Origin of the sequence: Streptomyces sp. NPDC093225 (assembly GCF_044753805.1) — a bacterium.
In the GTDB taxonomy this organism is placed as follows: domain Bacteria; phylum Actinomycetota; class Actinomycetes; order Streptomycetales; family Streptomycetaceae; genus Streptomyces.
Window position 1 is genome coordinate 1 of sequence record NZ_JBIVNX010000011.1, and the last position, 57,671, is coordinate 57,671.

51 protein-coding genes and 1 pseudogene (1 of these 52 running past the window's edge) are annotated in these 57,671 nt (G+C 68.1%); 32 read left to right on the top strand and 20 right to left on the bottom strand.

Translation table 11 applies throughout. The features are described 5' to 3' along the window. Positions 1-813: 813 nt before the first annotated feature. Genes ACIQCH_RS12580 through ACIQCH_RS12590 form a run of 3 tightly spaced genes read right to left on the bottom strand, consistent with a single transcriptional unit; the run spans position 814 to position 2,885 of the window. Complete coding sequence (locus ACIQCH_RS12580) at positions 814-1,899, bottom strand: helix-turn-helix domain-containing protein (protein ID WP_402580645.1); 1,086 nt, start codon at positions 1,897-1,899, stop codon at positions 814-816. 27 nt (positions 1,900-1,926) lie between these two features. Further along, positions 1,927-2,619, bottom strand: a complete 693-nt coding sequence (locus ACIQCH_RS12585) for a hypothetical protein (RefSeq protein ID WP_402580646.1) — start codon at positions 2,617-2,619, stop codon at positions 1,927-1,929. Further along, positions 2,565-2,885 (bottom strand): hypothetical protein, encoded by a 321-nt coding sequence (locus tag ACIQCH_RS12590; RefSeq protein ID WP_402580647.1) that lies wholly within the window; start codon positions 2,883-2,885, stop codon positions 2,565-2,567. The genes ACIQCH_RS12585 and ACIQCH_RS12590 overlap by 55 nt, the downstream gene beginning before the upstream one ends. A 332-nt stretch (positions 2,886-3,217) precedes the next feature. Between ACIQCH_RS12590 and ACIQCH_RS12595 the strand changes: the two genes are divergently transcribed. The 6 genes from ACIQCH_RS12595 to ACIQCH_RS12620 all read left to right on the top strand — a co-directional run bounded on the left by ACIQCH_RS12595 (position 3,218) and on the right by ACIQCH_RS12620 (position 7,300). Then, the gene (locus ACIQCH_RS12595) at positions 3,218-3,373 is read left to right on the top strand and encodes a hypothetical protein (protein ID WP_402580648.1); all 156 of its coding nucleotides are present in this window, start codon (positions 3,218-3,220) and stop codon (positions 3,371-3,373) included. 170 nt (positions 3,374-3,543) lie between these two features. After that, the gene (locus ACIQCH_RS12600; protein ID WP_402580649.1) at positions 3,544-4,254 is read left to right on the top strand and encodes an HNH endonuclease family protein; all 711 of its coding nucleotides are present in this window, start codon (positions 3,544-3,546) and stop codon (positions 4,252-4,254) included. A gap of 223 nt (positions 4,255-4,477) precedes the next feature. After that, positions 4,478-5,035, top strand: coding sequence for a hypothetical protein (locus ACIQCH_RS12605; RefSeq protein ID WP_402580650.1), 558 nt, complete (start codon positions 4,478-4,480; stop codon positions 5,033-5,035). Then, positions 5,026-5,286: a hypothetical protein gene (locus tag ACIQCH_RS12610; protein WP_402580651.1), complete on the top strand. Its 261-nt coding sequence runs from the start codon at positions 5,026-5,028 to the stop codon at positions 5,284-5,286. The genes ACIQCH_RS12605 and ACIQCH_RS12610 overlap by 10 nt, the downstream gene beginning before the upstream one ends. A gap of 7 nt (positions 5,287-5,293) precedes the next feature. Then, positions 5,294-6,064 (top strand): transposase, encoded by a 771-nt coding sequence (locus tag ACIQCH_RS12615; protein WP_402580652.1) that lies wholly within the window; start codon positions 5,294-5,296, stop codon positions 6,062-6,064. A gap of 240 nt (positions 6,065-6,304) precedes the next feature. Next, the gene (locus ACIQCH_RS12620; protein ID WP_402580653.1) at positions 6,305-7,300 is read left to right on the top strand and encodes an abortive infection family protein; all 996 of its coding nucleotides are present in this window, start codon (positions 6,305-6,307) and stop codon (positions 7,298-7,300) included. Positions 7,301-7,377: 77 nt separating this feature from the next. Here the strand turns inward: ACIQCH_RS12620 and ACIQCH_RS12625 are convergent, their stop codons facing one another. Then, a complete protein-coding gene (locus ACIQCH_RS12625) occupies positions 7,378-8,493 on the bottom strand; it encodes a hypothetical protein (protein WP_402580654.1) in 1,116 nt (371 codons plus the stop codon). Between the two features lie 185 nt (positions 8,494-8,678). On the opposite strand from ACIQCH_RS12625, the gene ACIQCH_RS12630 reads away from it, so the two are divergent. Continuing rightward, positions 8,679-9,020 carry a hypothetical protein gene (locus ACIQCH_RS12630; RefSeq protein ID WP_402580655.1) on the top strand — a complete coding sequence of 114 codons (342 nt, stop codon included), beginning with the start codon at positions 8,679-8,681 and terminating at the stop codon, positions 9,018-9,020. Between the two features lie 43 nt (positions 9,021-9,063). Here the strand turns inward: ACIQCH_RS12630 and ACIQCH_RS12635 are convergent, their stop codons facing one another. From ACIQCH_RS12635 to ACIQCH_RS12645, 3 genes are read right to left on the bottom strand one after another with little or no spacing between them, the layout of a single operon-like run. Further along, the gene (locus ACIQCH_RS12635; protein WP_402580656.1) at positions 9,064-11,142 is read right to left on the bottom strand and encodes a hypothetical protein; all 2,079 of its coding nucleotides are present in this window, start codon (positions 11,140-11,142) and stop codon (positions 9,064-9,066) included. Positions 11,143-11,178: 36 nt separating this feature from the next. Beyond that, a complete protein-coding gene (locus tag ACIQCH_RS12640) occupies positions 11,179-13,161 on the bottom strand; it encodes a hypothetical protein (RefSeq protein ID WP_402580657.1) in 1,983 nt (660 codons plus the stop codon). Beyond that, positions 13,158-13,862, bottom strand: a complete 705-nt coding sequence (locus tag ACIQCH_RS12645) for a hypothetical protein (RefSeq protein WP_402580658.1) — start codon at positions 13,860-13,862, stop codon at positions 13,158-13,160. The genes ACIQCH_RS12640 and ACIQCH_RS12645 overlap by 4 nt, the downstream gene beginning before the upstream one ends. 323 nt (positions 13,863-14,185) lie before the next feature. Here ACIQCH_RS12645 and ACIQCH_RS12650 point away from each other — a divergent pair, with 323 nt between their 5' ends. After that, positions 14,186-15,112, top strand: coding sequence for a hypothetical protein (locus tag ACIQCH_RS12650; protein WP_402580659.1), 927 nt, complete (start codon positions 14,186-14,188; stop codon positions 15,110-15,112). A 364-nt stretch (positions 15,113-15,476) separates the two neighbouring features. Here the strand turns inward: ACIQCH_RS12650 and ACIQCH_RS12655 are convergent, their stop codons facing one another. Beyond that, positions 15,477-15,674, bottom strand: a complete 198-nt coding sequence (locus ACIQCH_RS12655) for a hypothetical protein (protein WP_402580660.1) — start codon at positions 15,672-15,674, stop codon at positions 15,477-15,479. Positions 15,675-15,796: 122 nt separating this feature from the next. Here ACIQCH_RS12655 and ACIQCH_RS12660 point away from each other — a divergent pair, with 122 nt between their 5' ends. Further along, on the top strand, positions 15,797-18,406 hold the full coding sequence (locus ACIQCH_RS12660) for a tetratricopeptide repeat protein (protein WP_402580661.1): 2,610 nt from the start codon (positions 15,797-15,799) through the stop codon (positions 18,404-18,406). Between the two features lie 81 nt (positions 18,407-18,487). Here the strand turns inward: ACIQCH_RS12660 and ACIQCH_RS12665 are convergent, their stop codons facing one another. Continuing rightward, entirely contained in the window at positions 18,488-19,084 is a 597-nt protein-coding gene (locus ACIQCH_RS12665) for a hypothetical protein (RefSeq protein ID WP_402580662.1), read from the bottom strand. A 273-nt stretch (positions 19,085-19,357) separates the two neighbouring features. On the opposite strand from ACIQCH_RS12665, the gene ACIQCH_RS12670 reads away from it, so the two are divergent. Continuing rightward, on the top strand, positions 19,358-19,903 hold the full coding sequence (locus tag ACIQCH_RS12670; RefSeq protein ID WP_402580663.1) for a hypothetical protein: 546 nt from the start codon (positions 19,358-19,360) through the stop codon (positions 19,901-19,903). A gap of 58 nt (positions 19,904-19,961) precedes the next feature. Here the strand turns inward: ACIQCH_RS12670 and ACIQCH_RS12675 are convergent, their stop codons facing one another. Further along, positions 19,962-20,381, bottom strand: coding sequence for a hypothetical protein (locus ACIQCH_RS12675; protein ID WP_402580664.1), 420 nt, complete (start codon positions 20,379-20,381; stop codon positions 19,962-19,964). 213 nt (positions 20,382-20,594) lie between these two features. On the opposite strand from ACIQCH_RS12675, the gene ACIQCH_RS12680 reads away from it, so the two are divergent. The 15 genes from ACIQCH_RS12680 to ACIQCH_RS12750 all read left to right on the top strand — a co-directional run bounded on the left by ACIQCH_RS12680 (position 20,595) and on the right by ACIQCH_RS12750 (position 35,893). Continuing rightward, a complete protein-coding gene (locus tag ACIQCH_RS12680; RefSeq protein WP_402580665.1) occupies positions 20,595-21,209 on the top strand; it encodes a hypothetical protein in 615 nt (204 codons plus the stop codon). Between the two features lie 89 nt (positions 21,210-21,298). Beyond that, positions 21,299-22,084 carry a hypothetical protein gene (locus ACIQCH_RS12685; protein ID WP_402580666.1) on the top strand — a complete coding sequence of 262 codons (786 nt, stop codon included), beginning with the start codon at positions 21,299-21,301 and terminating at the stop codon, positions 22,082-22,084. Positions 22,085-22,189: 105 nt separating this feature from the next. After that, positions 22,190-23,461: a hypothetical protein gene (locus ACIQCH_RS12690; protein ID WP_402580667.1), complete on the top strand. Its 1,272-nt coding sequence runs from the start codon at positions 22,190-22,192 to the stop codon at positions 23,459-23,461. A gap of 1,033 nt (positions 23,462-24,494) precedes the next feature. After that, on the top strand, positions 24,495-24,983 hold the full coding sequence (locus ACIQCH_RS12695; protein WP_402580668.1) for a hypothetical protein: 489 nt from the start codon (positions 24,495-24,497) through the stop codon (positions 24,981-24,983). A 205-nt stretch (positions 24,984-25,188) separates the two neighbouring features. After that, entirely contained in the window at positions 25,189-25,728 is a 540-nt protein-coding gene (locus tag ACIQCH_RS12700; RefSeq protein WP_402580669.1) for a winged helix-turn-helix domain-containing protein, read from the top strand. Continuing rightward, on the top strand, positions 25,725-26,273 hold the full coding sequence (locus ACIQCH_RS12705; RefSeq protein WP_402580823.1) for a transposase: 549 nt from the start codon (positions 25,725-25,727) through the stop codon (positions 26,271-26,273). Before ACIQCH_RS12700 ends, ACIQCH_RS12705 begins: the two co-directional genes overlap by 4 nt. A 296-nt stretch (positions 26,274-26,569) precedes the next feature. Then, positions 26,570-27,547, top strand: a complete 978-nt coding sequence (locus ACIQCH_RS12710) for a PQQ-binding-like beta-propeller repeat protein (RefSeq protein WP_402580670.1) — start codon at positions 26,570-26,572, stop codon at positions 27,545-27,547. A 254-nt stretch (positions 27,548-27,801) separates the two neighbouring features. Next, positions 27,802-29,043 carry a helix-turn-helix domain-containing protein gene (locus ACIQCH_RS12715; protein ID WP_402580671.1) on the top strand — a complete coding sequence of 414 codons (1,242 nt, stop codon included), beginning with the start codon at positions 27,802-27,804 and terminating at the stop codon, positions 29,041-29,043. 79 nt (positions 29,044-29,122) lie between these two features. Then, positions 29,123-29,752 carry a hypothetical protein gene (locus ACIQCH_RS12720; RefSeq protein ID WP_402580672.1) on the top strand — a complete coding sequence of 210 codons (630 nt, stop codon included), beginning with the start codon at positions 29,123-29,125 and terminating at the stop codon, positions 29,750-29,752. Positions 29,753-30,362: 610 nt separating this feature from the next. After that, entirely contained in the window at positions 30,363-31,610 is a 1,248-nt protein-coding gene (locus ACIQCH_RS12725; protein ID WP_402580673.1) for a TfuA-like protein, read from the top strand. Positions 31,611-31,614: 4 nt separating this feature from the next. Further along, on the top strand, positions 31,615-32,742 hold the full coding sequence (locus ACIQCH_RS12730) for a YcaO-like family protein (RefSeq protein WP_402580824.1): 1,128 nt from the start codon (positions 31,615-31,617) through the stop codon (positions 32,740-32,742). Next, positions 32,739-33,611 carry a class I SAM-dependent methyltransferase gene (locus tag ACIQCH_RS12735; RefSeq protein WP_402580674.1) on the top strand — a complete coding sequence of 291 codons (873 nt, stop codon included), beginning with the start codon at positions 32,739-32,741 and terminating at the stop codon, positions 33,609-33,611. The genes ACIQCH_RS12730 and ACIQCH_RS12735 overlap by 4 nt, the downstream gene beginning before the upstream one ends. Continuing rightward, a complete protein-coding gene (locus ACIQCH_RS12740) occupies positions 33,608-34,621 on the top strand; it encodes an NAD(P)H-dependent glycerol-3-phosphate dehydrogenase (RefSeq protein ID WP_402580675.1) in 1,014 nt (337 codons plus the stop codon). The genes ACIQCH_RS12735 and ACIQCH_RS12740 overlap by 4 nt, the downstream gene beginning before the upstream one ends. Positions 34,622-34,695: 74 nt before the next feature. Further along, entirely contained in the window at positions 34,696-35,052 is a 357-nt protein-coding gene (locus tag ACIQCH_RS12745) for a hypothetical protein (protein WP_402580676.1), read from the top strand. Further along, entirely contained in the window at positions 35,039-35,893 is an 855-nt protein-coding gene (locus ACIQCH_RS12750) for a hypothetical protein (RefSeq protein ID WP_402580677.1), read from the top strand. Before ACIQCH_RS12745 ends, ACIQCH_RS12750 begins: the two co-directional genes overlap by 14 nt. Before the next feature lie 231 nt (positions 35,894-36,124). Here ACIQCH_RS12750 and ACIQCH_RS12755 read toward each other — a convergent pair whose 3' ends face one another. Next, a complete protein-coding gene (locus tag ACIQCH_RS12755) occupies positions 36,125-36,349 on the bottom strand; it encodes a hypothetical protein (protein ID WP_402580678.1) in 225 nt (74 codons plus the stop codon). Between the two features lie 1,070 nt (positions 36,350-37,419). Here ACIQCH_RS12755 and ACIQCH_RS12760 point away from each other — a divergent pair. Both ACIQCH_RS12760 and ACIQCH_RS12765 read left to right on the top strand, forming a co-directional pair. Beyond that, positions 37,420-37,722 (top strand): hypothetical protein, encoded by a 303-nt coding sequence (locus ACIQCH_RS12760; RefSeq protein WP_402580679.1) that lies wholly within the window; start codon positions 37,420-37,422, stop codon positions 37,720-37,722. Between the two features lie 279 nt (positions 37,723-38,001). Further along, positions 38,002-38,217, top strand: coding sequence for a DUF6207 family protein (locus ACIQCH_RS12765; RefSeq protein ID WP_402580680.1), 216 nt, complete (start codon positions 38,002-38,004; stop codon positions 38,215-38,217). 864 nt (positions 38,218-39,081) lie between these two features. Here ACIQCH_RS12765 and ACIQCH_RS12770 read toward each other — a convergent pair. The 4 genes from ACIQCH_RS12770 to ACIQCH_RS12785 form a co-directional block, all read right to left on the bottom strand. Continuing rightward, positions 39,082-39,354, bottom strand: coding sequence for a hypothetical protein (locus ACIQCH_RS12770; protein WP_402580681.1), 273 nt, complete (start codon positions 39,352-39,354; stop codon positions 39,082-39,084). 180 nt (positions 39,355-39,534) lie between these two features. Continuing rightward, on the bottom strand, positions 39,535-39,825 hold the full coding sequence (locus tag ACIQCH_RS12775) for a hypothetical protein (protein ID WP_402580682.1): 291 nt from the start codon (positions 39,823-39,825) through the stop codon (positions 39,535-39,537). 1,395 nt (positions 39,826-41,220) lie between these two features. Then, complete coding sequence (locus ACIQCH_RS12780; RefSeq protein ID WP_402580683.1) at positions 41,221-42,756, bottom strand: SAV_2336 N-terminal domain-related protein; 1,536 nt, start codon at positions 42,754-42,756, stop codon at positions 41,221-41,223. Continuing rightward, the gene (locus tag ACIQCH_RS12785) at positions 42,639-44,156 is read right to left on the bottom strand and encodes a hypothetical protein (protein WP_402580684.1); all 1,518 of its coding nucleotides are present in this window, start codon (positions 44,154-44,156) and stop codon (positions 42,639-42,641) included. Before ACIQCH_RS12785 ends, ACIQCH_RS12780 begins: the two co-directional genes overlap by 118 nt. A gap of 235 nt (positions 44,157-44,391) precedes the next feature. Between ACIQCH_RS12785 and ACIQCH_RS12790 the strand changes: the two genes are divergently transcribed. Next, positions 44,392-44,760: a hypothetical protein gene (locus ACIQCH_RS12790; RefSeq protein WP_402580685.1), complete on the top strand. Its 369-nt coding sequence runs from the start codon at positions 44,392-44,394 to the stop codon at positions 44,758-44,760. Between the two features lie 13 nt (positions 44,761-44,773). Here the strand turns inward: ACIQCH_RS12790 and ACIQCH_RS12795 are convergent, their stop codons facing one another. The 4 genes and pseudogenes from ACIQCH_RS12795 to ACIQCH_RS12810 all read right to left on the bottom strand — a co-directional run. Then, positions 44,774-49,810, bottom strand: a complete 5,037-nt coding sequence (locus ACIQCH_RS12795) for a hypothetical protein (RefSeq protein WP_402580686.1) — start codon at positions 49,808-49,810, stop codon at positions 44,774-44,776. 624 nt (positions 49,811-50,434) lie between these two features. Beyond that, positions 50,435-50,833, bottom strand: coding sequence for a hypothetical protein (locus tag ACIQCH_RS12800; protein ID WP_402580687.1), 399 nt, complete (start codon positions 50,831-50,833; stop codon positions 50,435-50,437). A 12-nt stretch (positions 50,834-50,845) separates the two neighbouring features. Beyond that, the gene (locus tag ACIQCH_RS12805) at positions 50,846-51,439 is read right to left on the bottom strand and encodes a replication/maintenance protein RepL (protein ID WP_402580688.1); all 594 of its coding nucleotides are present in this window, start codon (positions 51,437-51,439) and stop codon (positions 50,846-50,848) included. Positions 51,440-51,582: 143 nt separating this feature from the next. Then, positions 51,583-51,887 (bottom strand): annotated as a pseudogene (locus ACIQCH_RS12810) (fumarate reductase/succinate dehydrogenase flavoprotein subunit); the annotation flags it as partial. Between the two features lie 972 nt (positions 51,888-52,859). Here ACIQCH_RS12810 and ACIQCH_RS12815 point away from each other — a divergent pair. The 4 genes from ACIQCH_RS12815 to ACIQCH_RS12830 all read left to right on the top strand — a co-directional run bounded on the left by ACIQCH_RS12815 (position 52,860) and on the right by ACIQCH_RS12830 (position 57,391). Next, positions 52,860-54,014, top strand: a complete 1,155-nt coding sequence (locus ACIQCH_RS12815; protein WP_402580689.1) for a ParA family protein — start codon at positions 52,860-52,862, stop codon at positions 54,012-54,014. After that, positions 54,011-55,075, top strand: coding sequence for a ParB/RepB/Spo0J family partition protein (locus ACIQCH_RS12820; RefSeq protein WP_402580690.1), 1,065 nt, complete (start codon positions 54,011-54,013; stop codon positions 55,073-55,075). Before ACIQCH_RS12815 ends, ACIQCH_RS12820 begins: the two co-directional genes overlap by 4 nt. A gap of 151 nt (positions 55,076-55,226) precedes the next feature. Further along, a complete protein-coding gene (locus ACIQCH_RS12825) occupies positions 55,227-56,834 on the top strand; it encodes a DUF2637 domain-containing protein (RefSeq protein ID WP_402580691.1) in 1,608 nt (535 codons plus the stop codon). Positions 56,835-57,121: 287 nt separating this feature from the next. Further along, positions 57,122-57,391 (top strand): hypothetical protein, encoded by a 270-nt coding sequence (locus ACIQCH_RS12830; protein ID WP_402580692.1) that lies wholly within the window; start codon positions 57,122-57,124, stop codon positions 57,389-57,391. A 145-nt stretch (positions 57,392-57,536) separates the two neighbouring features. Here ACIQCH_RS12830 and ACIQCH_RS12835 read toward each other — a convergent pair whose 3' ends face one another. Beyond that, positions 57,537-57,671, bottom strand: partial view of a cadmium resistance transporter gene (locus ACIQCH_RS12835; RefSeq protein ID WP_402580693.1) — the end only. It continues 471 nt past the right edge of the window; the window shows 135 of its 606 coding nt (coding positions 472-606); the start codon falls outside the window, past its right edge; the stop codon is at positions 57,537-57,539.

The window sequence follows — 57,671 nt, forward strand, 5'->3', positions numbered from 1 at the left end:
CAGCCCTCAAACCCGTCCTGACCAGGGACAACCCCACCCCCGACCACTGACATCACAACGCCGAACCGCCACTGACAAACAAACACAGATCATCAGACCCCGTTTCACGGGGTCCGGGCCTCCGGCCCGTTGGGCGAGTCCGCTCCGCTCCCTCACCCGAGTCCTTCCGGCTCCGCCTCCAGGACCAGCCCGCTACGCGGGCCGCCAGCAGCAGAACAAAGGGCCCGGGCCGGAGCCTGACCTGCAGGAGGCACAGCCCTGACCAGCACAAATAATCAAGCGTGATACCGATCGCCACCAAAACGACCAGGCAAAACGTCAAAAACGCCAGCACAAAATCGGCAACCCCTGTCAGTGAAAAACAGCCCTCAAACCCGCCCTGACCAGGGAACCCCACCCCGGACCACCACTGCCAAACAAGCACAGATCATCAGCTGGGGAGAGACGACCGGCCGCTGCGCGGCCGATGACGGAGCGTAGGCCTCGCGCGTTGCGCGAGGCGAGGCCGGCGCCCGCTTCGCGGGCTTGTCTTCTGGGTCTTCCGCTGCGCTCCAGACCCCAGGAGTTGAGCCGCTTCGCTCCTCAATTCAGGCCGTTTCACGGCCTGTTGGGCCGGTCCGCTTCGCTCCCCGACCCCGCGGCCCGCTTCGCGGGCGGCCAGCTGCAGGGAGGGGCGGCTGAGGGGCGGAGGTGACCCGCCCCGCTGTATCAACTCCGGATGCGCTGTGTTGAATCACGAGAAAACCACTGCCCCCAACCCCAACCCGACGAACAGTCAGATAGTGTCCGTCGCGAGGATTCGGGGGATTCGAGCTACTTAACGAGTTGCAGCGCCGGACGCACAGGAGCGGTTCTGTGCTCGCCTCCATTGAATCCGATTGGAGTGAGTCCGAATACGAATTCATTGAGTTCGTCGGGGTGGATGTTCATTGCTCTCGCCACATCGAAGTGGCTCATGTGTGCCGCTCGAAGTGCTTCGAATACCTTGGTGAGAATCTGACTGCTTTCTCTGGCAAGGTTGGAGCCGGGTTCTCCCCTGCGGTATCCCATCTGCGAAAGCTGCTTGGCAGTCTGGTGGTATTTCCACTCGGAGAGCTGGCCTAGGGTGCGCAGCCTGTAGGCGAGGGCCATGGCGGACACGCCCCATCGGCGCTTTGCGCTTAGGATCCGCTCCAAGCTGGGCTGGTCGAGCTGCTGGGCGAGGATCCCGGCCTTTGGCATGAGGAAGGCGGAGGCGAAGGCATCGGCCGCGGCTTCTGCGGTCGGCCCTGAGGGGCTGTGGGGGCCGCTGTGCAGGACGAGGTGGCCCAGTTCGTGCGCGACGTCGAACCGGCCGCGTTCGCTGCTCTTGCGCGTGTTCAGGAGGATGTAGGGAACGCCCTGCTTGGTTGTGGAGAACGCGTCCATCTCGAGGCAGTCGGGAGCCAGGGAGAAGATGCGTACCCCGTGGGCCTCCAAGAGGTGGACCATGTTGGGCGCTGGGGCCTCTCCCAGTCCCCAGTCCGCGCGTACCTGTTCGGCCGCCGCCTCGGGGTCCATGCCGTCGTAGGTCGGCACGTCGGGGCGCGGGAGCGTGAAGTGGGCTTCAAGCCACTGGTTCAGGGTGGCTGCGATGGCGCCGCAGCTCAGTGCGCTGTCCCGCTCGACCGCAGTCATCTTGCTGGGGGCACGGAAGCTGACAGCGCCCGCCACCATGTCGGGGGCCGGCTCGGCACGGAAGAAGTCCATGGGGAAGCCGAGGCTGTGAGCGAGTGAGGAAAGCGTCTCCTCCGATGGGACTTTTCTGGAATTCTCGAACGCGGTGATGCTCTGGGCTGAGATCCCAGATTCGCGAGCCAGCGCAGCAAGAGTCATGCGGCGCCTTTTCCGAGCCAGAACAAGCCTCTCGGGGGTGAACACTTTCCTCAACTCCCGTTATCCGTTAAATCAGCCGGTGAACTGCACCGGAATGTGCACGCCGTTATCATCGTCCGGGGCGTCGAGGATCTCGACATCGACTCCCGGATCGGAAATAGTGAACAGCGGGATTCGCTCGGCCCACTCGTTCACGTACTGCCCGTTCATCTTCACAGGGCGCGACAGCTCAGCTGCGAGTCCTGCCTCGGTACGCCCGTAGAGGAAAATCCACAGCGGCATCTCCTCGAGCTCGCCACCGAACTCGATGTCGTCCCGAGACAAGATGACGCCCTGGCCGGTGCGCCGCTCGAACTTAACGTTGTTCTCGACGATCACCGCCATGGCGCTGCCCTTAGGGTTCTTCGAGCGCGCTGGCCGGTCAAGGTTGCCGATGCCACCAGACCCGCTGATCGCAGTGATCGCGTGGGTGCCCGCCGGGTGGACTACACGCAGGATGCTGTCCCGTCGCGTGTGGTTCCAGGGCGTCGACGTTTCGTTCACGTCCTTGAGGTGCTTCGCCAGGTACTTGCGGTCCGTGAGGCACTCCGCAAGGTAGCGGTTAGCCCTGCTCCAGAACGTGATTCCGGGCATGGACGGAGCGTCGAACTTCGTGGACATCCGAGCCTGACTAGCGGCCCACTCCGCGGCATCCACGAAGATCTGCCTGTTCACTCCCAGCTGTGCGAGCCGCGCGTCGAGCTGCATGGCTTCAATGCCAGCCATAGACACCCTCCCTGACTAGGTTTCATAAACCGTACCTCACTTAGGGTCAGATTTTTGAAACCTTCGCGATCATTGCACATCAGTTCGATTTTGTCATCTCGGTTGGGCAAGGTCGCCAGCTCCGTGACCCAGGCGAAGCCGACGATGTCCGACGGGCAATGGCGCGCACGGTTGCCGGGTGCCCGCTGCTTGATCCGGCGGGCACCTTCACTGGACTGGCCACCCGCATCAAGCAGGTGCGGGCCATAGGGCTTCTGACTCTGCAACGTGAACTCCCCTTGCAGTCCGTCTGGTTGCGCTAGGCTGATCGGGCAGGGCCTTTCCGATGGGTCGCCCCCGAGGGGGCCGCCTCGGAGTTCGCTCGGCTTTTTGCGTGACGTCGACAGTGACGCGTCACGCCCCGCGCAAAGTAGTAGTACCGGTCTCTCCAGGGACCTCAACGTTCCGCCGTTGGCGGGCGCAGCGACGCGGGCGCTGCGTACATGACAGGCAGCCGTCTGTCACGTTGGGGTAACTGCGCCTTGGCATACCTCTACGCAGACGGCTCTATTCGTATGCGGAGGACTGTGCTGTGCGGGCGGTACTAGAAGCGGCAGCGATGGGTACTTCCATCACGCTTGTATACATTGTGGGCTTGGTGGTCCTGGCCATCCTGATTGCGCTGGCTATCGCGCTGCGACGCGTACCCGCGCAGCACAAGCCCGAAGTCATCCGAGCCTTGGCCGAGCTGATGCACTTCTGGCACCGAAAGTAGGGCGCCCGGACCACTGAGCAGGGTCAGACCAGGTCCCCTGGCCCATGGAACAGCTTGGCTCGCGTACAAGGGCGCAGGCGCGTTTCTGCGGTGAATCCCGGCGTCCGGTCGGGTGAGTTGGCCGCAGCGCGCCTGTAGGGGCCGCGGCCTGGGCCGTTACACCGGCCTTTGTGATCAAAAACCTGATGCTGCCCGCGCTCGCCCTCGGTGTCCTGCCGCTCTTCGCCACGGCCCCGGTCGCGCACTCCGCCCCCGCGGCCGGCCTGGCCACGGTCGCGACAGCGGCCGCCCCGGCCGCGGTACGCGCTCCCCTGCCCCTCTTCGAGGCCATCGACCGCCTGCCCGTCGCCGCCGAGCACCGCGAAGGCTACGTCCGGACCCTGTACAAGCACTGGAACCGCGGGCTGAACGCTTCGGACGGCTGCGACACTCGCAAGGAAGTCATCCTGGCCGAGGCCCTCGAAGCCCCGCAGGTCGCCGCCGGCTGCAAGCTCACCGGCGGGACCTGGCGCAGCGTGTACGACGACGTCGTCGTCACCGACGCCGCCCGCCTCGACGTCGACCACTTCGTACCGCTCGCCGAGGTCTACGACTCCGAACAGACCCCCTGGACCGCGGCCCGGCGCGAGGCCTACGCCAACGACCAGGGATCCCCAGACACCCTGATCGCGGTCTCCGCCGCCTCCAACCGGTCCAAGGCCGACAAGGACCCGGCCGAATGGCTGCCCTCGAACGGCGCCTACCACTGCACGTACGCCGCCACCTGGGTCGGCACGAAGCTGCGGTGGGACCTCGCCGTGGACGACGCCGAGCGCCAGGCCCTACTCGGGCTGGCCGAGGACTGCCCCACCACCACGGTCGTGTACGAGCCCGCCCCGTAGCTGCTGACAAGGGCGGCCAGCGTGCAGTTCCCCTGAGCTGTGGCGCCGGAGCCGGCCGTCGCCGCCCCCGCGGAGGAGGATGCGCACCGGGTCAGATCATGACCGCCAGCCCTCATGAGCCAGTCCACCGGCCGCCTACGCGTACGCGAGGGCCGAATTCACCCCTGCGAGGGACCGTGGAAACGGTCCGGGAGCGATCTCGCCGGGTGGCAGAATCCCGCGCATGAGTGACAGGTCCACGGCGAATGAAGAGCTCGCCCCGGTCTACGCAGCCCTGGGGCGAATGGTCCACACGGCGACCGAAGTCGAGTTCGCGACCGAGTTCACCGGCCTATGGCTGGCACCCGGCAAGACGGAGGCGAACAAACTCAAGGGGAAGATGATCAACGCGCTGTGTGATCTCGCGGTGAGCTACGCCAAGTCAGCCAGCTACTTGACCCCATCCATGCGGGCTGCACTGGACACCATCACGCGCGACATCCGGGACGGCATGGAGCACCGCAACGCCTACGTTCACGGCTACTGGGCGGAGCCTGACGGGGTCCTCACCGCCATGAACAGCCGGGCATACGAGAAGGAGCCCACTGGCTTCCGGGTCAAACCCTTGTCCGTCGAGCGCCTAAGGGCTGTCCCGCAAAAGCTGGTGGGGCCGTCGCGACCCGGTCCTCGCGCCTGTGACAGCCTGCCGTCATGCCAGCCGCGCTGCGAGAACATGCAGGGCGTCACTACGCCGTCCAGTTCCACTACGCCTTGCCCGACGATGCCTGGGCTGTGGAGCTGAGCGAGGCCGTGCCGGCTCCAGCCGCGTGGGCCGAGAACCCCAGCGCTGAGAGGCACCTGCCTGGCGCCGCCTTCTTGGTGGCGTTTGTCCCCGACGAGGATCCGGATGGGGAGCCGATCGTCCACATGCACAGCCATGATGAACACGTCATCCCTTACGAGATCATGCGCTGGTTCATGGAGCAGGTAGCTGAGCAGGTCGAACGCTGCCGCATCGCGTTCGAGCAGGACGGGCGAGAAGCAGTGGAATGATCTTGCCGTGGCTGGTGTGATCACGGCGTCGGAGCCGTCCTGGATAGCCCCGTTCACCGGGCTGAGCCCGCGCAACTTCGGCAAGCTGGTGACGGTGCTGCGGCGTGAGGGCGCGGATGCGGTCCGCAGGGGCCGGCCGTGGAGCCTTCCACTGGAGGACCGGGCCCTGCTGGTGGCCGCCTACTGGCGCACGAACTTGACGATGCGGCAGCTCGCTCCGCTGTTCGGGGTCTCGAAGTCGGCGGCGGACCGGATCATCGACCACCTCGGGCCGATGCTCGCGCTCCAGCCTCGCAAGCGGTTCGCCCAGGGCACCGTACTCATCGTGGACGGCACGCTGGTTCCCACCCGCGACCACTCCGTGGCGGAGCAGTCGAAGAACTACCAGTACTCCACCGCCCACCAGGTCGTCATCGACGCGGACACCCGTCTCGTCGTCGTGGTCGGCCGGCCTCTGCCGGGCAACCGGCACGACTCCCGCGGCTGGGAGGAGTCCGGCGCCAAGGCCGCAGTCGGCAACACCACCACGATCGCCGACGGCGGCTACCAGGGCACCGGACTGGTCATCCCGCACCGAAAGGTGAAGGGGCAGGCCAAACTCCCAGACTGGAAGGAGGAACACAACCGCTCCCACAAGCAGGTCCGAGCACGCGTCGAGCACGTCTTTGCCCGTATGAAGACCTGGAAAATCCTCCGCGACTGCCGCCTCAAAGGCGACGGCGTCCACCACGCCATGCTCGGCATCGCCCGGATGCACAACCTCGCCCTCGCCGGATAGGCAAGCGGGCGGAACGACGGTTCGCCATGCCCGAGGCGACGAAAAGATCATTTACGGGACAGCCCTTAAACGGCACTTCGTGCCGCGGAACGCGACCACCACGGCGGCAGACAGCCCTCTCATCCCACGTTCGGGTACCCCACGGAGTGTTGCGACAATGCCAGTGGGGCAACCGTGACAGTCGGTCCGTCGAGGAGCCCTGACGTCTGCTGCGAACGCTGCGCGAGGAGGAGTCCTAGGGTGATCCGGATCTTGGTGAAAGAGCCGCTTCCGCAGCCGAAGCGGATCCAGTCAGGACACTGGCTCGCCATCTGTGATGCGTACCAGCGCATGGGACGTGCGGTTGAGGCAGACGACTTCGCGCACGTCGTCGGTGCGGCCAAGGAGCTGGCCGAGTGCGTCGCCCGGGTCACTATCGAGGCGAACGGCGAGGTGTACGCAGACAACGCGGCGTACCCGGGGCTCCTCAGCGCGGCGCACCGGATCGTCGCCCATACCGCAAAGCAGAACCTGCCGCCGCACGACGTCCTGCGGGCGATACCCGACAACGCCCGGAAGATGGCCACGCAGCTCGCAGAAGTGCGGAACCGGTACGGCACCGGGCATGGCCGCGCCGCCATCCACGAAGTCACCGAGGAGGTCGCCGAGGCGTGCGTGCACGGCGCCCTGGTGTGGATCCGTTGGGTCCTGGCGCGGCACACCGAGGTGTTCCTCGGCAACGTCACGCAGCTCGTCAGCGACCTGGAATCCCAGGTCTTCGTCAGTGGAGAACTCGCGCAGCGTCTTGACGCCGCCAACCTGCCGGCCCTGGAGGCAGCCGAACAGAGGCGACTCGGTGTCGCGGTTGGTCGGCGCACGGCCAACGAGACGTTCACCGTGCGGTTCGACGGGGTTCACGCCTGCGCGACGGACCCAGAACGGTGGCCTGACGCCTACCGGACAGGCGTCATCGAGGGACTATTCATCAACCACGACAACCAGATCGACGCGTACCCAGCGGCAAGCGCGGACTGTGCTGCGGAGCTCTTGCAGCACCACAGCGACGCAGCCGGTGTACTCGCAGAACTGCATCGGCTCCTACAGGCCGCCTCCTGGTCGTTCCGCTTCCAGGGACGGCACGAAGCTGCCGTGCAGTCCATGCACAAGGCGCTGCCGCAGGTTCCCACCGGCGTACGCCCAATGTGGAAGGACATCGCGGACACGCTTGCCGCGCACGCGCCGGACTCGGTGTCCTGAGAACGGGGCCTATCCCTGGGGGCGCTGACCGTGGACTGCTCCGCGTGGTTCGCCGAGAGAGATGCTGATCAGCCCCGCTACCGCTCTCGTGCGTCCTGGATCGCAGCCAGCCACCCAGCCATGAAGTCCTCGGCCGAGTCCAGTTCTCCGGGACGGCGGAAAACTCCGGCCATGTGCTCGGTCATGACCTCCTTGAGCTGCTCACTGAGGTGGTCGAAGAAAGGTTCCAAGCAGAAGCTGAGGACATTAGCCGCCTCGACCTTGTTGAAGCTTCGGGCTGCCGAGATCGCCACTTCGCCCAGGCCCAGCTCGTCGATTTTGGCCTGGATGGCTTGCTGACTGGGGGTGTCCGGGAGCAGCAGGCCGTGCATCAAGTACACGCTGCCGCAGAAGCCCAGGATGCGGGCGACTTCTCGTGCGCGCGCCAGTCTCTCGGGGCTGACGGCTTCTGCCTCGGCCACAACGTCACGCCGTCGTGCCGCGTTCAGGACATGGTCCAGCATTCCGTCACGCTCGGCATGCTCAAAGGCCGCGGCCAACGTCTCGCAGTCGAGTCCCAAATGCAGACCGGAGCTGGTCATCGCCTGCGCGAAGCTCTCCCCGCTCACTTCCCCTTGGGGCAGTCCGAGCAAGGCGATGAGGTTGACCACACTGCGCTGTCCACCGCGTGGTGGTGGCTGGATGTCCTGGCTGCTGTCGAGGAGCGCTTCACGCATGCGTCCCGGATGGCCGAACAGGCCGGGCGAGCGTGCCAGGAACTTGTCGGCGTCGGCGTACAAGTCGTCAGTGTCCTTGTCGTCTCGCGCTCGACGGGCCTGCTCGATCAGGCGTTGGACGGGGCTGCGACGCAATGCCCAGACGAGTGCGTCGCGGACGGGATCGAAGGGCGGTTCCGGCACCCGCTGGCGGGAGTGCGCTCCTGGTGTGCCAGCCCGCATGTACCAGGCCAGGACGGTGCCTCGTAGGTCCTTGCCCTGCCCGCTGCAACGCGTCAGGACATCGGCGATCTCCACGGTGCTGGGGTCCAGAACGGCCGTCGAGCCACGGCCTCGGCCCAGCGCCTTACGGACGTGCCGCGGAAGTAGTCCGGCTCGCCGCCAGCGTTCCAATTGCGTTGCTGATACTGCCAGGTCGCGGTCGTGGAGGAGCCCAAGCAGCTCTCGGTCCGCGGGGGAGGTTTCATCGCGGGTCACGTCCGCACTTTAGAACCCCGCGAAGTGTCGTGGAGCGGCGAATTCGAAGTCTGACTCAATGGGGCGACAAGGCTGAAACGCGCAGCTTCACGGAGCTCTTCCAGTCCCGTACGCGGTCACGCGGCCGGACCCTCTGGGGTACGCGCGCTGCGCTCTACCGACAGAGAGGAAGAAGACTCACCGACATGCTGAACGATGTGATCACGGGCTCGCTCTCGGAGCTTCTCGGCGGCCTCGCCGTGGTGGTGGCTGTCAGCCTCACCGCACGGGCCCGCCGTCGCCGGGGTGCCCGGCGCGACACCACACCGGGCGAAGACGGGACGGCGCCGAGACCCGCACGCACGTACACCCTGATCGGTACGCGAGCCCCGGACGGCCACGCGGTCCAGATCGCCAGCAGTCGCTCCGCCGGAACCGTCATCACCCGGCAGGAGCCGACCAGCGACCGCCGACAGCGGTTCGAGCTGACCGACGCCCTCCTCTCCGACGGCACCTACGCGGCAGAACCCCTCGACTGGTACCGCTGAATTGACAGCCCCGAAAGGGACCGGCCCGCTGTCCGGGGACCAGCTACTTCCGGGAGTAGCTGGAGGGCGTTGTGCGGTTGCCAGCGACGATACCGACGACGACGGCCCGGTCGACGGTTGCTCCGTGCGGCCTGTGAGTAGTGCTCCACACGCTCTCTTCGACTCGAAGGTTGCCCTTGGTATCGGTCTTGGAGGTGAGGTCGAGGACGAGGAGTTGTCCGAATGGGGCGTTGGTGTTGCTGTAGTCGGCTGTCTGTGTGAGGTAGCGGCCTTCAAGGTACGGCCGGCTGTTGTCGGAGTCATCCTTTTTGATCTCGGTGAGGTAGCGCAGGCTCCCGAAGTGCACCATGACGTCGGCACGGCCCATGGCTACATCGACGGGTTCGACCATCACGGCGTTGTGGAGATGGCCGTTCTGCAGCCATCCATGGAAGTCGCGCTGGAGGTCGGCCTCGACCGGCTTGCGGGCGTTGCGTCCTTCGGGTTTGCGCCGGTAGTCGAAAGGCGGAGGTTCGTTCTTCTTGCTGCCGCCGACGAGATTTGTACGGGTGAGGTCGGAGCGGCTTTTGAGGAACAGCAGGGTCTGTTTCACGAGGGCCAAGAAGGTCCTTCGTGTCTCACCGGTGAATGCGGGATGCTCGGACAGGGCTGCCATGAGTTCGTCGAGCTTGGGGCCGATGAGCGGGTCCGTGGCTTCGAGACGGCCGACATCGCTGTCGTGTGCGAATCCTTCGATGGCGAGGAGCTCGGTGTCGTTCAGGGAGGCGGCGATCCGGAGGGCTTGACCGGCTCCGAGGAAGTTCAGCAGGGTCGGTGCCCGGCGCTGCAGGCGGGTCAAGAGGACCCGGTCGGGGTCGTCGTCCTCGGATTGATCTTGACCTGTCGCCGGGCTGGCGTCGCGGGCTTCGCGCCCTGATGAGGTGTTCTCGATAGCGTTGAGCAAGGCGTTGGCGGTCTCCGCATCGAAACTGCGGTCTTCGTGATGCGCGGTCTCCTGAGTGGCTCGGCGTAGTTGCGCCAGGAAGGCCTGCTGGCGCAGGAAACTGTCTTCGATCACTGGCTGGACCAAGAAGGCGAGCCCGTCGCCGGTCATCGGCTGGACGGTGCGGCTGGCCCGGTAGGCGGTGAGGACAGTGGCCAGGGCCTGCCAGCCGTCCAGCCAGGCGTCCTCGTTGAGGGTGTTTGCGGCGCCACGCAGTTGCAGGACGAGCTCGTGCCAGGCGATCTCGGCCGAGCGTCTGGGCTGGAGCCAGGCGGGCTGGTGGGTTCGGTGGATCCAGGCCTCGCGCCGGTCGAAGAGGTTCGCGATCCGGTCGGCGGCATCGGCGATGGCGTTCGTGTCGTGTCGGCTGAATGCCATGATCGCGTCGCAGACGGCTGCGAAGGTCTCTGCGTCGTGGCGGGCCTCTTCGGCTTGGACGGCTCTCGTGAAGTACCTGCGGGCCTGGACCAGGTGGTCTGTCACGTCGCCGACGGTCTTGGAGGAGAGCGCACGACGTAGCAGGTCACAACCGAGTTCGAAGGTGGCATCGGCGTCGGCGGCCTCGTCATGCGTGAGCTGCACGAGGAGGTCTCGGACGCTGTCAGCGATCGTGTCCTCATGGGCCCAACGGTCGAGGGTGAGGCCGAGAATACGCGGCAGCCGCTCGAGGAAGTCCTCGGGTCCGTCGGCTGGGACGTCTTCGAGGGCTTGCCACACCTTGAAGGGGCTGACGGCTTCGGCGATCGCCAGGCGTACGGCTCCTTCGAGCCGGGCGGCGGCCAGAAGCGGTGCCGCTTCGATTCGGGCCACGAGATCGTTCAGGAGGGCGGTGGTCAACGGCTTTCCGAGGGCCTTGGCGGCCGGTGCGCTGTCGAGCAGGACATCGAGCGAGGCGGTGAGGTGAAGCACGCTGGTCTGGGTGGCGAGACCTGGTGGAAAGGTCGTTCCGACGGTCTGCCACTGCTCGTCCCCGCGGTTGTAGGCATCGACGACGGCCTCGGCAAGGAACGGTGCGAGGGGGCCGGCTGCTACGTCCCCGGCTTGGCCCATCACCGTGTCCGGGGTCAGTCCGATGGCGGGAAAGGTGATGGGCTCGCTGCCTGCTGCCAGTTCAGTGAGCCGGTCGGCGAGCTGGAGCATGTCCTTCGTCCTTTCTCGTGCCGTGCCAGGGCGGGGTCACCACAGCGGGGCGCCTTCGGCAGCCTGTCGGATGGTGTCCTTGGGGAGGGTGGCGTTGGCAAGGTCGAAGTCGGCTGTGGTGAGGAGAACCTGGAGCTCGTTGTCGGCTGCGACCGCGGCCAGTTCACGGAAAAGCTTGTGAGCATCGGCGGACTGCATCTCCTCGGACTTCGGGCTGTCGATGAGCAGCAGGCCGGGGTGAGTCGACACGCCGTTGCTCCGGCCGATCCGCAGGAGGGCGATGGCGACCGCGATACGTAGCCGAAGCTTCTCACCGGCGGTCTGGTCTTGAAACCACTCCTGTGGGCTGCCGACGGGGTAGACCTTCAGACGGGCCCCGCGGTCGATGGACACCGACTCCAGGGACGGCAGGCCGAACCGGATGGCCATACTGGCGATCTCCTCGTTGATCTCCTTGAAGAGCTGCGTGGCAGCGGCCTTGCTGTCGCGCTCAAGCAGGCCGGCAGCGGCAGCCAGGATACGGATGGCCTTTTCCTCGGCCTCGTCCAGAGGGACCTCCTTCGGGGCCTCCAGCACGCTAAGTGCGCCTTCGAGGCGCAGAACGGCTTCGTGTGCCGCGAGCCGCGCGGGCAGGTCGGCGGCCGACTGGGCGCGCCGCAATTCTGCTTGGGCGTCCTCCAGCTGGCCGGTGAACTGCCGGACGTCAGCTCGGGCCTGCTCGCGTTCGGTCTTCGCGGCTTCCTCGGCTGCGGTGGTGGCTTCGAGTCGGGTCTCGGCTTCGGCGGTCACATCCTGCGGGTCTTCATCGTCACCCACCACTTCCCTGGCGCAGACCGCGCACGTGTGCGCCTGGCGCTCTTCGCGGCGGCGCTCGTCGTCGATGGTCTGGTCGCATCGCGGGCAGCTGGTCGGGTTGAGCCCGTGGAACAGGAGGCGGGCGGTCGCGCTCTCGGTGACGTCGTTGAGGAGTTTGGCCGCGTGCTGCCGTTCCGTGCGCGCCCGCCGGAACGTGCGGTCGGCCTCCTCCCAGACGTCTTGGGCGTCGGCGACAGCTTGCGCGAGGTCCATGGTGGTGTGCGCGAGGTCGACCAGCGAGACATCGTTCGTGCTGCTCGGGCTCAGGCTGGCCAGGAGATCTTGGGCCTTGCCGAGTTCGTCCTGGAGGCGGTCCCGCTCCGTGGTGCGTGCCGCGGCCGCCGCCTCGGCCTCCTTGCGGCGTGCCTTGTTGCCGGCGACCCGGACGTCGTGGACCGTCTTGACCCGGGTGAGAGCTGCGGCGGCCGGAAGGTCGAGGAAGACCTGCAGCAGGCGTCCCGGCAGGCCGTCAGTCATGACATCGCCCATCAGCGGCTTGTCGGCGCCGGTCGGGAGGTAGATCGCTCCGAAGTACGATGGCCATCCGTGCGTTGTGGTGCTGGTCTCCTTGCGACTGTTCAGGAGGGGTTGCAAGTCCATCCGGCCCAGCATCAACCCTGCAATCTGCTCCGCATAGCTCGTCGTGCTCGCTGCCCGGAGCAAGGATGTGATCCCCCGGCCGGGGTCGGGCGCGCGTACTTCTTCAAGGGCAGTGATGTCCGGGCCGGTCAGAACGATGGCGGAAGCGATCTCTCCGTCGGCGAGATCCAGACGGAACGCCATGGGCGTTCCGGCGACAGTCGCGTCCAGGTCTACGTGCCGGAGCCAGCGGCGAACCCGGGCCTTGAGCACGTCGCGCCGGGTTCCGCGCAGGCACCACGTAACCAGCTCCAGTACCGAACTCTTGCCCCGGAAGTTCGACGCCACGAAGGCGGTAAGGCCCTCCGAGAAGTAGAGCGGCGTGTCGAACGGGCCCGGTTGCACGTCGCCGGTCCGTTCCCCAGCCAGTCGCAGCCGATGCACGCGCAGCGGGCGGGCCCGGGCGGGAGAGACGACGAGGGGAAGACCGTAGGCTGCGAACACGTCACGGACATCGTCGACCGGAACGTTCGCCTTCTTCGCGATCCTTTCCTCCAGAGCCATCTCGCCCTGTGGTGCACTCATGCCTGTCCCCCTTCGTGCGCCGTGAGCCCCTGGCGAAGCGCCGCCAGGCGCCCTCGTGCTTTGGCGCTGATCGACCGGATCTCCTGTCCTCGCGGCGTCTCCGCGTATTCGGGGATCCTGTACTGCATGTCCTTGAGTTGGCTGCCCCGCCTGTCGCCGGCTAGGGCCAGGACAAGACCGACCCGGTCGACGTAGTACGCGAAGGCGGGCGCCTCTCGGATGATCTCCCGCACCACGTGGCGGCCTTGCTGCAGCAGGTAGTAATCGTGCTGACGCACGTGCTCGATCGTTCCCCGCCGCTGGCGGATAATTAGTCCGGCGCTCCGCAGGACCGCAAGGGCATCGTCCAGCCACCCGTAGGCACCGAAGTGGTGGCGAAGCATCGGGTAGCGCCGGACCTCGGGCTCTTCGGAGTCCAAGATCGCCGCGGCGTGCTCCAGGAGCTCAAGCTCGCCGGTGGCCTCGTACCCGTTGAGGAGTTCGTTGGCCAGGAAGTCCGGGTTCCGTAGCCAGAAGTCGAGCTTCTGCAGCTTGACCTGCGTACGCATGACCCCGACGGCCTGCTGAAGGGCGGGCTCGGCCTGCTCCGGCGCGGAGAGTGGCTCGCAGGCCCCATCGATCAGCAACAGAATACGGACGGCGTCCTGCTCGCGGCTCGTCGGCGGCCCCTGAGTTTCCGTGCCCGCTCCGTTGTGATCCATTACGCCAGGGTAGTGAGTCGCACACGCTCTGCCCATGGCGCACCGAATTTCTATATAGACCGCGACGCAGGCGGAACGAGGAGTCCAACGGCCACCAACACGCCGACGAGGGCTTGAGCTGGGGTGTGCCCAGCGGGCGGTAGTATCCGCGCTGCGGCAGGAGGCGCACGCCGCGAGCCTGACGGCTGGGACCCCACCCCGGCCAAGTTTCAGGTGAAGGACACCCGGGCCGTCTTGCCCGAGGGACGGTCCCGTCACTCGATCAGCACCCGCGCGGTATCGACTCTGCGGGGCATGTGGGGGCCCTGGAGCGGAGATCGATCATGACCAAGGCCGGGGCCAGCGGAGCCAAGAGCCGAGCCCGTCGCACCCAGCAGGCAACCGGAGCGAAGTACACGAAGCTCCGGAAATCCGGGGAGGTCGGCACCCGGTACGGGCGCGTCATCCAGTTCCTCACCGAAAGCTACGAGGTGAAGTCCCTGCCCTACCAACTTGCCGCAGCATGGGCTCGGCAGGGTCTGCGCGTGCTGATGCTCCACGAATACGAGCCCTACCAGACGGACATGCGGCTGTATTCGAGGCGGGTGAAGGAGCGCAAGGCCGCTGAGGCCAGGGCTCAGGCTCACCCCGGTCCGCGCAGCACCATCCTCCTGCCCCACGATGCCGGCAAGGGCCACGGCGAACTCGTCGAACAGCTCACTCCCTGGTACGAGCGAGACCCAAGCAATCGCCTCGGCAACGACACTCTTCTGCGCGAGGCACTCGAAACTGGGCGGACCCACTTCGACATCGTCGTGCTGATGGGCCGGGGGCACTTCCCCCGACCGCATCTCGTCGACGACTTCGTCGTCCTGGCTCACACCGAAGGCATCCCGGCCAGCGAGGAACTGCCCCGCGGGAACGGCCTGGATACCCGGACCGAACGCATGCCCCTGTCGCCCGAACAGAGCGCCGCACTCCTACGCGATCGCCACCTGCGCTTCCTGTATCATCCAGTGGCTCTCCTCGGCATGATCACGGTCGAAACGCCGTGGAGCGGTGATCAGGCAAGCCCCGATCGAGAGTTCGTGAAAGCCGTGATGGCGAACATGGCCGCGGTCGGGCTGCCCCTGTTGGGGCACGTCACCCAGCCCAGGAACGGCGACCTGAAAGCGCAGGCGGAACGTGATCGCAACCCATCGACGGTAGTGACGACACCCCTTGATCAGGGTGTCCTCGCGGCAGCGCAAGCCATCCACTCGCGCCGCTGACCACCCTGGCGCGGGCGTCATTCCTCGGACCGGGTCTGCCGTCCCTGGGTGCAGGCAGCAGGGCCGTTCTTTCAGTGAATGCGGGCACCCGCGCGGGTGAGTTGTCCGAGGAAGGCCTGTTGCGGATGGGACTGGTCCCGCTACACCCGCCTATGTGATCAAGAACCGGATGCTGCGCGGGCTGCCCGCGCTCGCCCTCTGCGCCCTTCCCATCCTCGCGGCACCGGCCGCGCACAAGGACGAATTATCCCCATGCATAGTCATTGTGCCGTACGGACACAGCTGACTCGCAGGGTTGGGACGCAGCCGTGCCAGGCCACCGATGGCGGCTGAGCGCCAGACCATGCTCCGTGGAGGACACCGCTCAGGTGAGGAGAGCGTTGAGGGCCGTGGTCACGACGGTGGCGAGGGTGATGACCGCGGCGAAGGTCGCGGCGGCGCGGGTGAGGGCGGTGGGGTAGGTGGCGTCGTCCATGCGGGCGAGCTTGCCCGCGGCAGCGCCGGCCAGCAGCGCGACGACGATGACGAGTGCGGTAGTAAGGAGGACGACGGTGACGGTCACGACAAGCTCCCGGTATCCGGTGGAGTGCTGACGTGGTCGAACATCTCGGAATCGGTGTCCGCCAGGGTTCACGGGGACGAAGATGAACACTGGCGAACACACCACTCGCCCCGGGGAAGCACGTGCCTGACGAGGACAGTGTCCACAATCCGGCCCTTACCGAACTGCGTGCCCGACTCAACGACGGGCTGGCCCGTGCCAGGTTGAACCAGACGCAGCTTGCCCGTCGGGCGAGTCTTGGGCGTACCACGGTGTCGCAGGCGCTGTCAGCCACGGCGCCGGTTCCGTCGGCGGCGACGGTGGCGGCGTTGGCTGCCAAGTTGGACCTGCCGGTGGGCGAGCTTCTGGAGCTGCAACGGGCCGCGGATGACGGGGCGGGCACAGGTCCCGCCGATGTGGAGGGGCCGGGCAGGCCGATCGGTCGGTGGGAGCCGCACGAGTTGGAAGTCCACCCCGCCGGCCCAGGTGCGACCGCCTCAGGCCTGGATGCATCCGCGGTGCGGGCGCCGCTGCCCGGCTATGTGCCCCGTGCGCATGACGAGGTGCTGGCCAATGCGGTACGGGATGCGGCCGCGGGCCGCAGCCGGATCGTGGTCCTCGTGGGCAGCTCCTCGACGGGGAAGACGCGAGCGTGCTGGGAGGCCGTCCAGCCGCTCGCGGAGAGGGGGTGGCGGTTGTGGCATCCCTTCAACCCGACGCGTGCGGAGGCTGCGCTGGCGGAGCTGGGCCGGGTCGAGCCGCGGACGGTGGTGTGGCTGAACGAGGCCCAGCACTACCTCGGCGACCCGACGGCCGGTGAACGAATCGCCGCGGCTGTCCACCAGCTGCTGGTCGACGAGACGCGCGGGCCGGTCCTGGTGCTGGGCACGCTGTGGCCCGAGTACGCGCACCGGTACGCTTCTCTGCCCGTACCGGGCGAGGATGATCGGTACAGCCGGGTGCGGGAACTGTTGGCCGGCTGCACCCCGACCGTCCCAGACGTCTTCGATGCCACCGACTTGGCCAAGGCCGCCCTGCTCGCCGCGCAGGGTGACCGGCTCCTGGCCAGTGCCCTCACCCGCGCCCGTGGCAGTGGACGGGTTACCCAGGACCTGGCCGGCGCGCCGGAACTCCTGCGCCGCTACGAGCAGGCCACCCCGGGTGCCCGAGCGCTTTTGGAGGCAGCGATGGACGCCCGCCGCCTCGGCGTTGGCCTCCACCTTCCTCAGGCCTTCCTGACCGACGCCACCCCCGACTACCTCAGCCAGAGCGACTACGACCAGCTCACCGATGACTGGATTGAAACCGCATACGCCGAACTTGCCGAACCGGTTCACGGCAAGCAGGCCCCCCTAAGCCACACCACCCCCAAGCCAGCACGGCACCCGCCCATCCCTTCGACCGTCGCTGACACTCAGACCCCGGAACCTGAGGGACCGGTGGTCCGGCTCGCCGACTACCTCGAACAACACGGCCGCACCACGCGCAGGCACCTGTGCCCGCCCAACTCCTTCTGGCACGCCGCCCACACCCACCTCACGCATCCCAACGACCTGAACAACCTCACTGGAGCAGCCGAAGTCAGGTACCGCCTGCAATGGGCCCACTACCTCCGCCACCGCGCCGCCGACCAGGGCAGCCCCGACGCCCTGTATCGCCTGGCCGTGATGCGGGAGGAGGCCGGGGACCAGAAAGGCGCCAAGCGCCTGCTCCGACAGGCCGCCGACCGAGGCGGCGCTTACGCCTTGTACCGTCTGGCCGTGATGCGGGAGGAGGCCGGGGACCAGGAAGGCGCCGAGGACCTGGCCCGACAGGCCGCCGACCACGGCAGCACCGACGCCCTGTACCGCCTGGCCGTGATCCGGGAGGAGGCCGGGAACCAGAAAGGCGCCGAGGACCTGGCCCGACAGGCCGCCGACCACGGGAGCGGCCTCGCTCTGTACTCCCTGGCCGTGATGCGGGAGGAGGCCGGGAACCAGGAAGGCGCCGAGGACCTGGCCCGACAGGCTGACGACCGTGGCCACACCGACGCCCTGTACCGCCTGGCCGTGATCCGGGAGGAGGCCGGGAACCAGAAAGGCGCCAAGCGCCTGCTCCGACAGGCCGCCGACCACGGCGACACCAACGCCCTTGGCCGCCTGGCCGTGATGCGGGAGGAGGCCGGGAACCAGGAAGGCGCCGAGGACCTGGCCCGACAGGCTGACGACCGTGGCCACACCGACGCCCTGTACTGCCTGGCCGTGATGCGGGAGGAGGCCGGGGACCAGGAAGGCGCCAAGCGTCTGCTCCGACAGGCCGCCGACCACGGCGACACCAACGCCCTTGCCCGCCTGGCCGTGATGCGGGCGGACGCTGGGGACTGGCAAGGCGCCAAGAGCCTGGCCCGACAGGCCGCCGACTACGGCGACACCGACGCTCTGTACTACTTGGCCGTGATGCGGGAGGAGGCCGGAGACCAGGGCGACGCCGAGGACCTGGCCCGACAGGCCGCCGGCCACGGCGGCACCAACGCCCTGTTCAACCTGGCCATGATTCGTAACCGGGCCGGGGACCGGGAAGAAGCCAAGCGTCTGCTCCGACAGGCCGCCGACTACGGCAGCGTATTGCTCCTGCTCCCCCCGGACGAGCCACCAATGCTGCTGCCGCTCACTCTGTGGCCCCACGGCCTGGACGCAGACGGTATGCCAACACCTCCGTGGCAACCCTCGGTGAGGGCCTCACCCAACCGACATGTACCGCCCATCACGTCGTAGGAATGCCCTCTTTCAGCCGCCGATGGCAGAACCTTCACCGACGCCCCGGGGCCCCGGAGGGGACAGCGGGTCGGCGGCACCCTACGTGGCGGGGACCGCGTGTCCGATCAGGAAGGCGGTCGCGGCCGCGGTGGCGTCGGTGGGGCTCGCCTGGTCGCGCTCGCTGATGCGCTCGGTGCCGTCGGCGGCGATGGCGGTGTAGGACCAGGTGTCGGTGTCGGGGTGGTGGTGCATGGTGGCCGCGCCGCCGGCGTAGTGCAGTGTGATGGGGTCCTGGCCGCGGACGCCGCGCGGGGGTACGGCCTTGGGCCACTTCAGGCGGGCGGACTGGCGGGTGATGCCCCAGGCCTCGCCGATCAGGGTGTAGCTGGCGTTCTGGTGGCCGGCGAGGGTTGCGGCCTTCTCTGCCAGGTCTTCCACGGTCAGCTGGACTTGGCGGAACGCGTACAGGGTCGTCAGGGCGTAGTCCCCGGAGAGCGCGATCCCGTCGCGCGGCTCCTGGCCCTCCGCCCGGTAGGCCTCGGCCCGCGCGGAGATACGGATCGCGAAGGCGTCGGCCGCCTCGGCAACGGCGTCCGCGAGCGCGATCGTCTCGTCGTCGGTGGGCGCGCGGTAGGCGGGGGTGCGCAGGGTGTTGACGTCGGTCCAGAAGTCGGGGCGCTCGGCTGCGGTTTCCATGCGACAAGCATGACTACCGATACCCGTCTTCGACAATCGAAACTGTCAGAGCGGCATATGACAGTTCCTCATGTCGATCCGAGCAGGCGGATCGGGCCCCCGGTGGCCTGACTGACGACGTCGGATATTGCGATGTCGCGAGTAGCCTGCGTCGGCGGTGCCACGAAGGCTTCGTTGTGGTGATCTGAGCGCATGGGTCCGACCTTCGAAACTGGCGAGAACGCGCTTCCTCGCGGCTAGGCTCTGGCCGGTCTGCCACGAGAAGGGGTTGGGATGGACACGATGAGAGCCCACATAGAGCGCGGCCTCCGCGCGGGGGAACGACTGATCGACTTCGCGGAGACGCGTGAGCGCGAGCCGGCGCCTCAGTCGACGGGCCGCGTGTGGCATGCATTGACCCAGTACCGGTGGCTGCACGTGGTCGACCCAGCTGTCGCCAACATCGAGTCGTCGATGCTTGACCTGGTGCGTGCTCCTGTGGGCCTGATGTCGGCGCGAATCGGTGGACACGACTGGGCGAAGGATGACATGTTCACCGTCCCGAAGACCTTCGCGAAGGCGGTGGCCGCCGCGCAGGCCGCCTATCCCGCTGGCTTTCAGTTTCCTCTTGAGCAAGCGGCGGTCGGCGTCCTAGACATCCGCAGCCGTGCAGACGCAACGACCGTTCCGGGCCGGTTGGCCATGATGATGGCAATGTCGGGGAAGGCCGACGCCGAGTTCGAGTGCGGGGCGTGTGGGAGGTTTCTCGGTTACGGCCTTGCAGCGGACCCTCGTCCATCGCAAGCCGAGTGCCCGGGGTGCTTGCGGACGCTCGTGTAGCGCGGCCGCAGGCCAGACCTGACGTGCCTACCCGTTTGACCGCCGTGGTCCCACCTGCTCAAAACATGGAGAGCTGGTCGCCGTGATAGCGGCGGACGGTGGCGTATCCCAACCAGGGACGGCCGGCCTCTGCCGCATGCTGTTCGGCGGCAAGCGGGCTGTAGCCGAGGGCCTTGGCGACAAGCGCGGGTGGCATCTCCAGGACGAGTTCACGCAGAGCCGAGTTGCGGCCGCGCCGGATCGGGATGCCGCTGTCCCACAGGGCTTTGTGAAGGGTGGCAGGGGCCATCGGCTGCCCGGGGATCGCGCCGGGAAAGAGCCAGCGGGTGCGAGCATTACGGGCGGTCGTGGTGTGGCGGCGCCGGGGCATGTACTCGCGAAGGAGCTGGTCAAAAGGCTGAGGAACGGGGACGGGCTCTCCGCCGGTGAGACGGACGGTGACGTCTTCGTCGGTGACCTGGACGTCGTCGACGACCATGCGTGAGATGCGGGTCACTGGCTGGGCGAAGAGCAGGACGAGTAGCCCAAGAACCCGGCTGTCGAGGCGGATGGTGCGGTCCTCGGCCAGGCGGCGGAGAAGACGCAGGCGTTCGTCCTGGCCGATGGAGTCGAGCTTGGCAGAGCCTGCCCTAATCGGTAAACACGGTATGTCACCAAGTCAGGTGCGGATCGCGACAGTCGAGGGGGAGCTGTGTCAACAGAGCAGAGTCCGGATCTCCACACGTGGATCGGTCGCGAGGTCAAGGAAGCCCGGAGGGCAGTTGGCGTTGCGGGGCTCACCACGCTGCTCGTCGTCCCCGCCACGTTCGCGCTGTTCGACGACGACCGACTCCGCATGAGCGACGACTACGCGGCAATCAACGCCGGGGCCAGCGTCGCCATCCTGCTAATCGGGACCGTCGACTTTCACCTCAGCCTCAAGGCGGCCAAGGGCCTGATCTCGGCCGGGCCGCTGGACGAGGTCGTCCGTCAGGAGGGGGCCAAGACCCGAACGCGCGGTGATCTGGTCCGGAGGAAGATCAAGCTGATGGGTATCTGGCTGCTGGCTTGCGTCACCCTCGCTGTCTCGATCTTCCTCATGGCCTTGTGGGCAGCGATCGAGAACCACGGACCGGCCCGCTGGCTGGCCTGGTACTCGTGGCTCTCCGCTGGGGTGGGCCTGGCCACGGTCCTCATCGCCACAGGTGACAAGTTGGTCGATGAGGCACATGACGTGCTTGCACTCGTGCGCCTGCGACCGTCGGCCCCGCCATCAACGACCCCCGAAACGACAGCCAGCCTGGACGGAACCTCGGCCGCCGGCTGACACGGAGTCCTCCCTCGGCAGGACTCCCGTACGCCTAGCCGCAGGGTCGGCACGGCAGATGAGGCCGGCCACCTTGACGAGGAGACCGCGTGACCAACATGACCACGACGTCCACCTTGACCTTCGCGGGCGACTACGCACCGCTCGTCCTCGACGGTGCCCAGCTCCACGCCCATCCCGAATCGGGTATGACGGCCCTGGCCGGTTGGGCGCCGGCCGGCGTCGAACCGCCCAGTGGGGACCTGTGCCTGCCGCTGGTCGAACACGGCGGGCGCCGGCTCGCGGTCGCGGACGTCAGTGTGGACGTCTCCCACCACGGCGGCGCACGGGCCTGGGTGGACGTCCGCTGGCAGGACGGCCACGAACTCGAAGGTCTCGAGCCGGGCCCGGGCGGCCGGTTCGGCGAGAACGTCGTGTGGCTGCTGCGCGCCCGCACCCTGAAGCTGCTGAAGGTCGGGGACCTGGTGGAGCAAGTCGTCCGGTACGGCGTCGCACTCGCCTCCGGGCATCGGGATCCGCGCTGGGCCCGGCGCCTGCAGCTCGTCTGCGTCGAGCTTCGGGGCCGGGACCCCCTCGTGCGGCCCCGACAGTTCCAGCCCACCGCCCAGGACGACCCGGTCCGGCTCCTGCACGGGGTGATGGCGGCCGGCGGCCACCTGGCCATCACCGCAGGGGAGCTCCGCGCGCGGGTCCTGGAGGCGGACACCCTTCCAGGGCTGAACCTGGTCACGATCCCCCGCGAGCTGCCGGAAGACCCTGCCGCACCGGTCCTGCTGGTCAACGGCCTCGAGCACACGCTGCGGGTGCTGCGGGCCTGTGAGGCGGTGGCCGCCGAGGACCACGCCCGGCTGGTGGCCCCGGCTGGGCAACGGTGAGGCCCCCGTGGCGACGGCCGGGGCCGAACTCGACGCGGCCACCGAGGCCCTGGGGCGCCGGTTCACGCCGCCGGCCCGCTACCGGCGGCCGCTGGCGGAGCCCCGATGACCGCCGACCTGACCGCCTCGCCCGCCCTGCCGTCGCAGGGCGCGCCCGCTGTACTGCCCGCTGGCCGGGTCCTGCACCCGGACGGGTATACCGTCGCGGCCGGCACCGCCGCGTGGGCCGCGGCCGCCACCCCCGACAACACCGCCCGGGGCCGCGCCAGCCGCATGGCCGGCTTCGTGGCCTGGTGCCGCGACCGCGGGCGCCTTCACCGCGACCCCGGCACCCTCGCCGACTACGCGGCCTGGCTCGCCGATCAACGCCACCCGGCCGAGACCATCGGCATCTACACCTCCACCATCGCCGAGCGCCTGGCCGACTCCGGCGTCCTGGTCCCGCCCTCCGAGCGGGACATGGTCGAGCGCATCATCGCGGCCCGGGCCCGGCAGGAAGCCCGCGACCCGGACGGCCAGGGCGACGTGCTGCAGGCCACCGAGTGCACGCGCGAGGACCTGGCCGCCATGCTCGCCGTGCACGACCCCGACACCCTCGAAGGGCTGCGGAACCGATTCGCCCTGGACTGGTACATGGCCGGCCGCGCCTCCGAGCCCGCAAGCCTGAACCTGCGCGACCTCGCCACCGAGACGCTCACCGCCGTCGACCCGGACACCGGCGAGGTCCTCGAGCTACACGCACTCGTCATCACCCTGCGCCTGTCCAAGACCAACCCCTACGGCCGGACCACGGAGACGGTCCGGATCGCCGCGCAGGACGACGAGACCTGCCCCGTCGCGCTCTACCACGCCTGGATCGCCGAACTGGATCAGAACGGCGCCACCGCCGGCCCGCTGCTGCGACGGGTCAAGGATGGCCGGCTCACGACCGCGGGCCGGCCGCCGAAGGATCCGGCCCGGGCGGGCGGGATCTCGGACCGCACCATCAGGAACCTGATCGCTGATTCCGCCCGGGCCGCCGGCCTCACGCGGGCCCTGGACCCCGAGGAGCGGGCCGCGATGTCGACCGCCGCGGAGCGGGCCGAGTTGGCCGCCGTCGTACTGACCGACGAGGGACGTGAGGCTGTTCGGGCCCGACGCCGGCTCGCCCGCCGCGCGCTGCGGCGAGGCGTGCGCCGCTACTCCGGTCACTCCATGCGCCGCGGCAAGGTCCGAGCCGACCAACGTGCCGGCGCCCCGCGGCACGTGATCGAGCGCCAGAACCGGTACGCGCCCGGCAGCCGGGCCCTGGCCCGGTACCTCGACGACCTCGTCGCCTGGGACGAGAACCCCACCGTGCCCGCCCGCTTCCGGCGCACCCTCGCAGCCCGGACATGATCAAACGACCGCAGCCAGCGGCCCCGGGGCCGGCCGGCACCTACCAGTTTTCGTAGGTGACCCGGCCGTCGGGCCTGGGGCGGGCTCGAACCACCTACAGATTTCTGTAGGCGGTTCGATGGAAAACCGCAGGTCAGATGCGATCGGGCGCCCGCAACGGCCAGCAGCAGCAAGATCTTCGAGTAATGTTCGCAGGCAATATCTACGGGAAATACCTACGGGCAACATCTACGGCGAGAACAACAACCAACTTCAACACGGCAATATATGCAGCCAGAGGCGCGGAAATATCTTCCGCGGCAGATTGCTCGACGCAGCAATGCTCAACACATCGCACGCGGTTGATGCCAAGTAATAATGGTGGCATCATTTACGGCATCGCCCAGACATGAGGGCGGGGCCCCGTGACCTCCATTGCAGCGGCGACACGGGACCCCGTAGATGTCGAGGCGGTGGCGGGTCGCCTCCCCACAAGGGGCGGCCCGCCCCGGAAAGTCACAGGTCACGCCATATACGCATCGCGTAGTAGACGGCCTGCATCACGCTTCCGGCCAGCTTCGCCAGCTCAACGAGCCGCGTGAGCTGCACACGCCAACGACCCCCTTCCCGGGGCTCGCCAGCGGAGCTCTCCATCATTCACCCCCCTTCTTTCGTCACCGGCGGCGCACGCCGGGCCTCCATTCGGGGTTGAGGAAAATCCTACCGATAGATCCCCGCCATTCGCCAAGTCGCACTTAAATCGGCCGGCATGACCACCCGTCACTGACGCTCCGGAATTGGCGCGTTCAACCTGTTTCGGCGACGGCCTTTACTCGTCCAGAAGGACTGATTGGATTGGCGTGCATGCAGGTCAGGGGCAACCCGCCCCCGACATCCTTAAGCGGCCGCGACGCCCGCTTGCGCGTTGACGCCCACCCGAGCGCACGAGGAGTCACACCACCCCATGTGACTCAAGTCACACATAGTCCCGGGTGGGTGCAGCACGTGCCGCGTGTGGCCGCACCGTCGCCGCACCACGCCGCGTTGATGGAGGGTGAGCCTCAGCCCTGACTTCTCCCGCCCGCAGCTCGTCGCGGTCCCCTCCGTCTGCCACCTGTGCGGCGCCCCGGCCACCGCGGGCGTGACGACCGTCCTGCACCCTTCCGGGGGCCCGCCCAGGCACCTTGCCCTGTGCATGCCGTGTGACTCCGGGCGGCCCGGGCGCGGCCGTACCGACTTGGGGCCCGCCGATGACCTCTGGTGGGTCCTGACGCGGGACGCCGAGGCCTTGCGTGGGGCCTTCGCGTCAGGGGAGTGGGTCCCGTACCCGTCCGAGCTCGCCTTCGCCGAGGCCTTGGCCCTTGCGGCCTGGAGCGAGGACGCCATCAGGGCCGCGCAGCGCGCGGCTCCTCGGGGCCGTCTCGCCCTCCTCCTCGACAATCTGGCCCTGGTGCTCCGCTTCACCCCCGGCCACGACCCGGCCTTCACCCCCGTGCGCCGCCTGGTCGACGTCCTCGCCAACGCGGCGCGGGACGACTGGTGATCTCGTCACGGCCGGGCGCTCGTCCTTCTCTCAGCGTGAGATGCTGCCGGGCGATCATCGGCGGCAGGCCCCGGCTACGCGGTCTGCGGCCTCAGGCGTGGAGAGCAGGGAGTGTGCATGCGGGGCGTGCGGCAGCAGTTACTGACCTTGAAGGTGGGTTGTCGTAGGGACTGACGATTGGTGATCGTCGCGGTATGCCGGTTGTATGAGGTATCCGCAGGGTGGGGGTCTGACCGCGGAGAGGCAAGCGTTCCGCGAGCGGGTCCGGATGGAAGCAGTGGCGATGTTTGCCGAGGGGCGGGGCAGTACGGACATCGCGAAGGAGTTACGGGTCAGCGTCCGGTCGGTTCAGCGTTGGCGGCAGGCGTGGAAAGCTGCCGTTCAAAACGGGGTACGCTCCCGCGGCCCGGCGTCGCGGCCGAAGCTGAGTGACGCGCTGTTCGCCGTGCTCGAGGAGGAGTTGGCCAAGGGGCCGGTCGCGCATGGCTGGCCGGACCAGCGATGGACCCTGGCCAGGATCAAGACCTTGATCGGCCGGCGGTTCCACAAGTCGATGACGCTGTCGGGGATCTCGCAGATGCTGCGGAGACACGGCTGGAGTCATCAGGTGCCGGCCCGTCGTGCGGTCGAACGCGATGAGGCCGCGGTGGCCGGCTGGGTGAAAGACGTGTGGCCGCACGTGGAAACACCGCGGCGGCGCTCGGGGCCTGGATCGTCTTCGAAGACGAAGCCGGATTCTCGATGACGCCGCCGACCTCCCGCACCTGGAGTCGACGCGGAACCACACCGGTCATCCGGGTCCGCGGCCGTTCCCAGCGCCGCTTCTCCATCGCCGCCCTGTGCTGCTACAAACCCGGCGAACGTTCCCACCTGATCTACCGGCCCAAGCGGCATGGCGATCACAAGAGCGGCGGACGGAAGAGCTTCGCCTGGACCGAGTACCGAGACCTCCTCATCGCCGCCCACCAGCAGCTCGGTGGCCCCGTCATCCTCATCTGGGACAACTTGAACGTCCACAAAGACCGCCGCATGCGGGCCTTCATCGACACGCAAGACTGGATCACGGCCCACTACCTGCCGTCTTACGCACCCGATCTCAACCCGGTCGAAGGCATCTGGTCAGTCCTCCGCCGCACCACCCAGGCCAACACGGCCTTCACCGACCCCGACCACCTCATGCGCCGGCTCCGACGCGGCCTCCGCCAGATCCAATACCGCAGCGACATCATCGACGGATGCCTCACCGGAACTGGGCTCACACTGACGACACCACGACTACAAACTCAGTAGCAGTGGTCACCACCCTTGTGGCCGCCCTTGGTTTGGCGGGCTGTGGCTCGTCCGGGCCCGTGACGGGGGATGACGCGGCACCGCGGTCTGCGGCGTCGACAGCTGCCAGGCCGGCGCCGTCTCCTCCTCGGCGGTCCTTCGATCCGCCGTCGTGGTTCGACGAGCGGGGTGCGGTGGAGCTGCCTGCCGAGGCCTGCGAGAACCGGCTGAACCTTCTCGGGAACCGCCTGCGCGACCTGCCCGTCGCCCTCCAGGGGACGCGTGCGTATGTCGGCGCGTCCGGCAGCCTGCAGACCGTGGATCTGACCTCTGGCCAGGTGGCGACCGTCCGCGCCCGGGGTGACGTGCTGGGCTCCGACGATGAGGGGTACGCCGCCGCGCCGCTCGTCGCAAGCGACGGCACCGCGACCACGGTCGTGACCCCGTTCCTGCTCTCGGTGCCCGGTACGGGCACTCAGGCCTCGACGGCCCTGCTGGAGGTGGTTGCCGTCTCAGCCGAGGCCGGGGCGGAGTCCTGGCGGATGACGGTACGGCCGCCTGACTGGGCGCCCACCTCTTACAGTCGCGTCACCGCGTCCGCCATCGGCGCGGGCGAGGGGACGGTGGTGATCACGGTCGAGGACGACGACCATGCCGTCTCGTATGGCGTCGACTTGGCCACCCACGAGCTGCGCTGGACGGTCCCGGGCCTGCGCGCGCACGCGGTCGCAGGCGGCGCGGTCGTGGGCATGCTCGGCCACACTGGCACCGGCGCCGACGCCGCGTACTCCGTACCGGCCGGATACGACGTCCAGACCGGCGCACAGCGGTGGCAGGGCCCCAAGCGGGACCTGCTGACCATGGAGCCGGCGGGCCCGTCCTTCGTGCGGTTGTACGGCAGCCTCGGCATCAGCGTCCGCCCGGGCATGCTCCTGCGGATCGACACCGGCAAGGCCCAGGAGCTGCCGGCGGCCGTGGCCGGGTTGAACTGCGCCTACGACGGGGCCGAAACGCTCGTGTGCAGCGGCCCCTTCACGGTCGCGGCCCTAGACGCGCGCTCGGGCCGGCTCCTGTGGGAGCTCAGCGACGGCAAGGACGGCCGCACCGCGCCCACCGTCACCACGGCCTGGCACGGGCGCGTCTACGGCCGGACCTCCAACGGTCCCGTCGCCCTGGACGCGCGGACCGGCAAGGACATGCCCACCCAGCCCGCAGCCGCACCGATCCTCGTCAACGCCTACGGCGGCCTGGTCCTCACCGACGGCAAGCTGCTCAGCTACTCAGCCGGGGGCTGAGGAACCCCAAGACGCCTGAGTCCCGGCGAGCCGCCGCATGCCAGACACGAGGCGGCCACGCCCGGCCAGGGGCCTGGAAGCGGCCCGGGATCCGATGTGGTCATGGCCATGACCGAAGCACACAGGGCCGATCTCCCCGACTCCCGCGTCCTGCGGTCTCCTTGGGACGGATGCCGGTCCCACCGAGGGCGTGTCCGTGGGCTGGCCGGGCGGGTACCGTCCGGGTGTGGAGTTCGGAACGGAGAGGTGCCGCCATGTCCCAAACCCCTGACACCGGTATCGGAGCGCGCGTACGGGTTGCCCGGATTGCCGCGGGCCTGACCCACGCGGAGATGGCCGGGCTGGTGGGCCGGTCCGAGAGGTGGGCCGAGGACGTCGAGGCCGGGCGGCTTCCCCTGGACCGGTACTCGCTGATCTCGGCGGTGGCGACGGTGTGCGAGGTGGATGTGGTGTGGCTGCTTGGGCAGCCGTACCGGCTGCGCCGGGAGCAGGGATCGGCGGTCCCGCATATCCCGGCGATGCGGGCGGCGCTGCGCCGGTCCTCGCTCATTCTGTCGGGGCATCCCGGGCTCGTGCCGTCCGCGCCGGCTGCTGATGCGCAGCGGGTCCGGGAGCAGGCCGCAGCGACGAACCGTCACCGGCAGGGCGCGAACCTTCCGGCCGTGGCCGGGCTGCTGCCCGCGCTGTTGGAGGACTTGAACACGACGATCCTGCTGCACGAGCGGGATACGGCGGAGCGGGCTGCGGCCCTGCGTCTACTAGTCGACGCGGCCCGGAACGCGCGGCAGACGTTGAACCAGACGGGGCTGCCCGATCTGGCGTGGGTGGCGGCGGAGGTGGCGGCCGGCGCGGCGACGCAGCTGGACGATCCGATCGTGAAGGCGGCGGTGGCCTGGGACCGCTGCGGGGCGCTGCTGCATCAGGGTTCCGCGCGGGAGACTCAGGCGGTCGCGGACGCGGCGCTGCGGGACCTGGAGTCGTTGTCGGCTACGGGCGACACAGACGCCCTGGTGCTCGAGGGGGCGTTGGTGCTGCGGCAGGTGATCGCCTGTGCTCGCGCCGGGGATGCGGACGGGGCGTGGGGGCAGGCGAGGCGGGCTCTGGAGGTATCGGATCGCCTGCCGACGGGGCATCACGATCTGCGGTGGCAGACGGTGTTCTCCCGGGCCAACGTGCTGGTGCACACGACCGAGGCCGGGGTCGAGGTGGACGAGCCTGACACCGGGCTCACGTTCGTGGACGGGGTGGACGTGCCTGCGATGCCGAGCCGGGAGCGGATCACCCACTACCGGATCGACGAGGCGCGGGCCCTGCACCGCATGGGCCGGTCGGGCGAGGCGGTGGTGACGCTGCGGCAGGCGGCCCAGAGGGCGCCGCACTACGTGCACGCGCACCCGATGGCGCGCGAGCTGGTCGGTGACTTGGTCCGGCGGGGGGTTCCGTCGCAGGCCGCGGCCCTGTCGGGGCTGGTGCGGGGGATGGAACTCGTGTCCTGATTTCAGGGCGCATATGCCAGTTGGGCGGCCTACAGGATTCCTGTGGGTCGCCCTTGTTCTTCAGCGGGACCCTCATGCCGTGACCATCACCTTCGGTTTGGAAGCGGACACGGGGGGCGACATGGGCGACGTCCTGCATGTCCTGCACGGCCGCGACACCATCGAGTGCGCTATCGCGTACGACCGGCTCGGCTGGCCGGTGGCCATCGGGCACCGCTACCGCACGGGCTCCGGCTGCACCTGCCGGAGCGCCGACTCGAAGGCGCCGTGCATCACCCCCGGCGCCCACCCTTTGGAGGCGGCCGTCACGCCGCTGGCGCGCGGGGAACTGGCCGCCGCGTTCGAGTCCGCACCCGGGGCTGGCGTCATCGTCCCGTGTACGAACTGGGACGCGCTGGTCGTCGCTCACCCGATCGGTATGGCTGTCATGGTCCGTGCCGACGCCGCCGGCCTCCACGTCCCGTGCCTGACCTCCGGGCACACCACCGCAACCTTGCTGGTGGCCCCCGGCACGGGCGCGGCCCTCCCCGGGTGCCCACGGGTCGAGGTCCGGTCGGGGCCCGGCGCCTGGGTCGCGCTGCCCCCCTCGTACGGGGTGCGGTGGGACACCGCACCCGCCGAGGACACCCTCCTGCCGGACGCGCAGGCCGTGCACCCGCACCTTGCCCAGGTCCTCAAGCTCGCCTGTGCCGACCAGGGGAGAGCGTGATGACGCGCCGAACGGGGCAGCGCGCGAGCTCTGCCTCTCCGCCGTACGCGGTGGGTGACGTGGTGCAGGGATTGGAGGCCCTTTCCGCAGGTGACCGTCGTCAGCCCTCGGTCTACGAGGGGGTCGTGGTCCAGGTCGGTAGCGGGTGGGAGGGCGTGGACGCGGACAGCGCCTATCTGTGGGTACGGCTGCCGGACGGCACCGAGCGCCGACTGGCCATACAGAGCTGTGCCTTGGTGAGGCCGGCTCGGCAGGAATCGTTGTGAGGGCCCCGCGCCTCGCTGTGCTTTGACCACATGCTTCCCGCCTCGGTCAGGGGCGGGTGGGCGGGCTACGGCCCGCGGCACCACCGGGGGCGTGCGCACGCCCGCCCCGTCGTCAATCGCCAGGAGGAGAAGACCGTGGAGCAGTCCAAGTCCGGCATCGCCGCCGCCAGCACCTCGGCGTCCGTGGAGGGGACCGAGGAGATCGCCGGGACCGTGGTGGTCGCCGTCGACGTGGAGGACGAGGAGTAGCCCCTCTCCTGTCCGCGTTCTGCCCTGGGCGTCCCTCCCTCTCGTGGCCCGCGGGCCCGGGGAGGGGCGCCCTTCGCGCTTCACCGGAGGGTGCAGTGATTCACGTGTACGTCGGGCCGACGCTGTCGGCGTCCGAGCCTGTACTGGCCGCGCTGGGCCTGCGGGTGCTGCCGCCGGCGCGGCACGGTGACCTGTTCGACACCGCGATCGTCGGCGGCAACACGGTGGTCCTCATCGACGGGGTGTACCACCAGGCGCCGGCGCTGCGGCACAAGGAGATTCTGGCGGCGATGGGCCGGGGCGTCGCCGTGATCGGTGCTGCGAGCATCGGCGCGCTGCGGGCGGCCGAGCTGGCGCCGTACGGGATGCTCGGCGTCGGCAGCATCTACTGCGCGTACGCCTCGGGGCGGATCGACGGTGACGACGAGGTCGCGGTCGGGCAGGCACCGGACGGGGAGTTCGGCGCGCTGACCTGGCCGGTGGTCAACATCCGGCATGTTCTGGGGCTTGCCCGCTCCGCCGGGGTCCTCGACGAAGTGCGGGCCGCACGGCTCCTGGAGGGACTGCGGGCGGTCTACTACCCGCAGCGCACCTGGGCCGCCGTTCGCGCCGTGTGCCGCCGCCAGGGCGAGCAGGCGTTCGCCGGGTGGCTGAGCGGGCAGCGCGAGCGGGACCGGCACTTCGGCGATCTCAAGCGCGCCGACGCGCTCGCCGCGGTGCGTACCGCGCTCAACGGCGGCGCCCCAGCGGCCCGGGGAATCGAGCCACCGGTGTGGGAGACGGCCTACTTCCGCCGCTGGTCCAACGCCTTCGCCCGCTGCCGCGTGGACGGACTGCTGCTGCGCACCGAGGACCGCCTCGTCTACCAGCAGGTGTTCGACCCCGGATTCCCCGCCAGGTGGGCGGCCTACCTCGAGCACCTCTCCCTCCACCCGGGCGACGGCGGGCCGGGGGTGGATCTGGCGGAGCGGCTGGCCCGGGCTGGCGGTTTGGACCTGCCCGCTGCCCGCGTCTTCCGTCCCGTGCTCGACCTGCGCGACGGGCAGACGGTGGACATGCTGCTGGCCGGCGAGACCGCGCACGACCGGCGGGCAGTCGCCCGGTACGCCGATGCCCTTGCCTGGGTCCGCCGCAGCCGGCCGGGCTTCTCGACTGATGCGGTCCGCGACGAGGTGAGCCGCGATCTGCTGCTGCAGGTGTGGCGGTGCCCTGAGCGTGGGCTGGACGCGCAGGCGTCCGCGCGGGGGCTGGGCTGCGGGGCCCGTGCCGTTCACGAGGCCAAGCGGTTCGTGCCCGGGTTCCTGGAGGACATCGAGAGGGCGGAGACGTCTCGTGTCGGGTGAATTGGTGGCGCTGCCGGGCACGGTGCGGGCCCGGACACCGCAGGAGACATGGCAGGCAGTGGCCGGGCGTCTTGGCGAGTTCGGCATCAGCCGGGTCGCAGACCTGACCGGCCTGGACTGCGTCGGGCTTCCGGTGTGGACGGCGATCCGGCCCGCGTCGAAGACCTTGTCGACCTCTCAGGGCAAGGGCGTCACCGCCCTGCTGGCGAAGCTGTCGGCGGTGATGGAGGCGATCGAGCTGTGGCACGTCGAGCGGCCATTGCCCGTCGCCGCGTACGGCCCGGCCTTCGAGGTCGCCGCCGACTGCCCCGTGGCGGCGCTGCCGCTGACCGGCCGGTACCCCGAGCAGGCGCTGGACCGGCTGGTGTGGGAGTGGACGGCCGGCACCGGCCTGGTGAGCGGCGCGAAGGTGCTGCTGCCGGTCGACCTGGTCCGCCGCCGTGTCCAGCGGCGCCCGTGGACCCCGGACGTGCTGCGCACGACCAGCACGGGACTGGCGTGCGGCAACACGCGCGACGAGGCGCTGCTGCACGGCCTGTTCGAGGTGGTGGAGCGCGACGTGCTGCACCGGGATGGGCAGGCCGGTGGAGCGCGGCGCATCCTCATCGCGCCCGGCACGGTTGAGGACCTGCACGGCCGGCAGGTCATCGAGCGGTTGGCGGCCGCGGGCATGGCGTTGGAGATCGCGCTGGTGGACGGCCCGTACGGGCTGCCGGTGTGCGTCGCGTACCTGTGGTCGGAGGACTACCCGGTCGTCTTCGCCGGCGGCGGCTGCCACAGCGACCCGGCCATCGCGCTGACCCGGGCGGTGACCGAGGCCGCGCAGTCGCGGCTTGCCGCCATCGCCGGGACCCGTGACGACCTCCCCAGCGAACCCGGCAGCTTCGACGTCCCGCCCTTCCGCCCGGCCATGACGACCGGGCTCGCCCCGTGGCGGCAGGCCACTGTCCATTTCGCCCCGGCCGGCGGCGGCTTCGCCGAACAGGTCAGGGATGTGGCACGCAGGGTCGCGCGCATCACCGGGCACGAACCGGTGGCTCTGAACCTGTCGGCCCCGGACGTCCCCGTTCACGCCGTGCAGGTCGTCTGCCCCGGCACCCGCTCACGGATCAGGAGGTCAATGCCCCGATGAACGCCACCACCACGGCGGCGCCCGCCGCGACACCTTCGCCCGGCGCTGGGCGCTCCGCCCAGTACGACGCCTTCCACGCCGCCCGCGCCCGCACCGATCTGGTCGCCCGTCTGTACGCCGCGGCGATGGGCGAGGACTACCCGGTCGAGGTCGCCGCCTCCAGCTCGTGCGACTGGCCCCTGCTGGGGCTGATGACCACGCGGCTGCGGATGCGGCCCGGCCAGCTCCTGGTGGACGCGGGCTGCGGCACCGGCGGCATCGGCTTGTGGCTGGCTCGCGCGCTCGGCCTGCGTCTGGAGGGCTTCGACCTGTCCCCGGTCGCCGTCACTCAGGCCACAGGCCGCCGCCTGCCCTTCGGCCTCTCCCCCGAGCGGGCCGCGTTCCGCGTTGCCGAGCTGGAGAACACCGGCCTGCCGGGCGCCAGCGCGCACGGCATTGTGTGCGTGGACGCCCTCGGCGGCGTCGCCGACCGCAACGCGGCAGTGCGTGAACTGAGCCGCATCCTGGCCCCCGGCGGGCGGCTCGTGATGACCCGGGCCTCGCGGCGGGGCGCCGTTCCCGCCTGGACGGAGCAGGCGCGCGCCGTCGGCCTCACGGTCGAGCACGTGGACGAGCGGCCCGCCGAGCCCGTGCTGTGGGAACGGCTCTACCGGCTATGGATCGCCCACGACGGCGAGCTGCGCGGCAAGCTGGGCGAGACCCAGGCCCAGAACATGCTGCGCGAGGCACACGAGGTGCTGCCCACACTGCGGGAGCGCCGTGCGGTCCTGCTGACTCTACGGCGCCCCCCGACCGCGCCAGCCGACCCCGGTGCGGCCGATACGATGACCGGGCCCGGCCGCCACCCCGACGTAAGGACCCCGCAGTGAGCCAGCACCGTTCCACCCGTGCTGCGGTGTTCTCGGCCGGGTCCTGGGGAACCGCCGTCGCCAAAATTCTGGCGGACGCGGGCACCGACGTCATCGTGCACGCCCGCCGCAGCGAGATCGCCGACGCGATCAACACCACGCACCGCAACCCCGGCTACTTCCCGGACATCAAGCTGCCCTTCTCCGTGACGGCCACGACCGACCCGGCCCTCGCGCTGCACGGCGCGGACTTCCTCGTGCTGTCCATCCCCGCGCAATCCCTGCGTACCAGCCTCGCGGCCTGGGCCCCGCACATCGGACCGGACACCGTGATCGTGTCGCTGATGAAGGGCGTCGAGCTGGGCAGCCACCTGCGGGCAAGCCAGGTCATCACCGAGGTGACCGGCGTCTCTGAGAACCGGGTCGCGGTGCTGTCCGGACCGAACCTGGCCCGCGAGATCATGGAAGGCCAGCCCGCCGCCGCGACCGTCGCCTGCCCCGACGAGGACGCCGCCCGCCGCTTCCAGCAGGCCTGCCACACCGGCTACTTCCGGCCCTACACATCCACCGACGTCATCGGCTGCGAGCTGGGCGGCGCCGTGAAGAACGTCATCGCCCTCGCGGTCGGCATCGCCTCGGGCATGGGCATGGGCGACAACGCCACCGCCATGCTCATCACCCGCGGGCTGGCGGAGGCCACCCGCCTGGCCACTGCCATGGGCGCCCACCCGGCCACCCTGGCCGGCCTGTCCGGCGTCGGCGACCTGGTGGCGACCTGCTCCTCCCCACTCTCCCGCAACCGCACCTTCGGCACCCACCTCGGCCACGGCCTGAGCATCTCCGAGGCGACGGCCGCCACTCGGCAGACCACCGAGGGAGTCAAGTCCGCCGAGGCGATCCTCGCCCTCGCCCGCGCCCACGACGTCGAGATGCCGATCACGGACGTCATCTCCGCCCTGCTCCACGAGAAGGTCACCCTCGACGAGGCCGCCGCCGCCCTGATGCAGCGGCCCCCCAAGCCCGAGCGCTGACCCCCGGCGGCGGCCCCCCACCGCGCGGGCCGCCCCTCCTTCACCTTCACCCTCCCCACCCGGAGGCTCCCGTCATGCACCTGTCCGTGCTGCCCGCTGTCCAGACCGCTGCCACCCTCGCCCTGGTGACGTGGATGATCACCGGCTTCACCCCCCTGCCCGGCCACTGGCTGCGCTGGAAAATGTTCTGCCGCGCCAACTTCACAATCATCACGCTGACCGGCACCACCAAAGACGGCCGCACCGAGACCGTCAACATCTACGACCACCTCTCCCCCGGCTCCTTCATCCTCGGACCACCCCAGCTCCAGGCGATCCTCGACCACCTCACCGCGAGCGGCCGGTACGACCGGATCGACGGACACGGCCGCCTGCTGTCCGCCCGCGGCGAGCAGCCCATCGAAGTCAGGAACAGCCATGTGGTTCTTTGACGCCGTCTCCTCCGGCTTCCAACAGCCGACCGATCCCGGACACCTCCAGTGGTTCCGGATCCTCTTCGCCACCGTGCTCACCGCACGCTTCGCCCTCGCCTTCGGACAGGGCGGCTGGACCCGTCTCGCCCCCGGCTCGCTCAGCGCGCACCTCGCCGAGCTGCGTTTCGGCCCGGCCCGGGCCAGCCTCCTGATCCGCCTCTACCGGGCCGTGCTGATCGTCCGTACGGCCGCCGCCCTGGCCCTGACGCTCGGCCTGATGCCCCACCTCGCGCTGCTGGTGGTCCTGGCCGGCGCCACGATGGAACTGCTTTACCTCAAGAGCCCCAACGCCGTCCGCTACACCCTGCTGACCGGAACCGCCCTGCTGCTCGCCAAGGACCTCGGCCACGGCCTCACCATCGCGCACGGCACCAGCACGGCAAACACCTGGGCGCAGTGCCTCCTCGTGCTGATCACCACGGACATCTACTGGAACAGCGCCTGGCAAAAACTCCGCTCACCCCAGTTCCACAGCGGGCTCTACCTCGCCCAGTGGGTCCACACCTACAACCAGGTCAAAGACCAGCTGCCCTACCGGCGCCAGTTCGCCGTTCCCGGCTTCGTCCGCCGCTACGCGGGCAACCTCACCGACCGGGACGTCCGGCTGTGGCGGGCCGTCGCGGCCTGCGTCATCGCGGCAGAGATCGCCCTGCCGCCCGCGCTGCTCATCGAGCAGACGATGCCGTACGCCGTCGTCGCCGGCGTCACGATGCACGCCGCCTTCACCTGCCTCAAGCCCCGCCAGCTCATCACCTTCTCCAGCCTCACCCTCGGCACCTACCTCGCCTTCGCCGCCTAAGGCATCCCGGCCGCCACCCCTGACCGCCACACAGCCCAGAGAGTCGACAGGGCCCCTGCCAAATGTCGCAGGGGCCCTTCGTGTGCGGGTCAGCCCTCCGGCGACTCCAACTGGGCAGTCGCCGTTGATCTAGCCCTCGCCCTTGAGACAGCTGCAGAACGGAGCCGAGAGCTGACGCACTCCCCGCCCCCTCTCCTCCGCGCCGGGTCGCCGGCCTCCAAATGACTGCGCTCATAGGTTCGAGCTGTCACCACCCACCTCCAGCAGCACGACCTCGACCAAGGCCTCGCCGTCGGGCACCGGGCCATCGACATCCTCGGCCGCGTCGCCTCCGCCCACGCCCGCGACTACCTCGCTGACATCACCATCACAATCTTGAAAACCCGCCCAGCTTGCACTAGATCGCCCAGATCGATATTTACCGGCGAAATAGGGCAAGTCGGGAGGCGCGAGCAAGATCTTCAGCCAACTCTTAGGGCCGCTGGCGGAAGCAGCCGCGGGCCCTACCCAGCTCCTGGTCTGAACGGGCCGCCCGCCGGCGCCAATGCAGGGCCTCTTTCCCTCGGCTATCGCGTGGGAAAGAGGTGTCGTTTTACGAAAGGGGCTTGCCCATGGCCCTTGACCTGCACAAACGGAAGATCATCGATTCCGGGGGTCCCACCTGCGGTCACACCTGCGGTCCCCCGCCTAGTGCGCCCCTGCAGCCACCTGTGCACGCAACCTCCGGTGCAACCGTCATGCCGTCCGGGTGGCATACGGGCGGGCCGGACTGGGCAAGCCTCCCGGCAGCAGTACGGCGGGAGGGGCAGCCGTAGCTCTTGGCTGGCCGAACGCTTGCACCTGGGCGCCGAACTGCCCGACCGTTTGGGGATCTATGGTGCAGCTCGGGGGGTACGGGTTTGGGGAACAACCGGGTGCGGCTCAGCGGCGGAACGGCGTGGCAGACGGATTTCCGTCGCCGGACCACGGGCCGGGCCGTCAGGACCGCAATGGAGATCGCCACGGTCCGCCGCATGCTGAACCACACCCTGACCGAACTGAAACGGGCCATCGACCGGTACGCCGTCGCGGCCGCCGCCGACCTGTACGCCCTCGCCTGGCAGCAAGCGGCCGGAGCTCCGCCGAGCGAGACCCGCGAGCAGCGGGCCCAGCTGAAGAACCTCAAGGAGATCCTGGGCTCGCGCCGTTGGCAGGAGGAAGAGCGCCGCCAGGCGGCCGCGGCTTCTCCGAAGCCCGTCCCGTCACAGCCCCGGATAGTCGCTGCCGCGCCCCGGGTCCGACCGGACGCCGCGCGGGCTGGTGGACCCATCGTCCGGTCTCCACGCCGGAATCCATCTTCCTCGCCCACACCCCGGCGTTCCTCCGTACCGCCGCGGCCGCCCGTCCCGGGATCAGCACCGACACCGATTCCAGCCCCGTCGCCGGTCATGACACCGGCCGCGAGGGCCCGCACGCCGCGCAGGCAAGAGCCAGCGCTCCTTGAGACTGGGCAGCTGTGGGAGATCGCGACCGAGTTGCGGCCGCTCTTGGAGCAGACCGCTAGGGCTGGCTCCACCATCACCTGGCCCCAGATCCACAAGCGCCTGTCGGGCCTGCCCCGCCTGCACGCCGACGACCAGTGCGTGCTCCTGTGGCTGGTCGACGAAGACGGCCGCAAGGAAGAACCGCTCCTGTCTGCGCTCGTCACCGTCGGGGACCGCCAGATGCACCCCCGCTTCCCAGCCGTCGCCAAACAGCTCGGCTGGACGCCCCCGGCCGACACCCGTCCACACACCGCATGGAGCTACGAAGTCCTCAAGGTCCACCAGCACTGGCGCCACCGCCGCTGACCCGGGCCGCCGGCCCTGGGCAAGCCCATCTCCAAGCCGGCTTGCCCAACCCCAGGCTCCCCAGATCGCGACCCCCTGCATACAGCCGCACCGGCGTCTTCGACTGCGGAGTACGTTCGGATGTACGGGGTGCGACCCTGGCCACCGGGGCCGCGACGGGAGCCGCGCCCCGACACGGCTTGCCGACCGTGCGATGCACACGGCCTGAGCCGACTCCCTCGTGGGGTGGAACCGCGGCCGCCAGCGAACCGGTCCGGCCCCACCGCCGTTGCAGAACTCATGCAGCTGATCGACGAGCAGCACATCGCGGAGCCCGGCCTGGTGGTCCTGGACATCACCGCCAGGGACGAGGACACCATCCGGGCCGTCATGGCCGCGCTGGAAGAGCGCTGGGCCACATCGGGCGTTGGCCCGGCTCGCCGGGATCCCGGCGAGCCCGGCGTCCGGGCCCGGATCTACGCCGACGTCCTGCGCCCGAGACGGGACGACCCATGAGGGAGTCTGGGCACGCCCTTACGAGGGGCTTGCCCAGGATCGCCTACGGCTTGCCCAGGCTCCTCGGCCTCCTCCTCCCACGGGGGATGCGCCCGCCCGGTGCCTAGCAGTGGACGACGGCATGACGCAGGAGCTGGGTGAGGCCGAGCACGTGGCCGCTGTGGAGGGCGAGCTGGTGGCGCTTGCCGACCATGATCTCCAGCGCGGTCCCGGGCGGTGCGGCAGCCCCAGCTCGTAGGTGGAGGTGAGGGCGGTGATCAGTTTGTGGAGGTGGCCCATCGTCTCCCCACCGGGGAGTTCCACTCGCGCGGTGAAGGCGATGTCACCGGGCCGGGTGAGAGAGGAACGCGTCGGGGCGGTCGAGGGGCGGGACGTTCCCGACGGGATCGGCGTGGGCTCCATGGAGGGAGGCGAGGGCGTGCCTCATGTCTCCCAGAAACGTCGGCAATGAGCCTGGCGTTGTCGTGATGGTGTCGTCTCATGACTCCCTCGTACGGCCACCCAAGAGGCGTCGGCCGGCTCCGGACCGTCGTGTCCCAGACGGTGGCGCCACGTCCTTGGAAGGCGCCTCGTCCTGCGGCCCGGACGCTGGGGAACACCTCCGTCCTGGATGCCTTGCCCAGCGGGGACCGTGACCGATCCGGATCCCGCGATCGGTCAAACAGCACGTCAGCCCCGTGACCGGTCCGTGCAACTCCCGCCGGGGCCGGTGACCGGTCATCGGTCACCGGCCAGCAGCCGCTCGCCCGGGAAGCCGGGGCTGAGCGTGACCGATGACGCATCCCGGCCCGCTCCCGGCAAGGGTGGGCAAGTCGGTGCACGGGGTGGCTTGCCCAGGCTCGCCCGGGGCTTGCCCAGCGTCGGTCAGCGGCCGACGGCTTCGGGGTAGCGAGCGCGGCGCCGGTGCGGGTCGTCCACGCCGATCTCGTACCAGGGCTCACCGCGCTGGAGCCGGGGCAGGGTGTTGGCCCACACCGCGATGGTGATGCCCCGCACGGCGACGGTGAGCGCCTGGAGGCGGTTGTCGAGGAGGCGCTCGGCCTTCCCCGCCAGGACAACGTGCAGCCGCGGGAAGGTCTTCGACCGGGTGTAGCGGTGGCGCTGCCAGCGACTACCTCCAGCCCGCTCGGCGCTCAAGGGCGGGCGAGGTCCGTACAGCGGACCCCGCTGCCAGGGTGCACTCCATCGCCGGCTCGACAGCCCGCCTGTGCTCCGCACATCAGTCCACCCGGACCAGACCGCCGCAGTCGTGCCGCAGGCACCAGCACCCCTGACCTCGAAATCGGTGGGTGGTGAGGGGGCGCTGGGGTGCTGTGTTCACCACTTCAGGGCAGTCATCGTCTCCAGTGCTGGGTTGAGCACCCTGACCGAGCCCCGTTCGTGGAAGGCAGATGTGCGCCAGTCGGCGAAGGCCTGGGCCAGGGCCCTGGCCTTGTCATCGTCGGGCGATCCGGAAGTCTCGAGGTCGGGGTCGAGTCCCGTGATGACCACCGCGTCCGTTACGGCCTTCCCATCCAGTCCGATGCGCTCGATCTTCACGTCCACGACAGCCGCCTCAAGGCCATCGTCACTGCCGTTCTGCCGAAGGTAGGTGCGGAACTCGTCCACAGGGGCCTTCCTCGCAGGTCCGCTTCCCTGTCCCGCCGACGGCGATACCGCACCCCCTGAGGTCGGCCCAGAACCCGCCGAATCCGGCGAGCCGCAGCCCAGCAGGCCCCCTCCCAGGACCACAGAGGCTGCCAGACCGACGCACAACAGCCGGACACGCCGCCGGGGTCCCGGCATCGGGCCCGGCTTCTCAGCGGGTAAGGCCAGCAGGCGGTGATGTTCCGTGACACTCATATCGTCTCCGTTCGGTGAAGGCGGTCGGGCAGGGAAGACGGCGCTCGCCAGCAGAAGGTTCCGCGTCGTACGGGCTCCGCGGGGTGGGACGTCTGGATGTCAGCGGCCCCACCCCGCGGGCCGCGGCCTATCCGCGATCGCGCCGTTCGTGGTCGATCGCGAAGACCCCCGCCTTGCCGTTCGTCGAGCAGGTGGCGCTGGAGGTGTGTCCGCCGTACACCCAGGGGCCGTCTGGTGGTGCGCAGCCCCTCCCAGAAGGGGGCAGCGAAGCGGTACCTGGTACACCTGGTACACCCAGACCTGCTGGAACCACTGATACCCGGAGGTCAGGGGCTCTGGCGAGGAGGAGCTTGGACTTCCCCGGCTGCTGGGTCAGGTCGGGGGCCCGGGGAGCTGAAGCAGTCGCCCCAGCCTCGCCCAGGAAGACGACGTCCTTGCACCGCAGACCACTGTGCTGCCGAATTCACCAGCAGGCGCAGCCACGCCGCGGCCTGGAGGCCCGCATGGACGCGCTTCGCCTCCACCGCAGCGGGATCGCCGTCGGCCCGGTAGACCGTCCGCCGGCAGCAGGCACACGTCGCAGCCATACCCGTTCCCCACGCCCGTGAGCGGGCGGTGAATGCACTGGCGAGCCATACGTCTTGCGCGTCACAGCGACCTGAGCAGCGACCGTTGGCCCGCCAAGTGTGGTGCGGTGCAGGCCGAGGGTCTGCCGGATCGGAGAATGACGGGTAGGCTCCCCGCAGCCCGCGCCGATATGGCGTGCGCGGGCGAGGCCCGGTGCCCCAGGCGCTCTGGGGGGCAGTACCACCGGGCCGCCCTTCCACTTGGACAGGCGGGGGAGTCGTCGGCGGTGGCGCAGGTAGCAGGTCGCCTCGCTCCACACGCAGGCCTGCGGCGGCGTCCTGAGGGACAGCGCGGTGTTGACCGGTACCGTCGGCGCACACTTGGCGGTTCGCGAGGAGGTCGTGGCGTGCTGAGCATCACCGTGGCTCATGATCCGCTCGCTTCGCGGGTCGCCTGGCCCTAGCTCACGCCTCTGCCGGGCACGCCACGAGGCCCTGTCAGCGCGGGCCGCGTGGACAGCTGGCTTCGAGTCTGTGCGGTAGCGGCGTCGACGGGGCTTGTGCATGTTTTGTCTCGCGTCAGTGGCCTGTGCGGTCACAGCCCGCTTCGAAACGAGTCGATCTTGTCGCTCATTCGTCGTAGCGCTTCGTTGCCGGCCATGAGTGGCAGGGCTTGGAGGACGGTTCGTTCGACGGAGACGAAGGGGAGGTTCTCCTCGGTGACGATGAGTGCGTCCGGCGGCGTGCGGAACTCGATGCGGCGGGCGAGGCCTCCCACTGCCTCAACAGTGGGAGAGAGGTACTCCTCGACTACGCCGGCTACGGCACGGCACTTCTCCCATCCATCACGGGCCAGCAGTGCTGCGCGGACGCCGTGTTCGAAGTCGAGGGTGACTCGATCGTGAGGGGCGTCGTCGGGGCCTGCGGTGTCAGTGACTCGGATCAGGCCGCTGCTGAGAATCTCTGCGAGGTCACCTGGCCCGACGGTGGGCATCAGTTTCGAACCGATGAGCTGCATGATGTGGCGGTTGAGGGGTGCTGCTGCCAGATGCCCTGCGAGCTGGGCGGTTTCTCTGGATGCACTGGCGAGGAAGTGGATGACGCGCTCGTGCATGTTCGCCCGGGTTGTCGTCGTGTCGCTGGCAGGCGGTGGCTCGTGCGGCAGCACAAGGGCTTGCTGACGGACCCACTGTCCGGAGAGTTGGAGTCTGCACCATTGATCGAGCCAGCGCTTGTGGAGCTCGAGGACGGGGACGATGACGTCGTCCGGTCCTATGGGAGTGGGGCTGAGCAGTCCAGCCGGTGTTTCAGGGTCCGTGGGCTTCTGTTCGATGCTGGGATTGGGGCTGCAGCGTGCAGTGGACCGCAGGGTCAGGGTGCGTGTGTGGATGGCTGATCGTGACCAGTTCTGATGGGGTTGGACGTGCAGGATCGCTAAGGGGTGGGTTCGCACCCATTCGCGGACCAGCTGCCAGATCTCGTGGCGGTGCCAGACTGGGCCGACTCCGTCGGTGACGAAGAAGACGATCTTGTTTCCGCGCGCACCGAGTCCGGCGTTCTCCAGGGCGACCTTGTCGAACATGGTCCGACTGGGGTCGAAGCCTTGGCTGTGCAGTTTGACGACCTGGACGGCGGTGAACAGGGGCACTTCATGGGCGCACGAGTAGAACCAGTCAATGGTGTGGTACCAGGCTGTCATGGAGGCGCCGGTATCCACGACAAGGATCAGGTCCCACCCGGCGTTGCTGTGGGGTGCCTGCGCGTAGCTGCCGGGGGCGTTAGGGACCTGGATGGATGTGCCCCGTCGGGGTTCTTGGTTGAGTTCGCTCAGTACGTGCAGTGATCGGGCGGCTGATCGGGTCCCTGGCGCTGGCTGGAGTTTTGGCCAGTCCGTGGGGGGTTGCGTGAAGACCGGCCTGGGAGGAAACAGCGGAAGGTGCGGCCTGCTGCCGTTGAGCGACCTGTGATCGTGGGGACTGGTGGTGATGATCCACTGTGAGTCGTGCGTGTCGGTCACTTTGCCTCGCCCCGGGCAGTGAGCATCGGCATCCCCACGGCAGGCTCGCGTTCCTCCCAGCCGGGCGCGACGAGTGTCGGCATGGTCGGTAGCAGTCGGTCGGGGTCGTCCCACAGCAAGGTGATACCGCGGGCCGCCTCCTCCTTCTCGTCGGTGGCGTGCAGGCTTTCCCGCCGAAGGGCGCTAACTCTGGAGGGGAGGTCTTTCAGGGGTCCTTCCTCAATGAGTTGGCGAACCGACTGACGGAATGCGGCAGAGGTGCAGTCTTCTCGGTGCCACAGGATGACGGGGGCGCCGTTGCGCAGTGCGGCCAGGAGCTCGGTGCGGCCGGTTGTGGCGTCAGGTGGGGTGCTGAGGACCACCAGGTCGCTAGCTCCTGAGTAGGCGCCGCTGCGGTGCTCGTGGAGGAACGTGGGGTGGTGGGCCTTGGCGTCCATGAGGTGCTCCCACCTGTTTCGCCAGGGTGGGTGGAGGACCGGCAGCTGGAGCCGCTCGAGGCTTCGTACGATGACGTTGAGATGAGGTAGACCCTCCTCGTTGCCCCCGGGTGTGCACCATTCCCATACGGGCTGGTTGAAGAGGGTGAGGGGCAGCCAAAACTCGACGCACACGCTTTCGCGTCGGGTGAGGCGGCGTACCCATCGTTTGATGCTGTCGTAGGCGGCTTGCGCGATCTGGCGGAAGTCGACCTGGGCGTCCTCGCCACGCATCGAGGGACTGTTGGTGGTTTCGGGATCGTGATGCCACGTCCGCAGGGTGTACAGATCGCTGCGCAGGCCGTCGGGAAATAAGGCGATCATGATGCGGGAGTCGGACGGTGGCGTGCTGCCTGCGAAGCGGCTGGCCTCCGCGCGAGCGGACAGGAGGTCTTGTGCAGCGCCCCACTGTGTTGCTTTCGCCTCTGTCCACTGCTTCAAGGGACTGGCTGCGGCGGGCGACGGTTGGACGGCGGCGACGTACTCGATGAAGGCGAGCAGTGGGGGCAGACTGCCGGGCAGGACGTTGCGGCGCAGCAGGTGCAGTGCTGTGGTCCAGGCGGAGGTGCAATGGGGTGGTAGGTCGGCGGACAGGGGTGGAAGGCAGGCTTCTGCCACGCGGTGGAGGTCAGGGACATCGAGCTGTTGGGTAAGTCGGCGCAGCTCTGCGAGGTCGGCGTGATCCATCAGGTCCGCGGCCGCCAGTTCGTCGGACAGTGCGCGCAGGGTGTGCACGAGCGCGGACGGTTTGGGTGCGGCCACGCGTTCCATGGCGTCGGCTAGTGCATCGACGTTGACAGGGCGGTCCCCGCATGCGGCGACGAGAGCGCGCAGCACCCGGCTGGCCCCGGCGGATGCGTCAACACTGCGGGAGAACGATGCGTGGTTGCGGGCGAGGAGACGCAACAGCACCCTGACGTCGAGGGTGGGCGAGCTGGCCTGGTCATCCAGTTGTGCATGGAGTTCACGCCGAAGGGCCGGCAGGTTTGCCGACGGCTGCGGCGGCTGGACGGGCTCGGATGTTCCGTTATCCGTCATGGCTGGTCACTCCTGCGATGGAGGTGGCTACACTCGGCCAGCGGGGGCATGGGGGGTGAAACTTCGCTCTTGTCCGGATGGGTGCCATCCGGTGAGATTCGATGGTGCCAGGGTTGAGGCGATGCCTTTTGCCTATTCGGCCTCTTGGGCCGGTGGGCTTAGCGAGAATGGCTGGCCTATGGATGCCAGTGGATACGCTGCCTGGGCTGCGGCCGTGACAAGCATGGCGACCCTCGTGGTCACCACCATCGTGCAGGGCCGACGTGAGAAGCACCGTTGGTCTCGTGAGGCGCTCACAGATGCATTCGTCGCGTTCTTGTCCGCCAGCTGGCGGCACTCCGACATAGCTAGCGCCCATCCTCCGGCTCATGCCCAAGGAGCTGCGCAGCTCGCCGACCAGTACGTCGAGATGCGCAATCAGTTGACTCGCCTGCGGCTGCTGTCGACCACCGAGGTGCTCACGGCGGGTGAGGGTTTGCTGCGCATGCATCGACGCATCCAAGAGGCGCAGTCGGCTGAGCAACTCACTTTGGCCCTGTCGGCCGCCTCTGATGGTCGGCGTGTGGTGGTCGCCGCGGCCAAGAAGGACATGGGCTTGGACTAACCTGACGTCTCGTTCACAGGACATAGCGCCTCAACGTGAACTCGGCGGTGTGGCGGATACGGGTCAGGACTGCTCGGATCGCGGCGGGGGGCTGTTCGTCCTTGAGCCGGTCCTTGATCCATTCGGCGACGTCGGCAGCGTGTGCCCTGGCTGCGTCTGGGTCCCTGTCGTGGAACATGCGGGACGCAAGGTTGATTGCCGCCTGATGCATGATCGGGTCGTCTGCCGTCAGGGAGCCCAGCACTTCTTCCCAGTCCCCGAGGAATCCCAGAGCGATCAGACGCGCGCGCTCAAGACTGGGATGCATACCGTCCGTGGAAAGGCCCAGCTGCGTGAGAGTCTTGTGCGCCGCTTTGGTGTTCTTGGCGGCTCCCTCACTGACCGCCAGCGCGCTCAGGTAGCCGAACGCGCTCACGGCATGGGCTGCCATCGACACCTGCACCAGACCGTGCACGGGGTGCGAGTGGTTGATCAGCCGCATGGTGTTGGTGACATTCTCCGCGACCTGCAGGACAAACGTCCGGTGCTCATGCAGGCCGGCACTCGCAGCAAGAAGGACGAGCCGATGGGCGTCCAGGCTCGTGGGGTCGCCGACCTCGATCTGCAAGAGGCGTTCTCGCTGCTCGAACGTCAATGGCATCGGATCGAATTCCGGAGCATCCAGAAGCACATCAGAAGTGCCCAGCACTGTGAGCAGCTCTGGATCACTCAGCTCCGCGCTGTCCACGAAGGTCCCGGTGTCGAGGGGATCGGGCATGGCTTCGCGCCAGGTCGATGCCCACGGCCAGCAGCGCGCCTGCGGCATGTCGCTAGCACGTACGGCCCGGTCTACGGTCAGTGCGAGTCCAGGCTGTAGCTCCACTCCGCTTCTTCCCACGCCTGCGACGACCGCCGAGAGGGGCTCGAGGTCTTCTGGTGTCAGCGGCAGCTGGCAGCGGGCCTGCACGGCTTCTTCGACGAGTGCAATGTCATGGGGGTCGAAGCCATGGACGAAGGCTGCGAGGGTCAGCAGCCGCTGTGAGGAGGCGCCCATCGCAGTGCTTGTCAGTTCTGCGCCGGAGATGACGCAGCCCAACTGTAGGAGATGGTGGGCTGCGATAGCCGCCATCTCATCGTCGGTCCCCTGCAGCAGCTCGATCCACCGCGCCTCCGTCACGTGTGCAGACTGTGCGATAAGTTGCGCCTGCTCGTCAGCGGGGCATTGCAGTCTCCGCGCATTGGCGGCTGCGCGGAAAAGGTCGTCCCAGGCTCCGTGGTCTGCCAGTCCTACGCTGAATCGATGCCCGAGGAGCGTGTGCAGGAACCCCTCATCTGCCAAGGCGCGTAGCAGGTCCATGCGCTCAGTGTTCAGCCGGTGGATCTCCGCGTGCGCCGCGCTCTGTCGCAATTCGAGGGATACCTCGGCCAGGCGTGCCTCGCAGGCGGACGCGTATACAGAGCGAAGCTGCCGGCTGGGGGCCAGGTGCAGCAGTCCCAGGGCGCGCCACGCCTCACGGACCACCGTCCAGGGTTCGGAGGCATTGACTCGTTCCCATACGAGGCCGGCGAGCGTGGTCAGTCCGGCTGCGGCAGCACTTTGCAGTGCCCGCACGGTCAGATCCGGCTTGCCGCGTCCTTCTGAACAGTCCAGCAGGCTCCTCAGGACGGATGTCAGGGTCGCTTCTGCGCCGGGTACGGACCACTGCCGCATCAGAACCAAGCCAGACAGTGCCGCCCCTACAGCCGACTCGGGTTCCGTCGTTCGCGCGACGGACTCCAGGATCTCCACTGCTGCGGACCATCCGTACCGGGCGAGCGTGTCGGCGGCCTCATACCAGGCCGGCGTTCCGCTGTCTGGTGATTCGAGGGTGTGCTTCAGGTTGGACAGCAGCGCGGCATGCAGATCGTTGAAGTCTCCTGCTGCCGCCGCGAGCAGCCACGCGCCGTATGCCGTGTTGGCCTCGAGGGCGGTCTCCAGCACGGCACGGACCATCTGCGGGTCGGCGTCGGGTTTGGCAACCAGCAGCTGGGCCGCGTCGCGCCATCGGAATTCGGTAACCCGCTCGAGCACGGCTGGGAGGTTCGTTGATGCCTCGTACTGGAGGAAGCCCGCCGCGCAGAAGGATTGCACCACCGGGTTGCAGAAGGAGAGCCAGTCACCGCTGGGATCTGCCTCGAGGATGCCACTGGCTTGCAGCGCTTTGAGTGTGCTGTCCACGTCCGCGGGCTGAAGCTGGCTCAGGCACTGCACGGCGTCTTGGTAACGCAGAGCGGAGCCGTACTGCTCCATGTTCTGGACCAGGACTTGCAGTAGCTGCAGTCGGCGCTGTTGCTCCGCCTGGTCGCGCGTCTTAAGTAACCGTCGCAGGTAGTCGTGGACCAAGGTGCCGGTGTTGGAAGCGATCTGCTCGGCCTGGGCGTAGTGATGCACCAACATGCTCAAGAACAGCGGCTTCATGGCCAGGTCTCGGACCGCGACGTCGGCGCCGTCGTCGAAGATCCGCTCATCCAGCTGCTTCATCCGCGGCCGCCACGTCCGGGGGTGAGCCGAGCGAAGTCTTTCTTCGAGGTAGATGCGCGCATCGTGCTTGCGCACTCGGTATACGGCTACGGCCGGCCAGTGCAAGACGCCCGGATCGTAATCCCACGAGCGCTGGCACACCACCAGGCGCACCAGCGGATACTGTTCGGCGATCCGCTGCACGCATGCCAGGACCGTGGCCTTCTCCCCCACGTCGATGGCATGGAGGTCGTCGATGACCAAATGGACTGCACCGAGCCGCGAGAGCCGGTGGATGGTGCAAGGCTCGAGGCGCTCGTCGACAGGAACGCAATAGGCGAGCAAGCCGGCAGGAGACCAATCGCTGCCGTGCTCTTTGAGGTACGCACCCACCTGGAAAGCGCTGATCGACACAGGCCAATGGGGCAATCGGTCCGGCAGGTCAGGTGATGGAGCCACCATGCGGGACTGGAGTTCTTTAGCGATCGTGGACTTGCCGGCACCGGTGTCTCCGATGAGCACCACTTGGCGCTGCTCGAGGAGGACGTCAACGGCTTCGGGCGGGGTGACGCGTGGTGCTTGCTTGCCTTGTATGGCCAGCGGTTCACCTGGTTGAAGGAGGCGGCCGACCAGCGGGATGTAGGGATTGACGGGCGGGCGCTTGGGCGTCGCCTCACGAAGTGGCCCCTGGAAGAGGGCTCGGATGACGGCAGCGTCGCGGTCTTCAGTGTCCTCAAATCCACGGAGCACGAGGTGGACGTCCGCAAGAAGGTCGGCAGCCCGCGTGGGAAGGTCCTCGAGATTGAGCAGCGCAGCGCGTAAAGCCTCAGCCTGGCGCGGCGGCCAGGAAGTGAAGAAGGCATCTGTGAGCCCATCGACTGCTTCAGCGGCCACTGCGGCGATGGAAGTAGATGCCGCGACGCGATACTCGCTCTGGTCTTCGTCATCGAACTTCAGCGACCGCAGTGCTGAGAGCGTCAGGTGCTGGAGCAGATGTCGATCAGCTCGAGGCGCAGGGATTTGATCGTTGACCAGCATCGCGGCGCGCCGGCATTCCCACAGCATCCTCAGGAACCTGCCCTGAGCTGGCGAGTCCTGCGACACAGCTTCGGTGACTGCCGTGGCGACGCCGTCCATGGCATCTTCGGGCAACTCGGTGGACAGGGCCGTCAGCGCAGCGAGCACGCGTTGCATCTGTACGAGCTCTGCGAATCCCATCCCGCATTGGGGCAGGTCGCGCAGCGTGCAGACCTCGAGCCAGCCGTAGTCGGACAAGGTCGCCTGGTTTGGTGCTGCGGCGGCTAGGTCGATCAGGTAGGGATTCTCGCCGGCAAGAACGAGGTTGTGCGGGTTCAGGTCGCCATGAACAGGCGACAGGGTTCGCTCCTCATGCCCGGACAGGATCTGGTGGAGACGTCGAAGTGGGTGGGCGACCCGCACGCCTTGATAGGTCAGACCGTCCTTTGCCTCGTCGACTCCATCGAGGAACCGGCGTAGACGCTCAGACAAGACGTCTGCCCGGGTGCGCTGCACCTCACCGCAGATCTCCACCGAGATCTTCTGCCCAAGAAGGTCGCCGATAGGGCGCTTGCTGGCAGCATTGACTGCCTCGACCCGTACTTCAGTATCGCCAAAGGTGCCAACGAGGTGATGGTCGTGCACCTGGACGTTCTCCAACCGCATGGCCACCAGATCACCACTGCGCAGGCGCTGCTCGCCACCGGGCGCCGCTGTACTGCTCTGGAGAATCGCGGTGTCGTCACACTGGCTTGCTTGAATCTGTTCATCAGCCAGTGTCCCGTGCATCAGGTCCACAGGTGACGTCTCGGCCGTATAGGAGTCGAAGGAGACGTACAGGTCCTTGCCCAGGCTCCGATTGAACGCCAAGAGGTCCTGCGACTGCATCGTCCGGTCCCGGTGCAGCTGATTGGACAGAGCCTGGAAGACACGGCGCAGTGTCCGGCCGGCGGCTGCACTCTCGTCTTCACCGGCCAGCCCACTTTCGACGACGTCCAGCAGTGACCGGATTTCGCCCTTCCACGGATCCCTGTCACAAACATGCTGGTAGACCAGCACTTGCCGGCGCACGAGGGGTCGCTTGGGAGGTTCCAGCACGTCACGGCTGACAGCGACGACCCGAGTGAAAAGCGGGAATCTCTCGCTGAGGTCCGCCTGGCGGGCCCTGTCCCACTCCTGTGCCGTGCTCTTGAGATCCGCAAGCTTCGCGACCTGCAGGTACGTCCTGCCTGCCGTGTCCTTGACCTCGATCTCCAAGACCTCGGAGCCACTACGGCCACCGGCTAATCGTCGCGTGACGAGCACATCCGCGACCGTGGCCGGCCAATACCCGCGCTCCGGATCAGCCTTTGAAGCGACTCCCCGCAACGCAGTTCGAATCGCTCCCTGACTTTCGTCATCATCGATGCCACTGTCATCACGAAACCGAACAGTCCAACTCACAGACCGGCCCCTCCCCCACCCGCACACATTGCTCAGCAGCGATGTGAACGGCACTCCAAAGCCACGGCGAGTGTAGTCACCGACAGCTAGCGAACTCAGGCAAATGCGCATAACGGTCCGCTGTCCTTGGCTGAGGCGTGCAGGGCCGGCACCTCAGTGACTCCAGGCGGCTGCAGAGGTACCTACGCCCGGCGGGACCACCACATACTCGCACCGCTCTCAGCACCTCGCGGAGGTGCCGAGGAAAGCTCAGCCCCTGCCAAGAAGTGGCCGATACGGTACGCAGCCACTCCCGTCGGCCCTACGGCGCAGATCGAGACTCGCCTGGTCTCCGCCTTCCGACCCTGCATAAACACCCAGGTCAGCGGCACCACGCCTTGCCGACAGGGACTGAAGGGACTCAAATTCGCAACCACGCGCCGCGCGCCGCGTGAGGTACGCCGGACAGACAAGGGGCGTCGGCCGTGAAACGACCGCACCTGATCACACGTCCTCGCCCCTCACCTTGGCCACGCGCCATGAGTCGCCCGCGCACTATCCCCCGAACGGGCGTGGCCAGCCCAGCGACGGCGCTGGCTCGAGACGACTCTTCGACGACCCTCTTGCATGCGGTGCAGCTCGCTTCTAGATGCAGATCCTGGCCTGACAGCGCCGTCATCTGCATACTGGGAGCACGCTTTCGCGTACAGGTGCAGGGGCCCCGGCAATCCCGCCGGGGCCTTACTGCTGCGCGGGCTATGCCACGGCGTGGAGGCCACCGCTCCCCGGCTTCGGGGGCCGGCGGTTGTAGTCCGGCACGATGATGGGCGGCAGCGCGTCTGCGGCGGCGAGGGCTCCGAGGTGACTCTTGAGCTCTCGCTCAGAGTCGTAGCCGGCGATCGCGGGGTTGAGCGAGTAGCGGTGCCCGCGCCCGTTTCCGGAGCGAAGGACGAGGCCGCGCTCGACAAGAAGGCCCATCGCTCGACTCATGGACGCCTGCCCCACACCGAGGATCTCATCGATCTCGGCCTGTTTGAGGTCGACCGTCCCGCCGGTTTCGGAGTGCTTGACCATCACGGACAAGACGTTGATGGCTGTAGGGGTGAGCTCGAGCTGGTGGAGCATCCCGAGCAGACCGGTGGTGGTCATCAGCATCGCGGCCTCCGATCAGCAGATCTCAGTCTTGGCGAAGAGTGCGAGGACTTCGCCCAACTCGTCCGGGAACTCCGACTCAAGTTTCGCAGCTCGCAGCTCGGCGAGGAAGTCGGCTTGCTCATCGCCGTTGCCGTTGAAGGCAACTCGCGGGTTGAGCTCGTACACACCTCGCTTCACCTTGCGGATCAGGTTCATCTCGCACAGCCGGTCGAGCGGTGCGCCGATGCTGGTCCGCTGGACGCCGAGCTCTTGAGCGATCTCGGCGTGGGTCGACTGGATCCTGCCCTTCTTCTGTCGGCCGATCAAGTTCGACAGGATCGCGCCCTGCAGGGTGGTGATGATGCGATGCGTTAGGCAGTACGGGAGCACACGGCGCAGGAAGTAGTTGCTGACGAGCGAGTAGCCCTCGTCGCCGAGGAAGTCGTGGGGAGCCCGGCGATAGACCGTGGCTCGGACCTCGTGCACCGGGCCAGCCCCGAACTGCTCGGCAATCATGCGGGCCAAGTCGTTCGGTTGGCCCGCTCCCGCAGGCTTGAGGTTCGGGCGTTCGGACGGGGTGGGCCCCTTGCTGCTCCTGCGCCGTAGCGGGCGAGCGGCTTCGGCCATCTCATGATCCTTTCGCGTACAGGTGCCGAGCACTGTACGGCAAAAGTTGTGACCAGACGCATCTTACGCGCCGAGTTCTTGCGGATGGACGCAAGTTTGTGTCGACGGCGCCCGACAGTCGACCTTCGCCCGGCTCCTGGGACGTTGATGGAGAGGTCGAAGGCGTTCTCGTCGGCGCCGGGGGCGAAGGCGATGGCGTCCACGAAGTCCGTGGTCAACGCGCAGGTGACCATGCCGCGAGCGACGATGCCGCGGGCCCTGGCCGTCGACGGCGACCAGGTGGAGCATCTCGGTGTGGGCGTGCATCTCGATGTTCCCGGAGGCGATCGACGTGCTGGTGGGCGCCGGCCAGCAGCTGCTGGCCGGTCTGGCCGCGGGGGTAGAAGGTGCGGGAGACCTGAACGCCGGCGAAGGAGCGGGTGTCGAGGAGACCACTGCGTTCGCGAGCGCTCATCGAGGACTCAACCAGACGACTACCCGCGAATGTTGCGTTTCAACGCAAGTTTCATTTGCGTCGACATCGATTCTTGCGGCTCGACGCAAGTTTCGGTGCCCGATGTGGGTGGCTGCCGACATCCAAGGAGGTCGAGTGTCGGTGGCCACCGACACTCTGTTTTAGAAAACCGCAGGTCAGAGGCACTTTTCGGTGGGGTCCCTCTTATATAAAGAGCGCGCCGTAACTGGCCCAACCAAACTGGGCCGACACGCACATGAGTTGATGCCACCTGAGTGGTCATCAATCGCGTTGAAGTGCGCCCCAGTCCAGAGCCTCAACCACAGAAGGTGTGCCAGGTTCGACCCCTGCCCTCCTCTGCGGTCTCAAGGGCTTCCCTTGAGCCCCACCGGGGCCAGCCACGCCATTTGTTCTCCCGTCAGCACGGAGCTGCAGATGCCGACGCTCTCTTTCGTACCCAGCGGGGCACCGCAAGCCCGCTAGGGCTGAGGAGCAGCCGCCCTCCCGCACGCTGGCGGCCTGCCTTTCGACTCCGGCACCTCGGCACGGCCAACCGTTGGCTTGGCCCTGAAGGGACAGAGTGGGTGCCAATCTCTGAACGACTGGCGCCACGGCAGCCCGACAGGGGCACTCGGCAGTTCGCTTGCAATCGACTTGCTGGGTTGTCCCGGGACATTGGGTTGGGCTGCGAGTGCGTGTGAGATAGCCGGTGTGTGCGCTTTCGAGAGTTGGCGAGCCATCAGACGCCGTTGTGAAGCTCGAAGGGCGTACAAGGCCGAGCCTGCTGCTGGTTGGAGGCTGATCCGACCAGACTGTCCCAGCGCCCTGGAGCTTCCTAGGGCGAGACATGCTGGATCTTCCTGGATGTCCTGTATTGGCTGTTTGTGCCGGCCGTGCGGCTGATGAGACACACCGAGACACGCGGCATGCGTTACCTCGAGCGTCAGAAGTTAGTAAGGTTGCTTCATGACGACTCAGAACCTTGCTGGAGACAGAGAGAAGGTTGTCTCCAAGCTGCCGGCCCTGATGCGGCAGGACCTGAAGGTCCGAGCAGCGGAACGTGGCTGCGACATCCAGGACGCGGTACTGCAGGGACTGCAGTCGTGGATGGCCACTGAAGACCCCATGCCTCTGGTGTCCACGACCGGGGCCATCCCCTTCTCCACTCATCTCCCTGTCGGCTTCTGGTCTTCTGTGCGAGAGGTGTGTTCACAGCGAGGGATCCCCCTGGTCCAGGGCTTGTCGCAGGCTGTCCAGCTCTGGCTTTCGGACAATCCCTCGCCGAAGGTCCGGCCGGTCACGGGCATTCCTCAGCGGCTGGTGGTCGCCAACCAGAAGGGCGGAGTCGGCAAGACGGCCATCGCTGCCGGCCTGGCGCAGGCGAAGGCCGAGGCTGGTGAGCGTGTGCTGCTGGTGGACTTCGATCCTCAAGGCCACCTCACCGAGCAACTCGGGCTCGCGGAGATCCCCAACGACAAGGACCACGACAGCCTGGCGAAGCACATGGTGGGTGAGAACGACCGCCCCCTGGAGGAGCTTTTGCTGCCCTTGGAGCACGATAAGTTCCACGGCCGGCTCGTCGTGCTGCCCACCTGTATGGACGGCTTCCTGCTGGACACGATGCTCGCTCTCTCCAAGCTGCGCACCAAGGAGACCGCCCTGGAGAGGGCTCTGCGTTCAGTGGAAGAGCAGTTCGATGTGGTGATCATCGACTGTCCGCCGAGCCTGGGCACGACCATGGACACCGCGCTCTACTACGCCCGTCGACGCGACGGCGAAGCACCGGGTGTCTCGGGAGTCGTCATCCCGGTCCAGGCTGAGGACAGCTCGGCGAAGGCCTTCAGCATGCTGGACGCGCAGATCTCGGCTCTCGAAGAGGACTTCGCACTGGAAGTCGACTGTCTGGGCTTCGTGGTGAACCTTTATGAGAGTCGCCGCGGATACGTGGCAACGTCGTCCCTGGAGCGCTGGGAAAAGATGGAAACCCCCCGGCTCCTGGCCGTTGTCGGTGACTTGAAGGAGCAGCGGGAAGCCGTCCGGCTTCGCCAGCCGCTCCTGGTCTACTCGGCGGACTGTGAGCAGTCCGAGATGATGCGCATGATCGCCCGGAGGCTCTCGTGAGTAGCAAGAGTGAACTGCTTGGGCAGGCAGAGACCTTCGAGCGGATGGCCGGGGGCAGGAGCGCGCGCCGCGGCATGATCGATCGGGTGACGGGGAAGGATGGGGTGCCGTCCAGGCTTCCGCTGCGGGAGATCAGCGCGAATCCGGAGAACCCGCGGGAAGAGTTGGGCGACGTCCGTGAGTTGGCGGAAAGCCTGCAGACCGTGGGTCAGGTCCAGGCCATCACCGTCGCCAGCGTCGACGCCTACTTGCGTGATCGGCCGCAGATGGAAGACAAGCTCGACCCCGAGGCTGCCTACGTCGTCGTTGATGGGCACCGTCGCCTGCACGCGGCAAAGCTGGCTGGGCTCCACACGATGAAGGTCTATGTCGACGACGCGCTCGCCACGACCGACCGGAACCTGCTGGAAGCAGCGTTTGTCGCCAACGCTCAGCGCAAGGACTTCACCGACCTGGAAGCAGCCCAAGCTCTCAAGCTGTTGGTAGAGCTTCACGGCTCCCAGCGGGAGGCTGCTCGTCGGGTCGGCAAGTCGCAAGCCTACGTATCTCAGAAGCTGTCCCTCCTCGGTCTCACCCCTGAGCTCCAGGCTGACCTTGCCGCAGGCCGCCGGCAGGTCAATCACGTGCGGGGACTGGCCGACCTTCCCGCCGAACAGCAAAGGGGCGTCGCCGACCAACGTGCTCAGGAGACGGCTCGGCGGAAGGCAGAGCAGCGCGAGAAGCGGGAGCAGGTCGATAACTCAGTAATCACTCCCGCTGTCCCGGAGCCCCGCAACGCCCCCGCGCTCGATGCTCCTGCTGCGCCCTCGGACACCAGCGAGGAGTGGTCGGCTTCCGACACCAGCACTCCCCCATCACGCACGCCATCCGAGGACTCAGTTATCACGCCGGCGTCAGACAACGCCCCCGCGGGCGATGCCCAGAGCACGCGGCCAGTCCATCCCGCCCTGGCTCGGGAGGCCTGGTCTCCCCTGCCCGACCTGGGCCAGCTGGCCGAGCTGCTCCGCGAGCAGCTGAACGAGCGCCAGCGGATCGAACTGGCCGATCGCCTCCTCGACTAGCGGTAGGCCTCTACCCCAATGGTGCCCCGGGGCTATCGCCCGGGGCACCGCCTACTACCACCCTCGCGTTCCACCCGGCAGAGATCGGGGCCAGGGGAAAGCCGGGCACTAGAAGCCCAGTGATCATCAAGCGAAACAGGTGCCAAGCGCCATGCAACTCACACGGACGCACCGGATACTCATCGGTGTCGTCATCACCGGCGCCGTGGTGATCGCGGGGATCGGTTTCGCGGGGTCGTACGCGGCCGTGCGCGCCCTCGCGATCAAGAAGGGCTTCGGGGACTTCTCCCTCGTCTTCCCCATCGGCATCGACATGGGCATCTGCGTGCTGCTCGCGCTGGACCTGTTGTTGACGTGGATCCGGATCCCGTTCCCGCTGCTGCGCCAGACGGCGTGGCTGCTGACGGCGGCCACGATCGCGTTCAACGGCGCGGCGGCCTGGCCGGACCCGCTGGGCGTCGGCATGCACGCGGTCATCCCGGTGCTGTTCGTCGTGACGGTGGAGGCGGCCCGGCACGCGGTCGGGCGGATCGCGGACATCACCGCGGACCGGCACATGGAGGGCGTGCGCCTCACGCGCTGGATGCTCTCGCCGTTCCCGACGTTCAAGCTGTGGCGGCGGATGAAGCTGTGGGAGCTGCGCTCGTACGAGCAGGCGGTCGGCATGGAGCAGGACCGGCTGATCTACCAGGCCCGGCTCCAGGCACGGTACGGGCGGGCGTGGCGGCGGAAGGCGCCGGTGGAAGCGCTGATGCCGCTGCGGCTGGCCCGGATCGGCGTGCCCCTGGCGCAGACCGCACCGGAAGGACTCGCCGCAGCCGGCATCGACCCCGTCCTCCTGCCTCCGGCGACCCGGAGGGCAATACCGCCAGGCCAGGAGCAGTCCTCCGGAATGGCCCGGCCCACCGGCTGGACCATCGCACAGGCCACAATCACCGCTCCCAAAGTCACTCCTGCTCCCGTGCCGCACAGGGAAGGACCGGACCGGATGCACACCAACGACGCGGACCTGATCGCGGCGGGCGAGCTGTTCGTGCAGCAGCGCGGCACTCTCCCGACTATCGAAGAACTGGCCGCCTTCCTGGCACGGGACTTCGGGGTACTCGATCCAGAGACCGGACAGCTAGTCGCCGAGGACGTGCTCGAGCCGGTCCTGGCTCAGCTCGCACGCGCCTTTGCGGAGACACCGTCAGTACCGACTAAGCCTGGAATGGAAGCGGACAACAACCATGTGGGGACCCATCCTCAAATGCCTCCGGCGCTGGCTACCGCCAGCGAGGCCCCGCACTCATCCTTCGAACGCCCAACCGTGACCGCCCCCTCCCCCGCGGTTACTTCGCCCGGCCGACGATCCGCTTCACCCCCGACTGCAACAGTCCAGCCCCAGCCTCGACCGAGTGGGCGCCCCACCCAACAGACCTCCCCCGGTGTGCCCTCAACCCGGCCCACTGCGACCGCGCCAGCGAGGGGGAAGGTCTGGGAATCAGTGGTCCTCGACACCGGAGCGGCCACCGCAGCGCTGCCTGAGCAGCAGACCACCGAGCCTGACCAGGGCCCGGTACAGCAACAAATCATGACGGTTGCCCAATGGCTGACCGAGGCGGAGGAAGCCGGCAGCACGTTGTCGGGCGCCGAAGTCGGCCGTCGACTGGGCGTCTCCCCCCGCACCGGCAAGCGGCGGCTCGACAAGGCAGCCGAGTACCTCAACGAACAGCGCCGACAGCGCGTCCGCGCCAGGCTTCGAGCGGTCAAGGGCTGACCCTCCCCCACCGCATACGACCCGACTCCCGGTCGCCAGCCACGAGAATCCACCCTTGCAGACCGCAGCACGCGTACGTCCGCAGCCTCCGCTGCTGCCTCGGCTTCCCGCTGCTCGCTGTCAAGCGACACCCAGCAAAGAGTCGGTGAACGGGGCTATCCAGGACGGCTCCGCTGCCGTAATCACACCAGCCATCCCAAGATCATCACATCCGAGCCGGTGAGGCGGTGCAGGTGGTGACGAGCGTTAAGGTGCGGTTCGGATCAGCCGATGAATAGGAGGAACAGGTGCTGGAGCAAGCGGAGGCTCTACAGATCGCGGTCTCGTTCCTGGAAGGCAGCCGTCGCGACGGCGAACCGCCCCTGACCATCGATGAAGGCCTGGTGAGGGCGAGCAACGGCCTCCTGATCGTGCCCTACAACTCTGTTCGCTACCTCGCCACACGCGATGAGATGGAACGGCTGCTCGACTGCTGGCCCATCCTCGTGGATCTCCAGAGCGGAGACGTCAGGTTCGGCAAGCTCGAGGAGAGGCACCTCTGGAGGAACCTCACATGACAGCCGCCCCGTCCACGGCTCACGACCGCACTTGCGGGACAGCCCAGCGAGCCAGAACCCGAGAGGGACACCATTTGTTCACCGGTTCAAGAGGCGCTTGGTGCCGTGAGGAATTCGAACTGCGCCGGTGATGCGCCGCCCAGTACTACAGACCGAAGGCACCGCCCTCGATGAGGATGCCCAGGCCGATGGCGATCAGGACCAGGGGCAGCAGGATGTGGCCCCAACGGGCGAGGGCCTTGGCGATGACGGGTCGGGTGGCGAAGAACTTGCCCGCGAA

Coding starts and splice junctions, on each gene's coding strand:
- ACIQCH_RS12585 (WP_402580646.1), bottom strand. CDS start 2,619: ATGGCTGGCATTGAAGCCATGCAGCTCGACGCGCGGCTCGCACAGCTG.
- ACIQCH_RS12595 (WP_402580648.1), top strand. CDS start 3,218: ATGGGTACTTCCATCACGCTTGTATACATTGTGGGCTTGGTGGTCCTG.
- ACIQCH_RS12605 (WP_402580650.1), top strand. CDS start 4,478: ATGAGTGACAGGTCCACGGCGAATGAAGAGCTCGCCCCGGTCTACGCA.
- ACIQCH_RS12630 (WP_402580655.1), top strand. CDS start 8,679: ATGCTGAACGATGTGATCACGGGCTCGCTCTCGGAGCTTCTCGGCGGC.
- ACIQCH_RS12635 (WP_402580656.1), bottom strand. CDS start 11,142: ATGCTCCAGCTCGCCGACCGGCTCACTGAACTGGCAGCAGGCAGCGAG.
- ACIQCH_RS12640 (WP_402580657.1), bottom strand. CDS start 13,161: ATGAGTGCACCACAGGGCGAGATGGCTCTGGAGGAAAGGATCGCGAAG.
- ACIQCH_RS12645 (WP_402580658.1), bottom strand. CDS start 13,862: ATGGATCACAACGGAGCGGGCACGGAAACTCAGGGGCCGCCGACGAGC.
- ACIQCH_RS12650 (WP_402580659.1), top strand. CDS start 14,186: ATGACCAAGGCCGGGGCCAGCGGAGCCAAGAGCCGAGCCCGTCGCACC.
- ACIQCH_RS12665 (WP_402580662.1), bottom strand. CDS start 19,084: ATGGAAACCGCAGCCGAGCGCCCCGACTTCTGGACCGACGTCAACACC.
- ACIQCH_RS12670 (WP_402580663.1), top strand. CDS start 19,358: ATGGACACGATGAGAGCCCACATAGAGCGCGGCCTCCGCGCGGGGGAA.
- ACIQCH_RS12675 (WP_402580664.1), bottom strand. CDS start 20,381: ATGGTCGTCGACGACGTCCAGGTCACCGACGAAGACGTCACCGTCCGT.
- ACIQCH_RS12690 (WP_402580667.1), top strand. CDS start 22,190: ATGACCGCCGACCTGACCGCCTCGCCCGCCCTGCCGTCGCAGGGCGCG.
- ACIQCH_RS12700 (WP_402580669.1), top strand. CDS start 25,189: ATGAGGTATCCGCAGGGTGGGGGTCTGACCGCGGAGAGGCAAGCGTTC.
- ACIQCH_RS12705 (WP_402580823.1), top strand. CDS start 25,725: ATGACGCCGCCGACCTCCCGCACCTGGAGTCGACGCGGAACCACACCG.
- ACIQCH_RS12715 (WP_402580671.1), top strand. CDS start 27,802: ATGTCCCAAACCCCTGACACCGGTATCGGAGCGCGCGTACGGGTTGCC.
- ACIQCH_RS12735 (WP_402580674.1), top strand. CDS start 32,739: ATGAACGCCACCACCACGGCGGCGCCCGCCGCGACACCTTCGCCCGGC.
- ACIQCH_RS12745 (WP_402580676.1), top strand. CDS start 34,696: ATGCACCTGTCCGTGCTGCCCGCTGTCCAGACCGCTGCCACCCTCGCC.
- ACIQCH_RS12750 (WP_402580677.1), top strand. CDS start 35,039: ATGTGGTTCTTTGACGCCGTCTCCTCCGGCTTCCAACAGCCGACCGAT.
- ACIQCH_RS12765 (WP_402580680.1), top strand. CDS start 38,002: ATGCAGCTGATCGACGAGCAGCACATCGCGGAGCCCGGCCTGGTGGTC.
- ACIQCH_RS12785 (WP_402580684.1), bottom strand. CDS start 44,156: ATGACGGATAACGGAACATCCGAGCCCGTCCAGCCGCCGCAGCCGTCG.
- ACIQCH_RS12795 (WP_402580686.1), bottom strand. CDS start 49,810: ATGCGCATTTGCCTGAGTTCGCTAGCTGTCGGTGACTACACTCGCCGT.
- ACIQCH_RS12800 (WP_402580687.1), bottom strand. CDS start 50,833: ATGCTGATGACCACCACCGGTCTGCTCGGGATGCTCCACCAGCTCGAG.
- ACIQCH_RS12805 (WP_402580688.1), bottom strand. CDS start 51,439: ATGGCCGAAGCCGCTCGCCCGCTACGGCGCAGGAGCAGCAAGGGGCCC.
- ACIQCH_RS12815 (WP_402580689.1), top strand. CDS start 52,860: ATGACGACTCAGAACCTTGCTGGAGACAGAGAGAAGGTTGTCTCCAAG.
- ACIQCH_RS12825 (WP_402580691.1), top strand. CDS start 55,227: ATGCAACTCACACGGACGCACCGGATACTCATCGGTGTCGTCATCACC.